This window comes from Streptomyces sp. NPDC054770, assembly GCF_053611985.1.
This window is the reverse complement of record NZ_JBSHBL010000057.1, coordinates 1-56,084: the sequence shown is the minus strand read 5'-3', so window position 1 is coordinate 56,084 and position 56,084 is coordinate 1. Positions and strand designations below refer to the sequence as shown.

53 protein-coding genes and 1 tRNA gene are annotated in these 56,084 nt (G+C 71.2%); 32 read left to right on the top strand and 22 right to left on the bottom strand.

From position 1 onward, the window contains the following. Positions 1–78 precede the first annotated feature (78 nt). Positions 79–750, top strand: a complete 672-nt coding sequence (locus tag ACWGKQ_RS36800) for an O-methyltransferase (RefSeq protein WP_453296387.1) — start codon at positions 79–81, stop codon at positions 748–750. A 24-nt stretch (positions 751–774) separates the two neighbouring features. Here the strand turns inward: ACWGKQ_RS36800 and ACWGKQ_RS36795 are convergent, their stop codons facing one another. Next, positions 775–1,164: a hypothetical protein gene (locus ACWGKQ_RS36795; protein WP_453296386.1), complete on the bottom strand. Its 390-nt coding sequence runs from the start codon at positions 1,162–1,164 to the stop codon at positions 775–777. Positions 1,165–1,256: 92 nt separating this feature from the next. On the opposite strand from ACWGKQ_RS36795, the gene ACWGKQ_RS36790 reads away from it, so the two are divergent. Continuing rightward, positions 1,257–1,694 (top strand): DnaJ family domain-containing protein, encoded by a 438-nt coding sequence (locus tag ACWGKQ_RS36790; RefSeq protein ID WP_453296385.1) that lies wholly within the window; start codon positions 1,257–1,259, stop codon positions 1,692–1,694. Position 1,695: 1 nt separating this feature from the next. Here ACWGKQ_RS36790 and ACWGKQ_RS36785 read toward each other — a convergent pair whose 3' ends face one another. Together ACWGKQ_RS36785 and ACWGKQ_RS36780 are read right to left on the bottom strand one after the other, a co-directional pair. Then, positions 1,696–2,247 (bottom strand): hypothetical protein, encoded by a 552-nt coding sequence (locus ACWGKQ_RS36785; protein WP_453296384.1) that lies wholly within the window; start codon positions 2,245–2,247, stop codon positions 1,696–1,698. A 5-nt stretch (positions 2,248–2,252) separates the two neighbouring features. Then, positions 2,253–2,900 carry a hypothetical protein gene (locus ACWGKQ_RS36780; RefSeq protein WP_453296383.1) on the bottom strand — a complete coding sequence of 216 codons (648 nt, stop codon included), beginning with the start codon at positions 2,898–2,900 and terminating at the stop codon, positions 2,253–2,255. 151 nt (positions 2,901–3,051) lie between these two features. Between ACWGKQ_RS36780 and ACWGKQ_RS36775 the strand changes: the two genes are divergently transcribed. Then, a complete protein-coding gene (locus ACWGKQ_RS36775) occupies positions 3,052–3,549 on the top strand; it encodes a GNAT family N-acetyltransferase (RefSeq protein WP_453296382.1) in 498 nt (165 codons plus the stop codon). Here ACWGKQ_RS36775 and ACWGKQ_RS36770 read toward each other — a convergent pair. After that, positions 3,542–5,578 (bottom strand): DHA2 family efflux MFS transporter permease subunit, encoded by a 2,037-nt coding sequence (locus ACWGKQ_RS36770; RefSeq protein ID WP_453296381.1) that lies wholly within the window; start codon positions 5,576–5,578, stop codon positions 3,542–3,544. The two genes, ACWGKQ_RS36775 and ACWGKQ_RS36770, sit on opposite strands and share 8 nt — an antisense overlap. A 161-nt stretch (positions 5,579–5,739) precedes the next feature. Between ACWGKQ_RS36770 and ACWGKQ_RS36765 the strand changes: the two genes are divergently transcribed. Continuing rightward, on the top strand, positions 5,740–6,699 hold the full coding sequence (locus ACWGKQ_RS36765) for a peptidoglycan-binding protein (protein ID WP_453296380.1): 960 nt from the start codon (positions 5,740–5,742) through the stop codon (positions 6,697–6,699). A 234-nt stretch (positions 6,700–6,933) separates the two neighbouring features. On the opposite strand, the gene ACWGKQ_RS36760 is transcribed toward ACWGKQ_RS36765, so the two are convergent. Both ACWGKQ_RS36760 and ACWGKQ_RS36755 read right to left on the bottom strand, forming a co-directional pair. Further along, positions 6,934–7,596: an HAD-IA family hydrolase gene (locus ACWGKQ_RS36760; RefSeq protein ID WP_453296379.1), complete on the bottom strand. Its 663-nt coding sequence runs from the start codon at positions 7,594–7,596 to the stop codon at positions 6,934–6,936. A 217-nt stretch (positions 7,597–7,813) separates the two neighbouring features. Further along, entirely contained in the window at positions 7,814–8,395 is a 582-nt protein-coding gene (locus ACWGKQ_RS36755; protein WP_453296378.1) for a TMEM165/GDT1 family protein, read from the bottom strand. A 420-nt stretch (positions 8,396–8,815) separates the two neighbouring features. Here ACWGKQ_RS36755 and ACWGKQ_RS36750 point away from each other — a divergent pair, with 420 nt between their 5' ends. From ACWGKQ_RS36750 to ACWGKQ_RS36735, 4 genes are all read left to right on the top strand, one after another. Next, a complete protein-coding gene (locus ACWGKQ_RS36750) occupies positions 8,816–9,460 on the top strand; it encodes an HNH endonuclease family protein (RefSeq protein ID WP_453296377.1) in 645 nt (214 codons plus the stop codon). A 109-nt stretch (positions 9,461–9,569) separates the two neighbouring features. Then, complete coding sequence (locus tag ACWGKQ_RS36745) at positions 9,570–11,195, top strand: alkaline phosphatase D family protein (RefSeq protein WP_453296376.1); 1,626 nt, start codon at positions 9,570–9,572, stop codon at positions 11,193–11,195. Positions 11,196–11,400: 205 nt separating this feature from the next. After that, the gene (locus tag ACWGKQ_RS36740; protein WP_453296400.1) at positions 11,401–13,284 is read left to right on the top strand and encodes an FAD/NAD(P)-binding protein; all 1,884 of its coding nucleotides are present in this window, start codon (positions 11,401–11,403) and stop codon (positions 13,282–13,284) included. A gap of 141 nt (positions 13,285–13,425) precedes the next feature. Next, entirely contained in the window at positions 13,426–14,040 is a 615-nt protein-coding gene (locus ACWGKQ_RS36735; RefSeq protein ID WP_453296375.1) for a DedA family protein, read from the top strand. Between the two features lie 186 nt (positions 14,041–14,226). Here the strand turns inward: ACWGKQ_RS36735 and ACWGKQ_RS36730 are convergent, their stop codons facing one another. Then, positions 14,227–14,469, bottom strand: coding sequence for a DUF2277 domain-containing protein (locus ACWGKQ_RS36730; RefSeq protein ID WP_453296374.1), 243 nt, complete (start codon positions 14,467–14,469; stop codon positions 14,227–14,229). Positions 14,470–14,560: 91 nt separating this feature from the next. On the opposite strand from ACWGKQ_RS36730, the gene ACWGKQ_RS36725 reads away from it, so the two are divergent. Next, a complete protein-coding gene (locus ACWGKQ_RS36725; RefSeq protein WP_453296373.1) occupies positions 14,561–15,481 on the top strand; it encodes a ketopantoate reductase family protein in 921 nt (306 codons plus the stop codon). Here the strand turns inward: ACWGKQ_RS36725 and ACWGKQ_RS36720 are convergent. After that, complete coding sequence (locus ACWGKQ_RS36720; RefSeq protein WP_453296372.1) at positions 15,478–16,053, bottom strand: phosphoribosylanthranilate isomerase; 576 nt, start codon at positions 16,051–16,053, stop codon at positions 15,478–15,480. The genes ACWGKQ_RS36725 and ACWGKQ_RS36720 overlap by 4 nt on opposite strands. 426 nt (positions 16,054–16,479) lie before the next feature. Between ACWGKQ_RS36720 and ACWGKQ_RS36715 the strand changes: the two genes are divergently transcribed. The 7 genes from ACWGKQ_RS36715 (at position 16,480) to ACWGKQ_RS36685 (ending at position 26,072) form a co-directional block, all read left to right on the top strand. Continuing rightward, positions 16,480–17,790 carry an alpha/beta hydrolase family protein gene (locus ACWGKQ_RS36715; protein ID WP_453296371.1) on the top strand — a complete coding sequence of 437 codons (1,311 nt, stop codon included), beginning with the start codon at positions 16,480–16,482 and terminating at the stop codon, positions 17,788–17,790. A 301-nt stretch (positions 17,791–18,091) separates the two neighbouring features. After that, complete coding sequence (locus ACWGKQ_RS36710) at positions 18,092–20,341, top strand: HAMP domain-containing protein (RefSeq protein WP_453296370.1); 2,250 nt, start codon at positions 18,092–18,094, stop codon at positions 20,339–20,341. 15 nt (positions 20,342–20,356) lie between these two features. Beyond that, entirely contained in the window at positions 20,357–21,817 is a 1,461-nt protein-coding gene (gene pgsB, locus ACWGKQ_RS36705) for a poly-gamma-glutamate synthase PgsB (protein WP_453296369.1), read from the top strand. Further along, positions 21,814–22,296 (top strand): poly-gamma-glutamate biosynthesis protein PgsC/CapC, encoded by a 483-nt coding sequence (locus tag ACWGKQ_RS36700; protein ID WP_350782017.1) that lies wholly within the window; start codon positions 21,814–21,816, stop codon positions 22,294–22,296. The genes pgsB and ACWGKQ_RS36700 overlap by 4 nt, the downstream gene beginning before the upstream one ends. A 43-nt stretch (positions 22,297–22,339) precedes the next feature. Then, positions 22,340–23,419 carry an NlpC/P60 family protein gene (locus tag ACWGKQ_RS36695; protein WP_453296368.1) on the top strand — a complete coding sequence of 360 codons (1,080 nt, stop codon included), beginning with the start codon at positions 22,340–22,342 and terminating at the stop codon, positions 23,417–23,419. 56 nt (positions 23,420–23,475) lie between these two features. Then, positions 23,476–25,614 carry a glycosyltransferase family 39 protein gene (locus ACWGKQ_RS36690; protein ID WP_453296367.1) on the top strand — a complete coding sequence of 713 codons (2,139 nt, stop codon included), beginning with the start codon at positions 23,476–23,478 and terminating at the stop codon, positions 25,612–25,614. A gap of 128 nt (positions 25,615–25,742) precedes the next feature. Beyond that, on the top strand, positions 25,743–26,072 hold the full coding sequence (locus tag ACWGKQ_RS36685) for a hypothetical protein (RefSeq protein WP_453296366.1): 330 nt from the start codon (positions 25,743–25,745) through the stop codon (positions 26,070–26,072). 46 nt (positions 26,073–26,118) lie between these two features. Here the strand turns inward: ACWGKQ_RS36685 and ACWGKQ_RS36680 are convergent. Then, positions 26,119–26,190 (bottom strand) — tRNA-Val (locus ACWGKQ_RS36680). Between the two features lie 206 nt (positions 26,191–26,396). On the opposite strand from ACWGKQ_RS36680, the gene ACWGKQ_RS36675 reads away from it, so the two are divergent. The 3 genes from ACWGKQ_RS36675 to ACWGKQ_RS36665 all read left to right on the top strand — a co-directional run bounded on the left by ACWGKQ_RS36675 (position 26,397) and on the right by ACWGKQ_RS36665 (position 28,693). Further along, positions 26,397–27,785: a hypothetical protein gene (locus ACWGKQ_RS36675; protein WP_453296365.1), complete on the top strand. Its 1,389-nt coding sequence runs from the start codon at positions 26,397–26,399 to the stop codon at positions 27,783–27,785. A gap of 68 nt (positions 27,786–27,853) precedes the next feature. Then, positions 27,854–28,393 (top strand): DUF4383 domain-containing protein, encoded by a 540-nt coding sequence (locus ACWGKQ_RS36670; protein WP_453296364.1) that lies wholly within the window; start codon positions 27,854–27,856, stop codon positions 28,391–28,393. A gap of 75 nt (positions 28,394–28,468) precedes the next feature. Then, a complete protein-coding gene (locus tag ACWGKQ_RS36665; RefSeq protein ID WP_453296363.1) occupies positions 28,469–28,693 on the top strand; it encodes an FmdB family zinc ribbon protein in 225 nt (74 codons plus the stop codon). Here the strand turns inward: ACWGKQ_RS36665 and ACWGKQ_RS36660 are convergent. The 3 genes from ACWGKQ_RS36660 to ACWGKQ_RS36650 are packed head-to-tail and all read right to left on the bottom strand — an operon-like array spanning position 28,690 to position 33,301. After that, positions 28,690–29,502: an HAD family hydrolase gene (locus ACWGKQ_RS36660; protein ID WP_453296362.1), complete on the bottom strand. Its 813-nt coding sequence runs from the start codon at positions 29,500–29,502 to the stop codon at positions 28,690–28,692. The genes ACWGKQ_RS36665 and ACWGKQ_RS36660 overlap by 4 nt on opposite strands. Then, positions 29,502–32,099 (bottom strand): phosphoribosyltransferase, encoded by a 2,598-nt coding sequence (locus ACWGKQ_RS36655; protein ID WP_453296361.1) that lies wholly within the window; start codon positions 32,097–32,099, stop codon positions 29,502–29,504. Before ACWGKQ_RS36655 ends, ACWGKQ_RS36660 begins: the two co-directional genes overlap by 1 nt. Positions 32,100–32,128: 29 nt before the next feature. Then, on the bottom strand, positions 32,129–33,301 hold the full coding sequence (locus tag ACWGKQ_RS36650; protein ID WP_453296360.1) for an HpcH/HpaI aldolase/citrate lyase family protein: 1,173 nt from the start codon (positions 33,299–33,301) through the stop codon (positions 32,129–32,131). Between the two features lie 176 nt (positions 33,302–33,477). Between ACWGKQ_RS36650 and ACWGKQ_RS36645 the strand changes: the two genes are divergently transcribed. Then, positions 33,478–34,239, top strand: a complete 762-nt coding sequence (locus tag ACWGKQ_RS36645; RefSeq protein WP_453296359.1) for a TerD family protein — start codon at positions 33,478–33,480, stop codon at positions 34,237–34,239. A gap of 92 nt (positions 34,240–34,331) precedes the next feature. Here the strand turns inward: ACWGKQ_RS36645 and ACWGKQ_RS36640 are convergent, their stop codons facing one another. From ACWGKQ_RS36640 to ACWGKQ_RS36615, 6 genes are all read right to left on the bottom strand, one after another. Then, on the bottom strand, positions 34,332–35,069 hold the full coding sequence (locus ACWGKQ_RS36640; RefSeq protein ID WP_453296358.1) for a TerD family protein: 738 nt from the start codon (positions 35,067–35,069) through the stop codon (positions 34,332–34,334). 120 nt (positions 35,070–35,189) lie between these two features. Continuing rightward, entirely contained in the window at positions 35,190–36,335 is a 1,146-nt protein-coding gene (locus tag ACWGKQ_RS36635; RefSeq protein ID WP_453296357.1) for a DUF475 domain-containing protein, read from the bottom strand. A 127-nt stretch (positions 36,336–36,462) separates the two neighbouring features. After that, positions 36,463–37,038 carry a TerD family protein gene (locus ACWGKQ_RS36630; RefSeq protein ID WP_453296356.1) on the bottom strand — a complete coding sequence of 192 codons (576 nt, stop codon included), beginning with the start codon at positions 37,036–37,038 and terminating at the stop codon, positions 36,463–36,465. A gap of 117 nt (positions 37,039–37,155) precedes the next feature. Next, positions 37,156–37,731: a TerD family protein gene (locus tag ACWGKQ_RS36625; protein ID WP_217551609.1), complete on the bottom strand. Its 576-nt coding sequence runs from the start codon at positions 37,729–37,731 to the stop codon at positions 37,156–37,158. Positions 37,732–37,928: 197 nt separating this feature from the next. Beyond that, entirely contained in the window at positions 37,929–38,387 is a 459-nt protein-coding gene (locus ACWGKQ_RS36620; RefSeq protein WP_453296355.1) for a peroxiredoxin, read from the bottom strand. A gap of 120 nt (positions 38,388–38,507) precedes the next feature. Beyond that, on the bottom strand, positions 38,508–38,942 hold the full coding sequence (locus ACWGKQ_RS36615; protein WP_453296354.1) for a DUF3052 domain-containing protein: 435 nt from the start codon (positions 38,940–38,942) through the stop codon (positions 38,508–38,510). A 432-nt stretch (positions 38,943–39,374) separates the two neighbouring features. Between ACWGKQ_RS36615 and aceE the strand changes: the two genes are divergently transcribed. Next, complete coding sequence (gene aceE, locus ACWGKQ_RS36610; RefSeq protein WP_453296353.1) at positions 39,375–42,122, top strand: pyruvate dehydrogenase (acetyl-transferring), homodimeric type; 2,748 nt, start codon at positions 39,375–39,377, stop codon at positions 42,120–42,122. Positions 42,123–42,198: 76 nt separating this feature from the next. Further along, positions 42,199–43,014, top strand: a complete 816-nt coding sequence (locus ACWGKQ_RS36605) for a potassium channel family protein (protein ID WP_453296352.1) — start codon at positions 42,199–42,201, stop codon at positions 43,012–43,014. A 50-nt stretch (positions 43,015–43,064) separates the two neighbouring features. Here the strand turns inward: ACWGKQ_RS36605 and ACWGKQ_RS36600 are convergent, their stop codons facing one another. Both ACWGKQ_RS36600 and ACWGKQ_RS36595 read right to left on the bottom strand, forming a co-directional pair. Next, entirely contained in the window at positions 43,065–43,352 is a 288-nt protein-coding gene (locus tag ACWGKQ_RS36600; protein WP_453296399.1) for a small hydrophobic protein, read from the bottom strand. 224 nt (positions 43,353–43,576) lie between these two features. Further along, the gene (locus ACWGKQ_RS36595; RefSeq protein ID WP_453296351.1) at positions 43,577–45,196 is read right to left on the bottom strand and encodes an MFS transporter; all 1,620 of its coding nucleotides are present in this window, start codon (positions 45,194–45,196) and stop codon (positions 43,577–43,579) included. A gap of 66 nt (positions 45,197–45,262) precedes the next feature. On the opposite strand from ACWGKQ_RS36595, the gene ACWGKQ_RS36590 reads away from it, so the two are divergent. From ACWGKQ_RS36590 to ACWGKQ_RS36580, 3 genes are all read left to right on the top strand, one after another. After that, the gene (locus tag ACWGKQ_RS36590; RefSeq protein WP_453296350.1) at positions 45,263–45,889 is read left to right on the top strand and encodes a TetR family transcriptional regulator; all 627 of its coding nucleotides are present in this window, start codon (positions 45,263–45,265) and stop codon (positions 45,887–45,889) included. A gap of 112 nt (positions 45,890–46,001) precedes the next feature. Next, the gene (locus ACWGKQ_RS36585; protein ID WP_453296349.1) at positions 46,002–47,219 is read left to right on the top strand and encodes an alpha/beta hydrolase; all 1,218 of its coding nucleotides are present in this window, start codon (positions 46,002–46,004) and stop codon (positions 47,217–47,219) included. Positions 47,220–47,286: 67 nt separating this feature from the next. Next, positions 47,287–48,138 carry a DUF4429 domain-containing protein gene (locus tag ACWGKQ_RS36580; RefSeq protein WP_453296348.1) on the top strand — a complete coding sequence of 284 codons (852 nt, stop codon included), beginning with the start codon at positions 47,287–47,289 and terminating at the stop codon, positions 48,136–48,138. Positions 48,139–48,221: 83 nt separating this feature from the next. On the opposite strand, the gene ACWGKQ_RS36575 is transcribed toward ACWGKQ_RS36580, so the two are convergent. After that, positions 48,222–48,689: a MerR family transcriptional regulator gene (locus tag ACWGKQ_RS36575; protein WP_453296347.1), complete on the bottom strand. Its 468-nt coding sequence runs from the start codon at positions 48,687–48,689 to the stop codon at positions 48,222–48,224. A 96-nt stretch (positions 48,690–48,785) separates the two neighbouring features. On the opposite strand from ACWGKQ_RS36575, the gene ACWGKQ_RS36570 reads away from it, so the two are divergent. Continuing rightward, positions 48,786–49,256 (top strand): GNAT family N-acetyltransferase, encoded by a 471-nt coding sequence (locus ACWGKQ_RS36570; protein ID WP_453296346.1) that lies wholly within the window; start codon positions 48,786–48,788, stop codon positions 49,254–49,256. 19 nt (positions 49,257–49,275) lie between these two features. Next, positions 49,276–50,100 (top strand): serine hydrolase domain-containing protein, encoded by an 825-nt coding sequence (locus tag ACWGKQ_RS36565; RefSeq protein WP_453296345.1) that lies wholly within the window; start codon positions 49,276–49,278, stop codon positions 50,098–50,100. Between the two features lie 160 nt (positions 50,101–50,260). Here ACWGKQ_RS36565 and ACWGKQ_RS36560 read toward each other — a convergent pair whose 3' ends face one another. After that, positions 50,261–50,914 (bottom strand): pirin family protein, encoded by a 654-nt coding sequence (locus tag ACWGKQ_RS36560; RefSeq protein ID WP_453296398.1) that lies wholly within the window; start codon positions 50,912–50,914, stop codon positions 50,261–50,263. A gap of 73 nt (positions 50,915–50,987) precedes the next feature. Here ACWGKQ_RS36560 and fasR point away from each other — a divergent pair, with 73 nt between their 5' ends. The 5 genes from fasR to fabF all read left to right on the top strand — a co-directional run bounded on the left by fasR (position 50,988) and on the right by fabF (position 55,938). Next, the gene (gene fasR, locus ACWGKQ_RS36555) at positions 50,988–52,193 is read left to right on the top strand and encodes a fatty acid biosynthesis transcriptional regulator FasR (protein WP_453296344.1); all 1,206 of its coding nucleotides are present in this window, start codon (positions 50,988–50,990) and stop codon (positions 52,191–52,193) included. Between the two features lie 89 nt (positions 52,194–52,282). Next, entirely contained in the window at positions 52,283–53,203 is a 921-nt protein-coding gene (locus tag ACWGKQ_RS36550) for an ACP S-malonyltransferase (protein ID WP_453296343.1), read from the top strand. A 17-nt stretch (positions 53,204–53,220) separates the two neighbouring features. Then, complete coding sequence (locus ACWGKQ_RS36545) at positions 53,221–54,252, top strand: beta-ketoacyl-ACP synthase 3 (protein ID WP_453296342.1); 1,032 nt, start codon at positions 53,221–53,223, stop codon at positions 54,250–54,252. 89 nt (positions 54,253–54,341) lie between these two features. Beyond that, positions 54,342–54,590 carry an acyl carrier protein gene (locus tag ACWGKQ_RS36540; protein ID WP_046425089.1) on the top strand — a complete coding sequence of 83 codons (249 nt, stop codon included), beginning with the start codon at positions 54,342–54,344 and terminating at the stop codon, positions 54,588–54,590. An 85-nt stretch (positions 54,591–54,675) separates the two neighbouring features. Further along, complete coding sequence (gene fabF / locus ACWGKQ_RS36535) at positions 54,676–55,938, top strand: beta-ketoacyl-ACP synthase II (protein ID WP_453296341.1); 1,263 nt, start codon at positions 54,676–54,678, stop codon at positions 55,936–55,938. The last annotated feature ends 146 nt before the right edge of the window (positions 55,939–56,084 follow it).

Genomic DNA, 56,084 nt, shown 5'->3' with positions numbered 1-56,084 from the left:
CGTGGCGGCCGCCTCAGTAGTGCTATCCAGGTAGCTGTCAGCGGACAGCCATCTGAATAGGCGAAAGGCAGCGGACGCATGAGCGGCTCTCAGCTCTGGGACGACGTCGACTTCTACTTCACCAGCCACCTGTCACCGGACGACGAGGCGCTCCAGGCGACCCTGCGGGAAAGCGAGGCGAACGAGCTCCCGCACGTCAGCGTCACCGCCAGCCAGGGCAAACTGCTCCAGCTCCTCGCGCAGATCCAGGACGCCCGGAACATCCTGGAGATCGGCACCCTGGGCGGCTACAGCACCATCTGGCTGGCCCGCGCGCTGCCCGCCGACGGCAGGCTGATCTCGCTGGAGTACAGCGCCCGGCACGCCGAGGTCGCGGTCCGCAACATCGCCCGCGCGGGCCTGGAGAAGATCGTCGAGGTGCGGGTGGGCCCCGCCCTGGAGTCGCTGCCCAAGCTCGCCGACGAGAACCCGGCCCCCTTCGACCTGGTCTTCATCGACGCCGACAAGGCCAACAACCCGCACTACGTGGAGTGGGCGCTCCGGCTCACCCGCACCGGCAGCCTGATCGTCGTCGACAACGTGGTGCGCGGCGGCCGGGTCGTCGACGGCGGGAGCCGCGAGCCGGACGTGGTCGGCACCCGCGCCGCGATCGAACTGATCGGTGCCCACCCGAGGCTGACCGGCACGGCGATCCAGACGGTCGGCAGCAAGGGCTACGACGGCTTCGCGCTGGCGCGGGTGCTCGACTGACCCGGCCGGCCGGGAAAGCCCTTCTCAACCCTCGTGATAGAAGCCCACGTTGACGCTGCGCGGGGCGGTGCGGTCCCGGATGACGATCTCGCCGGAGCCGCCCCGGGGCAGCGCGACGGTACCGCCGTACGCGATGCCCTGGGCGTACTCCCCGACCTTCAGCAGCACCTCGGAGGACGGCTCGTCCTGGGAGCCGCGCAGCCAGCTGACCTGCCAGCCGCCCTCGGGCCCGCACAGGAACTCCAGGTGCACCCGGGAGACGAACAGCCAGTCGTCGGGAGTGGTGAGCCGGCAGGCGGAGGCGTCGCGGCCCACCCGCAGCACGGCGCCCGGTTCGCTGGGCGCGTCGGCCATGAGCATTCCGGCCGTCTCGCCCGCTTCTCCGGACACGGAGGCCATGGTGAGTTCGAGCACGTGCGTTCCCCCTGCGCGGTTTCCTGAATCCTTGTTGGATCTCCGGCGCATGATAAAACGCCCGGCCGGGCCGCGTCCGGCACAATGGAGTCATGACCGAGCGAAAGCCACCCGGGGTACCGTTCGAGTCCTGGGTCGACAAGCAGATCGGGGACGCGCAGCGGCGCGGCGAGTTCGATCAACTGCCGGGCCTGGGCGAGCCGTTGCCCGCCGGGCTGGACACGTCGTACGACGAAATGTGGTGGATCAAAAGGAAGATGGCCCGGGAGGGTCTGGCGATGCTGCCGCCGTCGCTCGCCCTGCGCAAGGAGGCCGAGGACGCGCTGGCGGCCGCCTACGCGGCGCCTTCGGAGCGGATCGTCCGCAGGATCATCGAGGAAGTCAACGTCAGGATCCGCGAGATGATGTTCAAGCCGCCGCCCGGGCCCCCGCTGGGCAAGAAGCCGTACGACGTCGAAGAGGTCGTACGCGAGTGGCGGGAGCGCCGGACGGCGGCCGGGACTGAACCGGAACCGGACGTGCCGGGGTGACTCACATGTGCAGCAGCCGGTCGGCCAGTTCGCGGTAGTCGCGCAGGGCCAGCCGGAGCTGCTCGGTGTCCGCGGTGCCGGGGCGGTCCGCGTCGGCGGACTGCCAGCTGCCGCGCAGGGTACGGCGGCGCCGGTCGACGGCGTCGGTGAAGCGGGCGCTGATCTCCTCGACGGCCCGGTCGGCCTCCTCGACGGCCGTGCGCGGCTCGTCGACGAACCCGGTGACCGCGTGCTCCAAGCGCCGCTCCAGCTGCCCGCACTCCTCGTTCGGCATCAGCCGCTCGCCGCGGCCGGCGTCCAGCCGCTCACCGCGGCCCGCGTCCTTCTCGTGGCCGGCGCCCTCGCCGGCCACCAGGACCGCCTGCCCGGGCGCCTCCCGGGCGCCCCGGTCGTCCATGCGCTCCTCGGTTTCCTCCTGTCCCGGGGTGACATCGCCCGCCGGGGCGTCGCCCCAGTCGGTCGTCTTCTCCTCGCGGCCCGGCATCGCTGTGCCGGCGGGATACGCGTCACCGTCGGTGGGACGGCGGCCGGATCCGGTCCTGGCGTCGGTCATGTCGGTCAACTCTCCTTCGGACGGCTCTGGTTGGTCGACCAGGGCAGGTGGCCGCCGGTGTCGGCACCGACACCGGCGCGGTGGCGGCCGGACTCGCGGGACGAGGTGGTGACCAGGTCGTCGAAGAGGAAGCGGGCCTCGATCACGGCCGCCCGCATCTCCTCGGTGCCGGCCTGGCTCTGCGGCGACCCGTCCGCGGGCGCCTCGGCGGCGCGGTGCACACGGCGGTAGCCGTCGACGTGGTCGGCGTGGTGCACGGAGAGCGCGGCCACCTGGTCCTCGTACTCGGCACCGGCCGGGAAGCCGCGGTCGGCGGCCAGTTCGGCGAGCAGCCGGTCGATCTCGGTCACGGACTGCCGCGGCGAGTCGACGAAGTGTTCCTGTGCGGTGGTCCAGCGGGCCGCGTAGCGTTCGCGTTCCGCCGGGTCCAGGTCGCGCTCGTGCAGTCCGCCGTGGCGCTGGACGCGCTCGGTGAGTTCCTGCTCGGCCGCCTTGGTGTCGCCGCCGTGCTGGGCCACCGTCCGCTCGTACTCCGGCCCGAAGCGCCGCTTCAGACCGTGCGGGCTGCTGCCCTTGGAGCGCACGGCCAGTACGGCCGCGACTACGACCACGGCGGCCACGATCACGATTGCGATGATCAAGCCTGTGGACATGGTTGCCTTCCGGTGTCTCGGCCCGACGGGCCGTCTCCTCCTCCGGGTGACCCGCGCGGCGGGCCCCAAACAGCCCGGCGGGACGGAGCCGGCCCCGGGCCGCCGATATCCGGTTGCGCGGGCCACCCCGGCCCGGCGGAGACTACGGCCCATGACCTCCTGGACGATCGCCCCGGACCTCCCGGACTCCGACACCGCCCGCGCCCTGTGGCGGGCGTACTACACGGAGGTCAGCGACCGCTGGTACCTGCTCCACGAGGGCCGCCGCACCGACCCGGCCGAGCTGGAGCGGGAGATCGCCGCCCGGCCGGGCTCCGAACTGGCCCCGCCCACCGGACGGTTGCTGATCGCGCGGTACGACGGCGAGCCGGCCGGCAGCGCGGGCGTACGGATCCTGGACCCGGCCACCGCCGAACTCACCCGGGTCTTCGTGCGCGCGGGGCTGCGCGGCAGGGGCGGCGCCGCGCTGCTCGTCACGGCGGCCGAGGACGCGGCCCGGGCCCTCGGGGCCGCACGGATCGTCCTGGACACCCGCACCGACCTGGTCGAGGCCCGCGCCCTGTACGCACGGCTCGGCTACACCGAGACCGAGCCGCACAACGACGACGTCTACGCCGGGCACTGGTTCCGCAAGGAACTCGTCAGTTGATCCGCCGGGTCGCCGGGTGCTGCGGCTGTTCGCGTTCGGTGCCGCAGAGTTCGTCGGTCAGCTCCCGCACCAGGCGGTCCAGGGCGGTCGGCCGGTCCGGGGTCCACCAGTCGCCGAGGAGTTCGGCGAGGGACTCCTCGCGGGCCCCGGCGAGCCGTTCGGCGACCTCGCGGCCCTCGCCGGTGAGGGTCAGGTCGAGGCCCAGGCGGTCGGCGAGGTGCCGCTCCTCCAGCTGGCGGGCGCCCTCCAGGACGACGTTCATCGGGACCGGGCCGCGCTCGGCGAGCCGGCCCGGCTCCACCGAGCCGTACTTCCGGATCCGCAGCAGCAGCCAGCCGGAGGCGGGCAGCAGGTCGTCGTACCCCGCCCGGGCGTTGATCTTCCGGTAGACCGGCCGGCGCCCCTCCCGGGTGCCGAGCAGGGACAGCGCCCGGGAGCACTCGTCGTACGACGACCGCTGGACCGGGTTGGGCGGGATGGTCTCGGACACGTCCGGCGCGGTGACCGAGCCGCGCAGCCGGTCCTCCTTCAGGAACCAGGCGAGGACGAAGCCGAGGAGGGCGACCGGAGCGGCGTACAGGAAGACGTCGGTGATCGAGGACGCGTACGCGTGCAGGGCCGCCGGACGCAGCGCGGGCGGCAGCGCGGCGATGCCCCGCGGGTCGGCCTTGAGGGAGCCCGGGGTGGCGCCGGGCGGGAGCCGGACGCCCCGGAAGGCGTCGGCGAGCTTGTCGGCGAGCCGGCTCGCGAAGACCGAACCGAAGATGGCGACACCGAAGGAGGCCCCGATGGAGCGGAAGAAGGTTGCGCCGGAGGTGGCGACGCCGAGGTCCTCGTACGACACGGAGTTCTGCACGATCAGCACCAGCACCTGCATGACCAGGCCGAGGCCCAGGCCGAAGACGAAGAAGTAGCCGCTCATCTGGGCGGTGGAGCTGTGCTCGTCGAGCCGGTGGAGCAGCAGCAGCCCGATGGTGGTCACGCCGGTGCCGGCGACCGGGAACACCTTCCAGCGCCCGGTGCGGCTGACGATCTGCCCGGAGAGGGTCGACGACAGCAGCAGGCCGATCACCATCGGCAGCATGTGCACGCCCGACAGGGTCGGCGAGATGCCGTGCACGACCTGGAGGAAGGTCGGCAGGTAGGTCATCGCGCCGAACATCGCGAACCCGACGATGAAGCTGATCAGCGCGGCGAGGGTGAAGGTGCGGATGCCGAAGAGCTTCAGCGGGAGCACGGGTTCGGCGGCCCGCCGTTCGACGGCCACGAAGGCCACGGCGAGGACGACCCCGAGCACCGCGAGCCCGATGATCTGCGGCGAGCCCCAGCGCCAGGTCGTCCCGCCCAGCGAGGCCACCAGCACCAGGCAGGTGGCGACGGCGGCGATCAGGAAGGTGCCGAGGTAGTCGATGACATGGTGGGCGCTGCGGCGCGGGATGTGCAGTGCGGCGGCGATCACGGCGAGCGCGACGATGCCGACGGGCAGGTTGACGTAGAACACCCAGCGCCAGCTCAGCTGCTCGGTGAGCACCCCGCCGAGCAGCGGCCCGAGCACGCTGGTGGCACCGAAGACGGCACCGAACAGCCCTTGGTAGCGCCCCCGTTCACGCGGCGGCACGAGGTCCCCCACGATCGCCATCGACAGCACGATGAGCCCCCCGCCGCCCAGCCCCTGCAACGCGCGGAAGCCGATCAGCTCGCCCATGTTCTGCGCCATCCCGCACAGCGCCGACCCGATGAGGAAGATCACGATCGCGAGCTGGAAGAGCCGCTTGCGCCCGTACTGGTCGCCGAGCTTGCCCCACAGCGGGGTGGCGGCGGTGGAGGCCAGCAGGTAGGCGGTGACCACCCACGACAGGTGTTCGAGCCCGCCGAGGTCGCTGACGATGGTCGGCAGGGCCGTCGACACGATCGTCTGGTCCAGCGCGGCCAGCAGCAGTCCGAGCAGCAGTGCCCCGATCGGGACCAGCACATTGCCGGGTACGCGCTCCGCGTCCTTCGCCGGAGTCTGCGTCGCTTGCAGGGCCATGGCGACCTCCCGGGGCTTTCGACCATCTTCCATCGTGGAGGGTGTCGCCCGGTATGGCCCGTCGAGTCCTTTTGGGTGCCTCTGAGGCGAGGGGTGCCGGCGAACGTACGTGTGGGAGCTCTGCATAATCTGTGGAGTTCTTGAGGGGAGGGAGGGCCGCTGTGACGGAGACGACCGGGAGCGAGGGCCACCAGTGCCCGCAGTGCGGGACGCCGAAGGGGCCGGACGGCTCCCCCTCCTGCGACTGCAACCAGCGGGCCTCCGACGCGCTGCGCGACGCGCGTACGGCCGAACAGGCGGCGGCCGAGGACTTCGACCCGCTGCGGATACGGCCGTACGTCGCCATCGAGCGCGACGCCGACGCCGACGCCGACGGCTACGCCGACGGCGGGGAGACCGAGGTGCTGCCGGTGACGGCCGTGCCGGTCGCCGCCGGGGCGACCGTGCCGCTGCGGGCGGTGCCCGCCGACGTCCCCGGCCCGGCCCCGGAAGCCCTGGAAGCGCCGGATGCCGCGGAAGCGCCTCGCCGGGGTCCCCGCTGGGCGCTGCTCCTGTCGATCGCCGGGGCGGTGATCGGGATCCTCGCCGTGGCGGGGTTCGCGAGCGGGCTGTTCGCCCATGCGACGCCGACGCGGGACGAGGCGGCACCGAAGGACGTACGGGAGAGCGTCCCGGACGTGACCCCGAGCACGGCGTCGCCGTCGGCCGCGGCGCCGGTGACCTCGCCGGGATCCTCGGCGCCGGCCACACCGTCCGGCTCCGCGAGCCCGAGCGTGTCGCACTCCGCGTCCCCGGCGCCGTCCAGCGCCAGCCCGTCCCCGTCCCCCTCCCGCTCGGCCTCGCCGGCCGAGTCGGCCTCGACGACCGGCGCGGCGGCCTCCGTCCAGCCCACCTCGCCGCCGGTCCTGCGCCTCGGTGACACCGGGGCGGAGGTGACGGAACTCCAGCAGCGGCTGGCCCAGCTCGACCTCTACACGGGGAAGGCCGACGGCCACTACGACCGCAAGACCGAGGACGCGGTACGGACGTACCAGCTGTCGCGGGGGATCCTCACCGACGAGTCGGGGGTCTACGGAACGGCCACGCGCACGGCACTGGAGTCGGAGACGACGGAGCCGTAGGGGGCGGGCCGGGGGGGGGGGGGGGGGCGGCGCTGCTGCCGCCCCCCGGCGCGGCGGGGTGCGGCGGGGGGGGGCCGGGGGGGGCGGCGGCGCCCCGCCCCCGCCCGGGCGGGGCCGGGGCGCTGTCCGGCCGCTCCTCTTCAGCCGCCCAGCTGCGGGCAGGGGTGCCGCAGGGCGGCACGGGTGGGCGCAGCGGCACCCGGCCAGCGCCGGTGAGCGTTCCCGCCCCCCACCTCAGCCCCCGCTCACGGTCACCCGGACCGATCCGTCCCCGGTCGCCTCCACCCGCACCCCCGTCAGATCCCGCACCACCGCATCCGGCCCGTGCACGCCCGCCCGCGCCCCGACACCCACGACCCGCATCCCCGCCGCCCGCCCCGCCGCGATCCCCGCGCCGGAGTCCTCGAACACCACGCAGTCGGCCGGGGCGATCCCCAGCTCCGCCGCCCCCTTCAGAAAGCCCTCGGGGTCCGGCTTGCTGGCGCCCACCGACTCCGCGGTCACCCGCACCGCCGGCAGCGGCAGCCCGGCGGCGGCCATCCGTGCCGTCGACAGCGCCACGTCCGCCGAGGTCACCAGAGCGTGCGGCAGCCCCTGGAGGGAGGCGAGGAAGGCCGCGGCGCCCGGTACCTCCACCACGCCGTCCGTGTCGGCCGTCTCCTCCGCGAGCATCCGCGCGTTGTCCGCGAGGTTCTGCTTCACCGGCCGGTCCGGCAGCAGCACCGCCATGGACGCATGCCCCTGGCGCCCGTGGACGACCTTCATGACCTCGTCGCCGTCCAGCCCGTGCCGCTCGGACCAGCGCCGCCAGACGCGTTCCACGACGGCGTCGGAGTTGACGAGGGTGCCGTCCATGTCGAGCAGGAGGGCGCGGGCGGTGAGGACGGTGGCCGTCATCGGGTAGCTCCTAGTGCACAGGCCGAACACAGGCCGAAAGCAGGCCTGGAAGAACAAGGCGGCCCCGCCCGCCGGTCAGGGAAAACGGGCGGGAGCCACTTTGTTCCCCCACGGTACAAAACAGAACGCCGATCCCGCCACCGTCGTCGCCGACCGTTCACCGACTCTTCAGCTCGACCGGGTGAACCTCGGGGAGCCGCGGAGAGCCCCGGGCCGCTCAGCCCGCGACCGCCTCCCACAGGCTCCACACGCCCAGCGCCAGCATCAGCACCGCCGCGATCTGCGTGATCAGCCGCAGCGGCACCTTCTTCATCAGCGCCTTGCCGCCGACGATGCCGAGCCCGGCCACCGCCCACAGGCCGAGCACCGCGCCGAGGCCGACGGAGAGCGGGTCGTCGTAGCGCGCCGCGAGGTTCGCCGTCATGATCTGCGTGAGGTCCCCGAACTCGGCGACCAGGATGAGCATGAACCCGGTGCCGGCGACCTTCCAGAAGGACTGGTCGGCCGGCTTGCGGATCTCCTCTTCCTCCTCGCCCTTCTTCAGCAGCAGCACGGCCGCGCCGCCGAGGAAGAGCACACCGGTCAGCGCGTGCACGATCTGCTGCGGGAGCAGGGTCAGGACACTGCCGGCCGCGACGGCGAGCACGACATGCAGCAGGAAGGCCGCGGCGACACCGGCGAAGACGTACGACGCCCGGTAGCGCGTACCCAGGACGAGGCCGGCGAGCGCGGTCTTGTCGGGCAGTTCGGCGAGGAAGATGACGCCGAAGACGAGCGCCGTCACGGTGATGCTGATCAAGGGTCCTCAATCGGTCGGGGCCACCCCGCCGAGAGCACCGCACTTCGCAGTCGAACACCTCGGCACGGCAGCGCACACGGTCACCCGTGCCGTACGGCACGGGTATGCACTGCTTGCCGAAGGTCTCGCTGGCGGCCTCCGGCCGAGATGGCCGGGATCCGCCTCCGGGCGCCGGCTCAGACGGGCTGAGCAGTATGTCGACGGTCCGGCGAAGAGCTACTCCCCTTCAACGCCGTCAAGAGTACGTGACTCCGCCATCGATCCCAAGGGCGGAGCTCCCGCCTGTGAGTCACGTCGCACATCTTGTCGTGTCATGCACACGTCACTAGTTTCTTACCGAACACTCACCCATCGGCAACACGGCCGCGCGAGCATTCCCTCGCTCGCGCTCCAACACCCCCACCCCACAAGGGAGTTCGCATGCCGAAGTTCTACGCGCGTCGACGGCTCAGCATACTCGCGTCTTTCACCGGACTCATAGCCTCCGCCGCACTGTTCAACTCCCCGAGCGCCTCCGCCGCCCTGCCCACCCCGGTCAGCGCGTCCACCGCCCGCACCTACCTCGCCTCCCTCACCGTGGCGACCGAGGTCAGGACCGGCTACGAGCGCGACCTGTTCCCGACCTGGGACACCATCAGCGGCACCTGCAACACCCGTGAGTGGATCCTCAAGCGCGACGGTACGAACGTCGTCACCAACTCCGCCTGCACCGCCACCAGCGGCAGCTGGTACTCCCCCTACGACGGTGCCACCTGGACCGCCGCCTCCGACGTCGACATCGACCACCTCGTGCCGCTGGCCGAGGCCTGGGACTCCGGTGCCCGCAACTGGACCACCGCCCAGCGCGAGGCCTTCGCCAACGACGTCACCCGCCCGCAGCTCCTCGCCGTCACGGACAACGTGAACCAGTCCAAGGGCGACCAGGACCCGGCCACCTGGATGCCGTCCCTCACCTCGTACCGCTGCACCTACGTCCGCGCCTGGGTCCAGGTGAAGTACTACTACAACCTCTCGGTGGACTCCGCCGAGAAGAGCGCGCTCACCAGCTACCTCTCCGCCTGCTGAACCCTCCCCGGCTCTCTTTCCCGCGTCGGAGCCTCCCCGCCGACCTCTGTCGTTCCGTACCGTACGGGGCGACAGAGGCGAACCGACCGAGGAAGAGGGCGGGGCGATCGTGGCCGGACTGCGCCTGGGACCGCTGCTGAGGTACACCGACGGCTCGTCGGCGACCGTCTGGGTCGAGGCGAGCCGTCCGTGCACCGCCGAGGTGCGCTGCGCGGACGGCGCCGGCGGCACCGCGCACACCTTCCAGGTGGCCGGCCACCACTACGCCCTGATCCCGGTCACCGGGCTGACTCCGGGGACGTCACCGTCGTACGACGTCCTCCTGGACGGCACCCGCGTGTGGCCGTTGCCCGGCTCCCGGTTCCCGCCCTCGGTGATCCGCACCCGGGCCGCCGGTGACGGTCTCGACGTCGTCTTCGGCTCCTGCCGCTGGGCCGCTCCCCCGGCCGCCGGCCGCGACCCGGTCGGCCCCGACGCCCTGGACAGCCTGGCCGCGCGCCTCGCCGCCGGTGGCCGGCGCCCCGACGTACTGCTGCTGCTGGGCGACCAGGTGTACGCCGACGAGACCTCCGCGGCCACCCGGCGCTGGCTGGCCGCCCGCCGCGACCTCGCGGACCCGCCCGGCGCCGAGGTCGCGGACTACGAGGAGTACACCCGCCTCTACTACGAGTCCTGGCTGGACCCGGAGGTGCGCTGGCTGCTGTCCACCGTGCCCAGTTTCATGATCTTCGACGACCACGACGTGATCGACGACTGGAACACCTCCGCGGCCTGGCTGGCCGACCTGCGCGCCACGCCCTGGTGGCAGGAGCGGCTGCTCAGCGGGCTGATGTCGTACTGGGTCCATCAGCACCTGGGCAACCTCTCACCGGCCGAACTGGCCGCCGACCCGGTGTACGCGGCCGTGTGCTCGGCCCCCGACGGCACCGACGAACTGCGCGCCTTCGCCGCCGGGGCCGACGCCGATCCCGCCTCGGTGCGCTGGAGTTACCGGCGTGACCTCGGGCGGGTGCGGCTGCTGATGGTGGACACCCGGGCGGCCCGGGTGCTGGACGAACAGAATCGCGCCATGCTCGACCCCGGCGAGGCCGAGTGGCTGCGCGAACAGGCCCTGGACGACCGGGAGTCGTACGACCACCTCCTGGTCGGCAGCTCGCTGCCCTGGCTGCTGCCGCACCTGATACACGACGTCGAGGCCTGGGACGCGGCGCTGTGCCGGGGCGAACGCGGCCCCCGCTGGGCGGAGTTCGGGGAACGGCTGCGCCGCGCGGCCGACCTGGAGCACTGGGCGGCCTTCCCCGCGTCCTTCGCCGACCTGGCCGGCCTGTTCGCCCGGACCGGCTCCGGCTCCGGGGCGCCCGCCTCCGTCTGCGTCCTGTCCGGAGACGTCCACCACGCCTACGTCGCCGAGGCCGCGTGGCCCGCCGGAGCCGCACCCGACTCCCGTGTGCTGCAACTCACCTGCTCCCCCGTCCACAACTCCGTGCCGCCGACGATGCGGATCGGCTTCCGGTTCGGCTGGAGCGCCCTCGCCCGGTTCCTCGGACGCCGGTTCGCCCGGCACGGGCGCTGTGCGCACCCGCCCGTGACCTGGCGGAAGAAGGGCGGCCCGTGGTTCGGCAACCAGCTCATGACGCTGACACTGCACGGCCGTTCGGCCCGGCTCAGACTGGAGCGGGCCCGGCGGGACGGGACCCTGGAAACCGTGGAGGAGTCCGTCCTCACCACCCCATGAAGGACAACCCGGGAACAACTGGGCCGCGTGGGGCGCGCGTTGGCAACTGTTAACCGCGACGGCATGATGAGGCGGACCGTCCGCTTCCGATCCCGTGCGGACGGCGTCACTGCCCTGCGCCCCCACCCGCCCGGGAGTCACGTCCTTGTCCTCCTCCCCCCACGAGGCCGTCCAGGAATCCGTCCAGGAGTCCGTCCACGACTCCGTGCCGGTCTCCGTCGCCCTGGTCGGCGCCGGTCCGCGCGGCACCAGCGTCCTGGAACGCCTCTGCGCCTCCGCCCCCGAACTGCTGCCTCCGGGACGGCGCCTCACGGTCCATGTGATCGACCCGGCCGCACCGGGCCCCGGCCGGGTCTGGCGTACGACGCAGTCGGCGGAGCTGCTGATGAACACCGTGGCGAGCCAGGTCACCCTGTTCACCGACGACAGCGTGGACTGCGCGGGCCCCGTCCGGCCCGGCCCCAGCCTGCACGCGTGGGCCGGCGGTGAGCTGGACCCCGACGACTACCCGACCCGCGCCCACTACGGCCGCTACCTGGAGTGGGTGTTCGCGCGGACGGTCTCCCGGGCACCGGCGGCGGTCCGCGTCGAGACCCACCGCGCCCGTGCCGTACGGCTCGACGACGACCCCGGCGGCCGTCGTCAGACGCTCACTCTCGACGACGGCCGCACCCTGCCGGGCCTGGCGGCGGTGGTGCTGGCCCAGGGCCACCTCCCGGTCGCGGCGGCCCCCGTGGACCGTCGCCACCGCGCGCACGCCGCCCGGCACGGCCTCCGGCACATCCCGCCCGCCAACCCGGCCGACGTCGACCTCACCCCGCTGGCGCCCGGCGAACCGGTACTGCTGCGCGGCCTGGGCCTCAACTTCTTCGACCACCTGGCCCTGCTGACCACCGGCCGGGGCGGCCGTTTCACCCGCACACCCGACGGCACCGCCCTGCGCTACACCCCGTCCGGCCGCGAGCCCCGCCTGTACGCCGGCTCCCGGCGCGGTGTCCCGTACCAGGCCCGCGGCGACAACGCGAAGGGACCGTACGGCCGCCACACCCCGCTCCTGCTCACCCCCGAAGCGATCGCGGGCTTCCGTGCACGCGCGGACTCCGGCGCGGCGCCCGACTTCCTGGCGGAGATCTGGCCACTGGTCGCGAAGGAGGTGGAGACGGTCTACTACGCGGCCCTGACCGGCGATCCGGGGTTCACCGGGCGCTTCCTCGCGGCCGACGGCCGGCCCGCGGAGACGGCCGTACTCGACGCCCACGGCGTACCGGAGCCGGACCGCTGGTCCTGGCGGCGCCTCCAGCATCCTTACGGGGAGCGGGAGTTCACCGATCCCGCGCAGTGGCGGGCCTGGCTCCTGGAGTACCTGCGCGCGGACGCGGCACAGGCGGCCCTCGGCAATGTGCACGGCCCGCACAAGGCCGCCCTGGACGTGCTGCGCGACCTGCGCAACGAGATACGGCTGATCGTCGACCACGGGGGCCTGGCCGGTGCCTCCCGGCGGGCCCACCTGGACGGCTGGTACACCCCGCTCAACGCGTTCCTGTCCATCGGCCCGCCCCGCCGCCGGATCGAGGAACTCGCCGCGCTGCTGGCGGCGGGCGTGGTGGAGGTGCTCGGCCCCGGACTGGAGGTGGACCGCGGGGACGGCGCCTGGGTGGCCCGCTCGCCCGAGGTCCCCGGCTCGGAGGTCCGGGTGACCGCCCTCATAGAGGCCCGCCTCCCGGAGCCGGACCTGCGCCGCACCGCCGACGAACTACTGGCCGGCCTGGTCCGCGAGGGCGCGTGCCGGCCGCACGTGGTGGACGGCCACGAGACCGGCGGCGTCGACGTGACACCGCGCCCGTACCGTCTCATCGGCCGTCACGGCCGCCCGCACCCACGCCGGTTCGCCTTCGGGGTGCCCACGGAGGGGGTGCACTGGGTGACCGCGGCGGGGGCCCGGCCGGGCGTGGACTCGGTGACCCTGTCGGACGCGGACGCGATCGCGCGGGCGGTCCTGCGGACGGCGGCGGCCGAAGCGGAAACGGCCCTACAGCCGGCCCCGCAGCCACCGACGGCGGCCGAACGGAACACGCCGGTCACGGTATGAAGCCGGATGAAGCCGCATGACCCTTGACCGATAACCCTTTGCCGAACATACGAGCCCCCCGTGACACTCCTGTCACACCCCACGCGTACGCTGTATGGCTGTCGTCGGGGGGCGCAACAGGACAATCACGGGGGAACCGTCGTGTGGGAAAGCATGGGGTCGCTGGAGGCCGGGCCATGGATATACGCCATGGTGGCCCTCTCCGTGCTGCTCGACGTGTTCCTGCCGGTCCTGCCTAGCGGGGTGCTGGTCATCACCGCGGCCACGGCTGCGGCGGCGGGCACCGGAGCATCGGCCGGACAGGTTCCGCCGCACGTCCTGCCCGACTTCCTGGCGCTGACCCTCTGCGCGGCCACCGCGTCGGTCCTCGGCGACCTGGTCGCCTACCGGCTGGCCCGGCGCGGCGGCGCCCGCCTGGACCGCGCGATCGCCCGCTCCCGGCGGCTGAGCAGCGCGCAGGAACGTCTCGGCGAGGCGCTCTCCCGAGGCGGCGGCGCGCTGGTGGTACTGGCCCGTTTCGCCCCGGCCGGCCGCTCGATCGTCTCCCTCGGCGCGGGCGCGACCCACCGCAGCGTCCGCGACTTCCTCCCCTGGTCCGCCCTGGCAGGCCTGACCTGGGCGATCTACAGCGTCACCCTCGGCTGGCTGGGCGCCCAGTGGCTGGGCGCGACCTGGATGGCGACGGCGGTATCGGTCGCAGCACTGTTCGCCGCAGGAGCGGGCGCGGGCTACCTGATGCGAAGACGCCCTGCCTGACCCGTCACCTCATCCAGCCGCAGACAGCCGTGTCAGCTCATACAACCGCTGGCAGCGTCGCAGTTACTCAGCCGCGGGCAGTCGTGCCTCCCCCAGCGCCTTAAGGGCGTGGGAGGTGCCCCCAGGCGGCACGGGTGGGCGCGGGCGGCACCCGGCCAGCGCCGGTGAGCGTCCCCACCCCCCACCTCAGCCCCCACCCACGGCCCCTGGCGCAGCGGTCTGCCCTCGCACCTCCAGTCCCCCCAACAACGCCGCGGTGGCCTCCGCAACCGCATCCACCGCCCGCTCGAACACCTCCCGGTTGTGCGCGGCCGGCGCCCGGAACCCGGACACCTTCCGCACGTACTGCAACGCGGCAGCACGGATCTCCTCCTCCGTGGCCTCCTCGGCCAGCTGAGGCGGACGCAGGGTCTTGATACTCCGGCACATGTCCCCAGTCTCCCGCAGACACCCTCCTTCCTGCGAAGATCTTCCCGAGGCGGCCACCACTCCCGGGGCCGACCGAAGAGAGGACAACTCCATGCCGAACAGCCCGGACACCCCCGGCCGCCACCTCACCGTCGCCGTCCTCGGCCCCGGCGGCGTCGGCGGCCTCCTCGCCGCCCTGCTCTCCCGCTCCGGCCACCGCGTCCTCTGCCTCGCGGGCGAGGAGACGGCACACACGCTCCGTACCACCGGCATCCAGGTCCGCAGCCCCCTGTTCGGCGACTTCACGGCCCCCGTCGAGGCCGACACGGCTCTGCGCGAACCGGTCGATGCCTGCCTGGTGACCGTCAAGGCCACCGCGCTGGACGCGGCCCTCACCCGGGTCCCGCCCGCGGCCCTCGGCGACGCCCTCCTCGTACCGTTCCTGAACGGCGTGGAACACCCCGCGCTGCTGCGCGCCCGCTACGCCCCCGACCGCGTGGCACCGTCCGTGATCCGCGTCGAGTCGACCCGCACGGCCCCCGGCCGGGTCGAACACACCAGCCCCTTCGCGGAGATCGACCTGACCGGCGCCAAGGTCCCCCACCCCCGCCTGACGGCCCTGGCCGAAACCCTCACCGCCGCGGGCCCGGCCACCCGCGTCCTGGACGACGAAACCACGGCGCTCTGGGCGAAGATGGCGTTCCTCGCCCCGCTCGCCCTCCTCACCACCCGCTACGCCCTCCCCCTCGGCGAGGCCCGCACCCGGCACCGCGAGGAACTGGCCTCCCTCGTGGCGGAGACGGCGGCGGTCAGCCGCGCCTGCGGCGCCCCCGTCGACCCGGCCCAGGCCCTGGCCCGGTACGACGCCTTCCCACCCGCAACCAGGTCCTCGATGCAACGCGACGCGGAGGCCGGCCGTCCCCTCGAACTCGACGCGATCGGGGGCGCGTTGCTGCGCGCGGCGGACCGGCACGGCGTACCCGTACCGGTGACGGCCCGCATCGTCAGGGAGTTGCGCGAGGCCGGCCGCTAGCGGCCGTGCCGCCCGGGGGTGCGGGCGGCGGCGACGAAGGCGGCCATCCTCTCGCGGCTCTTGACCCCCGGCGCGGTCTCGACACTGCTGGAGACGTCCACGCCGTAGGGCCCGAACTCCTCGATGACAGCAGCCACGTTGTGCTCGTCGAGGCCGCCGGCGATCACCACCTTCCCCGGCACCTGACCGACCCAGCCGGGGATGTCCTCGAACACGCCGCTGCCCGCGCTGGCGTCGTAGAAGAAGTACCGCAGGGCCTCCGGCTTCTCGGGCGGGGTGCCGGAGGCGAGGGCGAGGTTCGGGATGTCGGCCGGCTCGTAGATCTGGATGATGTCGACGTGCTCGGCGACGGCCGCCGTCTCGGCGTGGGTCAGGGCCACGGCGAAGACGGTGATCCGTCCCCGGGCGTGGTCGGCGAGCGCCACGGCCCGTTCGGGCGGGCAGTACCGCTTGCTCCTGGGGGTCACGACGATCCCGACGGCGTCGTATCCCAGCTCGACGGCCCAGTCGATCTGCTGCTCCTGGGTGAGCCCGCACACCTTCACGAACGTCGGCTGCCGTTGCCCGCTCATCCGTCCCCTGCTCCGTTCTCCCGCCCGGCGGGAACGTGGTCGTGCCGTCGCCCCCCAGGCTCTCATTGCGGGCCCGGGGCCGTGCGCGCCGCGCGGTGCGGGCCCGCGAACCGGCAGGTCGTCAGACCACCGTTCCCGGTGTGTCCGCCGACGCCGGCAACCGAGTCAACCTGCCGCCGGGCGCCTCGACTTGACGGGTGTGCCCGGCCGCACCGCAGGGGCGCGGCCGGTGCCGTGGAGCGCCGGATCAGCGGACCGCGACAGCGCTCGGCATCCGGTACGTGAGGTCACCACGGGGTCGTCCGGGGCGCGTGGGTCGGCAGGCGGCTGTCGCGGTACGGTGTGCGGCAGTCGATCGCCCGTTCTGTGATCGCTGACCCACGAGGGGGTTTCATGAATCACCGCCGCCTGCGCCACCGTCGCAGAATGATCGCCGTAGCGGTCGGCTCTGCGGGTGCGCTGGCCGTTGCACTGGGTGTGGGGCTGACCTCGGCGATGGCCACCGGGACGTCGTCCGCCACGCCTGCGCCCACCGCGTCCTCGTCCGCCACGAGCACGCCCTGGGCGCCCGAGAACGACGAGAAGCCGCTGGGCCACCAGAAGGCCGCCGTACACCCTCAGACCCTCTCGGCCGGCCGCAAGGCGTCCGCTCTGCAGCTCAACATGCCCGCACCCAGCGGGAAGTACAGCGTGGGCATGGTCGGCCTGCACCTCGTCGACAAGTCCCGTACGGACCCCTACGTGTCCGGCAGCAAGTCCCGTGAGCTGATGGTGTCGCTCTGGTATCCGGCCACCTCGACGTCCGGGCACTACCAGGCGCCGTGGATGCCGTCGATCTCCGGCGCCCACTTCCTCGCCACGCGCGGGCTGTCGCCGCAGCTGGTGACCCTGCCGACCACGGCGGGCCATGTTCTCGCCCCGGTGAACACCAAGCTCGGCAAGCTGCCCGTCCTGCTGTACTCGACCGGGCTGCACTCGGACCGCGCGATGGGCACCGCGCTCGTCCAGGATCTCGCCAGCCGCGGCTACCTCGTCGTCACCGTCGACCACACCCACGACGCCAACGAGGTGCAGTTCCCCGGCAACCGGCTCGAGGTCAACAAGATGCCGGCGGGCGCCCACTCGTCCGACACGCTCAAGGTGCGCGCGGCCGACATCAAGTTCGTCATCAACCAGCTCTCCACGCTCAGCAAGGGCGGCAACCCGGACGCCGGCAAGGCCACCCTGCCCGTCGGGCTGACGAAGTCGGTCGACATGTCGAAGATCGGGATGTTCGGCTGGTCGCTGGGCGGCGCGGCGGTCGACACCGCCATGCAGCTCGACAGCCGTATCGCCGCCGGTGCCAACCTGGACGGCCAGTTCTTCGGCACGGCTCCGAGCAAGGACCTGAAGCGCCCCTTCATGCTCTTCAGCTCCGGCAGCCACAACCGCAGCAACGACTCCTCGTGGCGCACGCTGTGGTCGCACCTGAAGGGCTACAAGGTCGACATCAAGCTCAAGGGCGCGGCCCACCTGTCCTTCAGCGACAACGAGTGGATGATCCCCCAGGAGGCGCGCCTGCTCGGGCTCTCTCAGGCGCAGATCCAGCAGCAGTACGGCACGATCGACCCGGACCGCGCGATCGCGGTCCAGCGCGTCTATCTGGCGGCCTTCTTCGACCAGGAGCTGCGCAAGCAGCACAGCACCCTGCTCGACGGGTCCAGCAGCAAGTACCCGGAGATCTCTTTCGTCCCCTGATCGAACAGCCGGCCGGACAGCTGTCCGGACATCCGAGGGGCGGGTCCTGCTCGTGGGCCCGCCCCTCGGCTCGCCGTGGACCCGTATGCGTCGACCGTCACCCGGTGGTCCAGTTCACACGTACGAAACAGGCGTGAAAGTGTGATGGTTATGTAATCGCCTGACGCTAGAGTGTTCGGTCTGTAGAACATTCGGGCGCCCGGCGCCAATTGACAAAGGATCTGCTGCCCTGCCCTCCGCCCCTCGGGCGCCGCGCCGACACCGCACCCGCCGCCGCGCCGATATGCCGATGCTCGGCGGGGTGCGCCCGCCGATCGCCTCACTCGTCGTACTCCTGCTGGTGGTCGCCGCCCTGACCATGATCGGCCTCGACGGCATCCATTCCGCGGGTGTGCCGCAGGCGGTGTCGGACGGGGAGCAGCAGATCGCCGCCGACACCGCGCTGTCGATGCGCACCACGATCGACGCCGAGGCGAGCACGGTACGCCGTGCGGCCAAGGCGTACCCGGCGACGAGCACATCGACCCCCGCGACCACGCTCAAAGCACTGACTTCTGCCAGGAAGGGGATCCTCGGCAGCGCGCTGCTCGACCCGAAGACCGGCAAACTGCTGGCAGCCGGCGGCAAGACGGTGCAGCTGGCCGGGGTGGACGTCGCCAAGACGGCATCCGGGCACGGGTCGATCCCGCCCCGGCTGGTGACGTCGGACGGCACGCGGCAACTGCTGTACTTCGCCAAGATCACGCTGCCCGCGCAGCAGGAGGACGCCAACCAGGACCAGAACCAGGTCCCCAGCGGGCCCGACCGGCAGTGGCTGCTGGTGGTCTCCGAGGCGCTCCCCGCCCCCACGGCGTACGGCGACGGGCGCACCGCCGAGGTGCTGGACGCGAGCGGCACCGCGCTCGCCACCGCGTCCCACGGCACGGCGTCGCCGGCCGCCGCCGACAGCGGTCTGCCCTCGGCGGCGGCCAGCGCGGCGAAGGGGTCGGGGCATGACACCGACGCCTCGGGAAGCCTGCAGGGCGCCGCCACGGGCAACCGGCACACGGTGGCCGGCTGGGCCCAGGTCGCTTCGACGACCGGTCCTGGCGACACCGACGACCTCGGTCTGGTGGTGCTCACCTTCCGCGCGGTGCCCGCCACCACCACCGCCGTCGACTACTCGGGCTTCGCGCTCCAGGCCGCGGGGGCGCTGGTCGTGCTCGCGCTGCTGCTCGGGCTGGCGCTGCACTTCTTCCTGCAGCGGCCGCTGCTGTTGCTCTACCTGTCCGCCGGCCGCCTGGCCCGGGGCGCGACCGAGGACGGGCCGGCCGCATGGGAGGAGCTGTCCCGGCCGGTGCCGGTGAACGGCTTCGGGGAACTGGCCCGGATCGGGCGGGCGCTGGAGTCGCTGCGCCGGCAGCTGCTCGGCGAGGGCCCGCAGGAGTTCCCGGTCCGGCGCGGACCGGGCTACCGGGCGCTGGCCGGGGTCGGCGTGCTGGTGCTGGTCTGCTGGGCGGCACCGATGGTCTTCGTGCTGAACCGGGCGGACACCGCGACCGCGGTGCCGGCTTCGGTCCTCGCCGTCCAGCAGACCCGCACCGAGATCGCGTCGAACCGGGTCCGGCAGTCCCTCGACCAGCTGTACACCGACCTGAGTGACGCGGCCGCGAGCCTGCCGGGCAGCGACCGGGCCGCCCAGACCGAGGTGCTGCGGCGCACCCTCGCCGACCACAAGCAGTTCCGCTCGCTGTATCTCCTGGACAGCTCGGGCGGCATCACGCTGCGCGTGGGCGGGTCACCGCTGCGCACCATCGTCCACGTGCCCGGCGGCGGCGGGATCACCACCGTCAACACCTCGGGCCGGATCCCGGCGATCGCCGCCTACACCCAGGTCCGGACCGTCAAGGGCAAGACCCCGGCGGCCGGCGTGGTCCTGTTCGGCGAGATCGACGTGAAGGCACTCAACTCCATTCTGTCCAGACCGAAGCTGGGCAGCGTCTGGGTGACGGACAGCGACGACAAGGTGCTGGCGGCGAACGTGGGCTACCGCGCCTTCCAGTCGCTGCCCGACTCCGGTCTGAGCCGTCTCGCCCGCGCCACCCAGGGCGCCCCGGGGACCGCGGGCACCGCGACCTCGCAGGTGCTCCGCACGTCCTCCGGTCCATCGGTCGACGGTGCCGCGCCGCTGGCGCAGAGCGGTCCGACGGCCCGCCTCGGCTGGCACGTGGTGACCGCGGAACCCGCGGCAGCGCTCCAGATTCCCGCGGTGCAGGCCGAGCAGCGCACCATGCTCGCGGGGATCCTCGGCCTCACCCTGGGCGCTGCCTGCCTGGGCTGGCTGCATGTCGTGGTGGTCCGGCCGCTGCGCTCGGTCGCGGTGCTCGTCGAGCGGCTCGCCGGCGGAGACCGCCGCACCGTGCTGCACCCGGTCAACCACGACGAGATCGGCTCGGTCACCCGCAGCCTGGAACTGATCCGCCAGGCCCTGGCGGAACGCGACCGGGCGGCCAGATCCGGCCAGACCGCCGGGCCCTCCCCGTCCCTGCCTCAGACCACCCTCCAGCGGTAGAAGGACGGAATCGGCGTGCTTTTCCTCTATGTCATAGTCCTGCTGTGCTGCGCCGGGCTGTGGATCGCCGGAATCGTGGAGCAGCGGCGGCACTTCGCCTCGCTGGAGCAGATACCGACGCGGGTGCTGGTCAACGGCATCCGCGGCAAGAGTTCGATCACCCGGCTGTGCGCGGGCGCGCTGCGCGGCGGCGACCTGGTCACGGTGGCCAAGACCACCGGCACCGCGGCCCGGTTCATCCATCCGGATGCCACCGAGGAGCCGATCTACCGCAAGTTCGGGCTGTCCAACATCGTCGAGCAGATCGGCATCGTGCGGCGGGCGGCGACCTACCGGCCGGACGCGCTGGTGATCGAGTGCATGGCGGTGATGCCCGCGCTGCAGGAGATCAACCAGGAGAAGCTGATCCGTTCCACGATCGGCGTGCTGTGCAATGTCCGCGAGGACCATCTGGAGGAGATGGGACCGACCCTGGACGACGTCGCCCGCTCGCTCTCCCGCTCGATGCCGGTGGGCGGGGTGTGCGTGACGGCGGAGAAGGACCGCCTGCACATCCTCCAGGAGGAGGCCGACAAGCGGAACTGCCGTCTGATCGCGGTCGATCCCGAGTCGGTGACCGACGCCGAGCTGCGCGGCTTCAGCTGGTTCACCTTCAAGGAGAACGTGGCGATCGCGCTGGCCGTGGCCGAACTGCTCGGCGTGGAACGGCAGACCGCGATGCAGGGCATGTGGGACGCGCCGCCCGACCCGGGCGTGCTGTCGGTGGAACGCTACGTCACCCCCGAGGGCAAGCAATTGCGGTTCGCCAACGTCTTCGCGGCCAACGACCCCGAGTCGACGCTGATGAACGTCCAGCAGCTGGAGGATCTGGGCGCGATCAGACGGCCTCTCAACGTGGTCATCAACTGCCGCCCGGACCGGGTGGAGCGCAACGGCCAGATGGGCGCGATCGTCCCCGATCTCGCCGCCGAGACGGTGTTCCTGATCGGCCACCCGACCAAGAGCGCCCGCGACGCGATCCCGGCCGCCTTCACCGGGCGGGTGGTGGATCTCGGCGGCGACCGCCGGGACCCCGAGGAGGTGACCGAGGCGATCCTCGCGGAACTCGGCCCGGCCTCCTCGATGGTGGCGATCGGCAACATCCACGGCCAGGGCGAGCTGTTCCTGGAATGCCTCGCCGGGCTGCCGCTGGACGACTCCGAGGATCCGTTCGCCGCCGTTCCCCAGGGCGACGGCCTGGACCAGGAGACCATGCAGATCGCGCTGGTCCGGCCGCAGGTCGCGATGGGCCGACCGCCCGAGCCGGAGCCGTACAGCTGGGTGGCACCGCTGGAGACGACCCACAGCTTCCACATCCCCAATCAGCGGGAACTCGCCCGCCAGTTCGCCGCCCGCCACGGCCGGCCCGACAGCCAGAGCGCCACAGAGGACCCGCGCTACTCCTACGATCAGCCCCAGTCCACGAGGAACCCGTGATCCCCGCCAACCTCACCGCCCAGACCGCCGCACTCGGGATCGCCCTCGGGCTGGTCTTCTCGCTCGTCTGCTATCTGACCACCAATCTCTCCCCCGGAGGGATGATCACCCCCGGCTGGATCGCCCTCACGCTCGTCACCGACGTGCAGATGGCCGGGCTGATGGTCGGTGTAGCGGCACTCACGTACTTCACGACGAGGCTGCTGCAGCGCACCGTGATTCTCTACGGCAAGCGGCTGTTCGCCGCCGTGGTGCTGAGCGCGGTGCTGATCCAGACCACCGTGATGCTCGCCCTCAGCCACGAGTTCCCGCTGCTGTACACGTCACAGACCCTTGGCTTCATCGTCCCCGGTCTGGTCTCCTACCAGATGGTCCGTCAGCCGATGGCGGCCACGGTCATCTCGACCACGGCCGTGACGCTGGCCACGTACGTGGTGCTGGTCTCCGGTCTGCTGATCGGCGTCCTGCCCACCGGGTGACCTGCCCACCACCCTCACACCCCGTATTCCAGGAGGATCGGCCATGCACTCCCACTCCGCCGGCAGAGGCAGCCGCCCGAATCGCCGCGCTCTGCTCGGGACGATCGCGGGCGTGGCGGCCGCCGGGGTGACGGGCGGGTACGCCTGGAGCCGCCTCGGGCACGGCAGCGGCGACGACGGCGACGGCACGGCCGCCGACGGCACGGGCACCGGTTCGAGCACCGGGAAGCGGACCTTCGAGCGGCTGTCCGGGCCCGACCGCACCGTGGTCCGTGCCGCCGACGGCGGCACCCTCGCCACGTTCACCGACGGAGCCCGTACGGCCGTGCTCACCGGGCGCACCCGCAGCTTCAGCGAGCCGCGGACCACCGAGGCCAAGGTGACCACGGACGCCTGGGTGCGGGTGCTGCCGCACACATGGCAGCAGGGCATGGAGAAGTCCGCCTGGTTCACCAGCTGGTTCGACAAGACGCTCGGCGACACCAGCCCGGACGTCTTCGCGGTGGCGTTCCAGTACAGCAGCGCCGGGGCGCCCGACAAGCACAACGCCAAGGGCGTGCGCTACGCGGGCACCGCGCACTTCGGCCCGCGCAATTCCGAGGTCAACAACCCGTTGGACTTCGCCTACCACGACGAACAGTCCGACTTCTACGACTACCTGGGCGTTCCCTGGACCTTCCCGGACGGCTCCAGCGTGCAGCCGGAGCAGGCCCGCTACGGCGACGTCGACTGCTCCGGCTTCCAGCGTCTGGTGTGGGGCTACCGCATGGGCATCCCCCTGCACAACACCAACACCAAGGGCACCGGTCTGCCGCGCCGCGCCTTCGCCATCGCCGCCTACGGTCCCGGCCGCCTGGTGATCCCGCACACCGGCACGAAGCAGGCCACCGACCTGGGCATCCTGCAACCCGGCGATCTGGTGTTCTTCGCCATCATCAAGGACCGGCCGGACTTCATCGACCACTGCGGCATGTACATGGGCCTCGACGACCAGGGCAGGCACCGCTTCTACTCCAGCCGCTCCGCCGCCAACGGCCCCACCCTGGGCGACCTGTCGGGCCGCTCGCTACTGGACGGCACCGACTTCTACGCCCGCGGCTTCCGGTCGGCCCGCCGCCTGTGATCACGCCGCCAGTGCACCGCGGCTCCACCTGACCTGCTGATCCAAGGACCACTGCCATGACCGCCATCCCCGCCGCCCGGCCCACCGGAGCGCACCGAGGCCGCCGGGCGGCGAACCGCCGATCCGGCCTGCCGGAAGACGCCCCGCGCTGGGAGCGCCCGGCGCTCGCCGCGGTGCTGGCCGTCGCCACGCTGCTGTACTCCTGGGGCATCGGGCACGCCGCGCTCCACCCCTTCTACGGTGCGGCGATACGGTCGATGGCCGGCAGCTGGCGGTCCTTCTTCTTCGGCGGGCTCGACGTCAGCGGTTCGGTCAGCATCGACAAGCTGCCCGGCGCCCTGTGGCCCGACGCCGTCTCCGTCTGGCTCTTCGGCCCGCACACCTGGGCGGCCGCTCTTCCGCAGGTCGTCGAGGGCGTGCTCACCGTATGGCTGCTGCACCGGATCGTACGGGCCTGGGCCGGGCCGTTCGCCGCGCTGATCGCCGCGCTGGCGCTCACCGTCACCCCGGTCACCGTGGCCCTCAACCGGGCCACCATCCCGGACACCGCGCTCACCCTGCTCCTGGTGGCGGCCGCCGGGGCGCTGCAGAAGGCGGTGCGCACCGAGCGGCTGCTGCCGCTGATCACCTGCGGGATCTGGGTCGGGCTCGCCTTCCAGGCGAAGATGCTGCAGGCGTGGCTGGTGCTGCCGGTCTTCGCCGCGGTGTACCTGGTCGTCGCGCCCGGAACGCCGTTGAAGCGGGCTCTGCGCGTCCTGCTGGCCGGTGTGGTCGCCCTGACGGTCTCCTGCTTCTGGCTGCTGATCGCCTGGGCGACGCCGGCGTCCTCCCGCCCCTACCTCGACGGAACGTCCGACAACAATCCGTTCGCCCTGGTCTTCGGATACAACGGCCTGAGCCGCTTCAGCAGCGACTCGACCGCGTTCGGTGCCGTCGCGGGCACCGCCACCAGCCGCACCACCGGCAACACCGGCTGGGACATGCTGATCAACCAGACGGTCGGTCCCCAGGTCGCCTGGTTCCTGCCGCTCGCCGTGCTCGCCGCGGTCCTCGGTGTCGTCTGGCGCGCCGGTCAGCCGCGAACCGACATGGTGCGGGCGGGATTTCTGCTGTGGGGCGGCTGGCTGGCCGTGCACGCCCTGGTGTTCAGCGCCTCCAACGGCAACCACGCCTACTACATGGCCGTCATCGCCCCGGCGCTCGCCGCGCTGGCCGGCGGCGGGCTCGCGCTCTTCCGGTCGGAGTACGAGTCGGCGTACGCGCCGAAGGACGGGACGGAGCACGAACCGGAACACGGATCGGAGTACGAGCCGGAGCAGGGATCGGAGCACGGACCGGACCACGAGCCTGAGCACGAGCCGGAGCCTTGGTCGCCGTACCTGTCGGCGTACGGTTCGCAGGGCTGGTCACCGCACGTGTCACCGTACGAATCCGAGCCCGGGCCGGCGCACGAACCGGAACCCCGGTCCGAGGCCGAGTCGGGCGGCCGACGGCACCTGGCGCTGCCGGCGGCGATCGTGCTGACGGCGGCCTGGGCGCTGGTGCTCGACTGGCCCACCCTATTCGTCTCCTGGCTGCTGCCGGTCGCCGTGATGCTCGCGCTGTGCGGCGTGGTGGGGCTGTGGGCCCGTGGCCCGCGCACCTCCTCGCGGATGGTCCACGCGGCCCTCGCCGCCGGAATCGCGGCCACCCTGGTCGCACCGGCCGGCTGGGCCGCCTCCAGCCTCGACTCGCTCTACGCGGGCGCCGCCACCGCGCCGATAGCCGGTCCGGTCGGCAACGCGTACTACGACAGCGTCCGTCAGCACCACGCTCCGCAGCGGATAGGCCTCGACCAGCCCAGCGCCCGCGACACCGCCCTGCTCGACTACCTCACCGAGCACCGCAACGGCGAGAAGTACCTGCTGGCCACCCAGGCCGCCTACGGCGCCGAGCCCCTGCTGCGTGCGAAGTCCGAACCCATCCTCGTCATGGGCGGCTTCACCGGCAACACCCCCTTCCCCACCGCCCGGCAGCTCGGCAGCCTCGTCGCCGCCCACCAGCTGCGCTATGCGCTGCTCACCACCCAGCGCCCCACCACCGCGGTCACCACCTGGGTGAAGTCCCACTGCACCCGTGTCCAGCCCGCCGCCTACGGCCGCAGCGCCGGCGGCAGCTTCACCCTCTACGACTGCAACGCCCAGAAGCAGAAGTAGGACCGCCGGGCCCGCGCCCGCGAGGCGCCGGGGATCAGCACTGGTCCCCGGCCACCCGGCCACACTCGAACACATGAACCCCACGAACGAGCTCGCCACTCAAATTCGAACAGGCGTACCATTGCCGCGTGGCTGCGACCTATGACTTTCCGAGTGACCTTCTCGCCGGTCAGGAGGAGCTGCATCAGGTCCGGGCCGAGCTGTCGGCCCTGCTGAAGCGGCTCCCCTGGTCGGTCGTGCCGCTGGACGGATACAGCGACGACAGCGGCTGGCGCAAGGTGGAGCGTCCCGCCTCGCCGGGCTGGACCGAGGACCAACAGGCCGAAGTGGAGAAGCTGCGCCGCCGCGAACACGAGCTCGCGGTGTTCGTCAGCGGCCACCGCTTCTGGGCGGAGATAACGGCACCGGACCGCATGGACGCCCGAAGCCGCCTCAAGCACGCACACGAGGAGGACTGAGAACGCGAGAAGACCCCGGCCGATCCGGCCGGGGTCTTCCTCGAAGTGGGCGCGGACGGTTTCGAACCGCCGACATCCTGCTTGTAAGGCAGGCGCTCTACCCCTGAGCTACGCACCCGAGACGATTCGACAGCCTACATCGTCCCTGGCACTGTCCCGCAATTCCGTTTGAGCGGAGTCGGGAGCGGGAGGCGAACCGTCGCCCCCGGCCGACCAAATGATCACGCGAACCGCGAACTGACCGACCCGTGTGTTCGTCTTTCACGGGTGGGAGAATGATGTGGCCCCCACAGCACAGGGCCTACCGCGGCACGGGAGAGGGATGTGACGGCGACAACGACGACACCCGGGCAGTCGTATGCGCCTCCCGCACCGCCCCGGCGCGGTACCGCCGCCGCCCTCCGGGACGCCCTCGTCCTCATGAGTCTGCCGCTGGCGGCCGTGCTCGTGGTGCCCGCGGCGTTCGCCGGCGGGGGGACCCGGCGGTGGTTCGGGGGACGGGCCGAGGGCCAGCGGGCCGAGGCTCAGGCGGCCAAGGACGCCGCCGCGGCCGCCTTCTACGAGCTGGACACCGCCCAGCGGGATCTGCGGATCTCCATAGAGACCATCTCCGCCGTAGACGACTCGCCGGCCGCCCGTCGCGCCGTGTCCGACTTCGCGGCGCTGGGGCGGCGGATCGACGAGGCCAGTGACCGGTACATCCAGGCCATCGACGCCTACGACCTGGACCGGGACGATCTGGAGGCCGCCGTCGCGTCGCGGGCCCGGGTGGACATCACCCGCGCCAAGGACGAACTCGTCGGCGTCAAGCGGGAGCTGGACCGGTTCGGGGAGTCGCTCGGACCGCTGCTCGGCAAGGCCGAGACCCAGCTGGCCCGGCTCGCGCCCGCCGTGGAGCGGGCCCGGCAGGCGCTGCTGGCGGCCAGCAACGCGCTGGACGCCGTACGGAAGACGCAGCTGCGGGCGGACGATCTCGCGGCTCGGCTGGCCGCCCTCTCTCCTGAGCTGACCAAGCTCAACCAGGGGGCCGGGCAGCATGGTGCGCAGGCCACGCTGGAGCGGGCCGGGCGGGTGCAGCGGGAAGCCGAGGCGATACGGGTCGAGGCCGAGCGGCTGCCGGAGAAGGCCGCCGAGATCGATCACCGGCTGGTGAGTCTGCGGACGCGCGCGCAGGCGCTGACCACCCGGGCCGGGCAGGTCGACCCGGTCCTCAGCGAGCTGCGGCGGCGGTTCTCGGCCGCCTGCTGGCAGGATCTCCAGCAGGTGCCCGAGCAGGCCGCCCAGAACGTCCGGCAGGCCGAGCAGAAGCTGCGGGAGGCGCAGGCCGCGCGGGACGCGCAGAAGTGGGCGGACGCCACCTCGCTGCTGTCCACCGTGCGGGCGCTGCTGAACAGCACCGACGAGGCGGTGTCGGCGGCCGGTGACCGGCTGGCCCGGCTGAACACCGCGCAGAAGGATCCGCAGGCCGAGATCGAGCGGACCCGGTTCGCGATCCGGGACGCGCAGCGGCTGGCGATGGCCGGGCGGACGAGCCCGGATCCACGGCACGCGCGGCCGCTGGACGACGCGGTGGCGCGGCTGGAGCGGGCGGCCGGGTCGCTGGAGGGACGTCATCCCGACTACTGGCACTTCCTGACGGAGACGGAAGCGGTACGGCAGTCGGTCGCGCGGGTGGTGGGTCAGATCCGGGAGGACCGCGGCACCGGCCACTGAGGCGTTTGCCGAGGAGCGGTCCCGGGCGGATATTGGGTAGGACCCGCATTCGATACCAGGAGGCGGAGATGGCCTCGCACGTCACACACTCGGGGACTCGGCCGAAGAAGATCAACTTCGATGAGGCGCTGCCCGTCGACCACCGGCTGAACAGGATCTACCGGATCGGGGCCGGCCTGATGGGCCTGTTCCTGCTGGCCTTCGGCATCCTCGGGCTCACCGACAACATCGGCTTCTTCGACACCGGCGGGAACACCGCGATCGGCCTGAACACCAACGGCGCGCTGAGCGTGCTGTCGATCTGCGTCGGGCTGCTGCTCTTCGTCGGCATGGTGATCGGCGGGAACTTCGCGTCCACGCTGAACATGGTGCTCGGCGTGCTCTTCATCCTGAACGGCTTCCTGTTCCTGGGCCTGCTCGACACGGACTCGGACTTCCTGGCCTTCAAGATCCAGAACGTGCTGTTCAGCTTCGTGGTGGGCTTGGTGCTGATGGTGTTCGGGATGTACGGCAGGGTCAGCACGAACCTGCCGCACGACAACCCGTACTGGCGGGCCCGCCACCCCGAGGCGGAGCAGCGGGCCGGAGCAGAGACTCAGGTGCGGTAGAAAACGGGTCCATGTGCCTCGGCGCTGCGCCCCGACGCCCGTCACTGTCGCGTCACTGCGGCTAGCCTGTTCCTCATGCCCCGTTACGAGTACCGCTGCCGCACCTGCGGCGACACCTTCGAACTGTCCCGCCCCATGGCCGAGTCATCGGCTCCGGCAGCATGCCCGGAAGGGCACCAAGACACGGTGAAGCTCCTGTCGACGGTGGCGGTGGGGGGTACGGCGGCCGCGTCCGCCGCCCGGCCCGCAGCCCCCTCCGGCTCGGGCGGGGGCTGCTGCGGCGGCGGCTGCTGCGGCTAGCTCCCGGTACGGACCGTCTTCAGGAACTCGCGCAGGATTCGCTCACCGGCGAGCACCCCTCGCTCCGGCAGTGCGGTGATGGCCGGCCCGGTCCACCCGGCGTCGGCCAACTCCCCGTGCCCCGGCCGCCAGCCGCGGTCGGCGGCCAGCAACAGGTCGGCGTCCAGCAACGAGTCCCCCGCGGCCACGGTCAGCTCGGTCCCGGTCCGGCGCGCGACCTCCCGCATCGCCGCGCTCTTCGTCAGCGGCTTCGGCACGGCGTAGATCTTCCGGCCCTGCAAGGACACCGTCCAGCCGCGGTTCTCCGCCCACACCGCGAGGCTCTTCACCCACTCCTCGGGCAGCAGCTCCCGCTCCACGACCAGGTAGGCGAACAGGTCCTCGGCGACCCGGTGCTTGCGCAGCCACGCCGGATCGGCCTGCTCCGCCAGATACGCCCGCACCTCGTCCAGCGGCGCGCACTCGTCGGCCAGCCGCGCCAGCACCCGCGCGTGCCAGTCCGCGTCGGTCACCCCGTCGACCAGCAGATGCCCGCCGTTGGCACAGATGGCGTACCGCGGCGCGGGCCCCGGCAGGTTGATCCGCTCGTACTGCTTGCGGGTCCGGGTCGTGGTCGGCACGAAGACCGCCGCGTCCCCCAGCTCGGTCAGCAACTGCCCGGCCGTCTCCGTCATGTACGACAGCGGCCTGCTCTCGTGCACCTCGACGCAGAGCAGCCGGGGCGCCCGCGCGTCCGGCATGGTCAGCGCCAGCGCGGCCGAGGAGTAGATCAGCGTGCGGTCGAGGTCGCTCGCCACCAGCACCGCCATCAGACGTTCACCGCCCTGCCGTCGGCGCCGGTCGCCCCGCGCGTGTACCTGGGATGGATCAGCCCGACACAGGTGTACGGCAGTTCGCCGACCTCCTCCACCGGTACCCCTCTCTGCTCCGCAAGCAGCCGCACATGGTCCAGGTCGGCGCCCGCCCCGGCCCGCGCCAGGATCTTCCAGGGCACCCGGCGCAGCAGCACCCGGGTGGTCTCGCCGACGCCCGGCTTGACCAGGTTCACGTCGTGGATGCCGTACTCCTCGCTGATCCGCTCGACGGCCGCCCAGCCCTCCCAGGTCGGCGTGCGGTCGGCGACGGCCAGCTCCTTCACGGTCGCGTCCACGGAGTCGACCACCTCGGCGAACCGTGCCACGACGGCGTCCAGGAAGGCCACCGACACGTCGGCGCCGGCCAGCTCGCGGTAGAACTTCGCGCCGTGGAAGTCGTCGGGACCCACCAGGTCGGCCCGCAGCACGGTCCGCGAGATCAGCCCGGAGACGGTCGAGTTGAGGCAGGCGGAGGGGATCAGGAAGTCCTCCCGGGTGCCGTACGTCCGCACGCACGACCCGGGGTCCGCGAGCACCGCGATCTCCGGGTCGAACCCGGAGACACCCGCCCGCTCCTCGAACTCCTCGACCGCGTCGGCCAGTTCCCGGGTGATCGCGCCCTTGCCCGTCCAGCCGTCCACGAACACCACGTCCCGCGGGTCGTGGTGGGCGGCCAGCCAGCGCAGCGCGTTGGCGTCGATGCCGCGGCCGCGCACGATCGACACCGCGTAGTGCGGCAGGTCCAGGCCGTACCGGAACCGCGCCCAGCGGCGCATCAGCACGCCCACCGGGGTGCCGGCCCGGGCCAGCGACACCAGCACCGGCCGCGGCGACCGCTCGGCCAGCACGGTCTCGGTGACCACCCCGACCGCCTGCGCGATCCGCGCCGCCGAGGTGTCCAGGGCGGCGTGGAACAGCGCCTGGTACTGCTCGCTCGGCTGGTACTCCACCGGCAGCGACTCGGCGTAGTGCGCGCCGCCGCTCTGGATCGCCTCCTCGCGCTCCTCGGTCGGCGCCTCCAGCGTGACGTCCGAGAGGTCCTGGAGCAGCCAGCCGACGTCCTCCGCCGGGTACGAGGAGAAGGCGGGGCCGCGGAGGGGCTCGGGCAGCATGGCGGGGCTCTCTTCGGTCAGCGCGGGGACGTACGACGGTACAACCGCCAGCAGGACGTGCGGGGCATGCGCGCCGAGCCGGTCAAGCAGGCCGCCGGGGGCGTGCAGTTCGGGGGTGTCGCCGGCCGAGTCGACGAACAGGACGACGGCGTCGAAGCCGGCGCCCGCCACGTTGTACGCGTAGCGCTCGCCGGGGCCGTCGGCGGGGTTGTCGTGGGCCGGGAAGACGAGGCGGCTGCGGATGGCGTAGCCGGGGTCGTCGACGGCCAGGACGGGCGAGCGGGTGGTGGTGGAGTACCGCACCTCGGCGGGGACCAGGGCCTCCAGCTCGCGGGCGATGCGGAGGGGCGCGTACATCAGCTCTTCGAAGCCGAGGGTGAGCACGCGGCGGGCATCGACGGGGAGCGCTTCGGCGACCCGGGCCGCTATCAGGGGGAGCGCCGTTTCGAGGCGTATGCGGTGGGCCGGGGTGAAGCCGTGCCGCCCGCCGTCGGGGAGGCCTTGCGGCCAGTGCAGGTCGATGCGGGTGAGGTGGGTGATGTGGGGGGTGGTGCGGTTGTCGGTCGCCTGCGGGCCGGTGGGGGCCGTTCGCGCAGTTCCCCGCGCCCCTGGGTAGGTGGACTGGTGGTCGGCTTCAAGGGCAACGCCCTCAAGGGGCGCGGGGAACTGCGCGCTCAGCCCCGACGGCGCCGCGGACGGCTCACGGCCTGCCGCGGCACTCTCTTCGTACTGAGCCACCAGTTCCTGGCCCTTTTCCAGCACGCCCTCGGGCAGCTTCACCGTCCCCGAAGCCGCCGCCACCAGGTCCACCCGCGCGTGGATCTCCCCGGCGAACGACGTCAGTCGCCCCGCGTCCTCCGGTGACCGCATATCGACCAGAGCCACCACGACGTAACGTTTCCGTGGATAACGGGCATGCAGGTCGCGGATCGTGTTCAGGACCGTGTTGCCGGTGGAGAACTCGTCGTCGACCAGGACCAGCGGGCCGTCGCCGGACAGGAGGGCCGGGTCCTCGGGAAGCAGCAGATGCGAGGTCGCGTGCGAGTGGGACTCCTCGAAGCCCCCCGCAGGCACCACCCCGGCGACCGGCCGGCGCGTGGAGTGCAGGTACGGGGCGAGGCCGATGCCGTCGGCGACGGAGTGGCCGAGGCCGGTCGCCGTCTCGGCATACCCCAGGACGACGGCCTGCTGGGCCTCCCGCTCGCCGAGCAGATCCCGTACCCGTCGGCCGAGGGCGAAGCCATGCCCGTACACCACCGACGGCGACTGCGGTACGTGCTTGCCGAGCACGTTGGAGACCAGCAGGTGGGCCCGTCTGGGGTTGCGGCGCAGGGCGAGGCCGAGGAGGGCCGTCAGACCGTCGTCGCCCACCAGTTCGACGCCGAGCCGCTCGGCGACCCAGCTGCCGGACCAGACCCCGTTGTTCGCTGCGATGTTCATACGTTCCCTGTGTCGTCCCTCGGAGCCCGTCAACCCGGTATCCCGGCGGCGAGCAGCTCCACGAAGCCGACGTCCTCGTTGGCCACGCCGAACACCTCGGCGCGGAGCATGGTCCGCTCGGCCCAGGCGCGGTGCGGCTTCACCTCGTTCATCTTGTTCGTGTAGGCCGAGCGAAGTACACCCCCGCCGCCCCGTTCCGGCCGCAGGATGTCCTGGGCGTCGCAGAACTCCTCGTGACTGACGACGGACAGCGCGTGCACGGGGATGACGTGGGACGGGTGGATGCAGGTCTTGCCGAGCAGCCCGTTGGCCTGGTCCAGGGAGATCTCCCTGAGCAGTCCGTCCATGGCGTGCTCGATGAGCCGCTCGCGCAGCTCCACCGCCTGCTCCGCCAGGAAGGGGCTCTGCCGCAGCATCGGCTTGAACATGCGCTCGGGGACCCGGAAGTACTCCCAGACCGGCCCGGTCACCGTGAAACCGGTGCCGTCGGCCCGGCCCAGCATGTTCACCACGTCGGCGATGACGGAGGCGATGATCTGCACGTCGTAGGCGGTCATGTCGGGGGCCCGCCGCAGCCCGTAGGACGAGCAGAAGTCGGTGACCCCGAGGCGCAGCGCCAGCACCTTGTCACGGTACTTGTCGACGGCGCGGGCGATGCCCTCCAGGGCCTCCACCCGCGTCTCGCGGTACATCAGCTCGGGCGTCTCAAGCACCGGCATGCCGAACAGCCGGCGCCCGCTGTCCAGCGCGGCGCCGTCCAGGGCCTGGAGGAAGGGGATGCCGCGTTCCTCGGTGAACTTCGGGAACACGAATCCGGACAGCAGCGACACGCTCGCGCCCAGCCGTCGTACCAGGTCGGGGATCTGCTCGGGCTCCCGCACCCGGATGAAGAGCAGCGGCAGCTCCACGCCGGCCCGGTCGCGCTCGGCCAGGTCGGCGAACTGCCGGACGAGGTTCTCCTCGCCGGCCGCCACGTCCTCGTCGCCGATGGAGTCCTCCAGGCACAGCACCATCGAGACCACGCCGAGCGCCGCCTGCTTGACGATGTCGTCGGCGAGCCGCGGCCGGGTGGCCGGGCTGTACAGCGTGGCTCCCAGGGCCGCGGAGAGCAGCCGGGACGGGGAGTCGGCGGTGAACTCGCACGGCTCCTGATGGAAGAGGCGCTGCCGCACCTCAGGTGCGATGTGCCCGAAATGACGCATAGAACTCCCCCGTGGCGTGGGCCGATCCTGTGAAATTGGTAAAGGGTGGCCGGTAATAGTACGTACAAAGCCATGTCCGGGGTTCCCGCCGGGCATGAATTTCAGGTAACCCGCCCATGTCGGTCGCGAGGCCCCCCGCGTTGTCGTGACCAGGACCGAGAGGGCAGGATGACCGCATGACGCACGCGATGCTGAAGGGGTCCAACGTCCCGGTGGAAGCCACCACGGTCCGGGCCGTGCTGCGCTGGACGCCCGGGCAGGGAGTTCCGGACGTCGACGCCTCGGCGCTGCTCCTCGGCCCCGACGGACGTGTGCGCTCCGACGAGGACTTCGTCTTCTACAACCAGCCCCGGCACCCCTCCGGGAAGGTCTGGCGGCTCGGCAAGAAGCGGGTGGCCGAAGGCCTCACCGACACGATCCAGACAGATCTCCCCGGTGTCGAGCCCAACGTCGGCCGAATCCTGCTGGTCGCATCGGCGGACGGCGTGCCGTTCGAACACGTACCCGCCCTGCGCATCCTGCTGTACGACGCCGCGGCGCCCGACGCCGAGGCGCTGGCCCACTTCGACATCAAGCCGGAGACCGGCGCCGAGACGGCCCTGATCTGCGGCGAGCTGTACCGCAGGGGCGACGGCTGGAAGTTCCGCGCGCTGGGCGAGGGCTACAGCAACGGCCTCAGGGGCCTGGCCACGGACTTCGGCATCTCGGTGGACGAGTCGGAACCGATGGAGGAGCCGTCGGCCTCCATGCCCCTCCCGCCCGAGCAGCCCACCTCAGTACCCACCCAGCCGGCCTACGGCTACCCCCAGCCCGCCTACACCCAGCAGCCACCCCAGTCGGGCTACGGCTATCCCCCGCCGGCCCCGATCCCGGTGGCGACGGTCCCGAACTCGGACTTCAGGCTGCCTCCGCAAGGGCCACAATTCATCGGACGCTAGCTGGATGCTTTCAGGGGCGCGGGGAACTGCGCGACCAGCCACGACGGCGCAGCAGTCGCGCACCCACCGCACAACCCACCCCGGTGGGCGAACTACTTCTCCACCTTCGTCTTATAACCCCGCCCCCACTGCAACCCCCACCCGTACAGCCGGTCCAGCTCCCCCTGGAACCCGTACACGAACTTCACCTCGCGCCGGACGATCAGCTCGCCCTTCACGTTCTCGATCATCACCACCGCACAGGACCGCGCCTGCGGATGCCGCTCGTCGAGGCCTATCTCGATGCGCGGCCCGTTGCTCGGGTACAGCGTGACGATCGCGTGGGTGCGGTCGAACGCCGGCGTCTGGTCATAGATGTAGACGAACACCAGCAGCCGCTTGATGTCGTCCCGGTGATCGAGGTTCACGTACATCGTCTCGCCGGACGCCGACCCGAACCGGTCGTCGCCGCTGAGCTTGACGTACGGCGGTGCGTTCACGTCCCCGAGCAGGCCGCCGAGCGGCTGGACGACCCCCTTGCTCCCGTCGGCCAGCTCGTACAGCGCCCCGAGGTCGAGGTCGACGTTGACCATGCTCTGCCCGTGCCCCATCACCTCCGGCGGCTTGAGCGCCCTGAAGGGGTGCCGGAACAGACTCGTGCGCTGTTCGCCGTCGAAGTCGGACGTCCGCATCCGCCAGGCGAGGTTGACCCGGAGGTTGCCGGTGGCCGCGCCCTGCTTGGTGAGGGACACCTGCTGGTGCCGCCTGGTGAGCTCGATGGCGTTGGACGCGGCGCTGCCCGAGTCGAACTCGGCCGCCCGCCCGCCCAGCAGTCCGTCGAAGAAACCCATTCCCGCCCCCACTAACTGCTGCCGACGCCCAGGGGGCGGCCGACCGGTCGGCCGCCCCCATCAGAGCGTTCCTCGTCCAGGAGGGCGTCACACCCTCCGTTTTCGGCCCGGCGAGCCGGCTCAGACCCCGGACGAGACCTCAGCCCTCTCGTCCGACCCCGCTTTTCCCTCGGCTTCCGCGAGTCGCTGGTTGCGCCGTACGGAGGACCAGAACGACCAGCCGATCAGGACGACACCGACGAGGCCGGTGATGACCTCGTTGATCTCGTACTGGATGGTGACCATCAGGATCACGGCCAGCGCGCCGATCGCGTAGTGGGCGCCGTGCTCCAGGTAGACGTAGTCGTCCAGGGTGCCCTGGCGGACCAGGTACACGGTGAGCGACCGGACGTACATCGCGCCGATGCCGAGGCCGAGAGCCATCAGCACGATGTCGTTGGTGATGGCGAAGGCGCCGATCACGCCGTCGAAGGAGAAGGACGCGTCCAGGACCTCCAGGTAGAGGAACATGAAGAACGCGGCCTGGCCGGCCAGCAGCACCGGCGACTTCTTCTTGCCGCTGCGCTCGGCCTCTTCCTCCTCCTCGTGCTCGCGCTCCTCCTCGGCCTCCAGCCGGTCCTCGAAGAAGCCGGAGAGACCACCGACGATCATGTATGTGATCAGGCCGGCGATGCCGGCGATCAGCACCGTCTGCGCCTTGTCGACATGGCCGCCGCCGTGCTGGTGGGCGTGGGTGGCGAAGGTGAAGGAGGTGATCAGCAGGACGATCAGGGCGATGCAGACCGCCAGCATGTCGACCTTGCCGAGCTTGGCGAGCGGGCGTTCGATCCAGCGCAGCCACTGGATGTCCCGGTCCTCGAAGATGAAGTCCAGGAAGATCATCAGCAGGAACATGCCACCGAAGGCGGCGATCGCCGGGTGGGCGTCGGTGACCAGCTCCTGGTAACGGTCCTTGTTGTTGAGCGCGAGGTCGACGGCCTGGATGGGACCCATCTTGGCGGTGATCGCGACGATGACGACGGGGAAGACCAGCCGCATACCGAAGACCGCGATGAGGACGCCGACCGTGAGGAAGATCTTCTGCCAGAAGGCGTTCATCTTCTTCAGGATTCCGGCGTTGACGACCGCGTTGTCGAACGACAGGGAGATCTCGAGGACGGCGAGGATCGCCACGATGCCGAAGGCCTCCCACCCCCCGTAGAAGACCGCGGCGACCAGTCCGAGCGCGGTGATCGCGAACGACCAGCCGAAGGTTTTCAGAAGCACTGGCTACCCAATCGTGTGTGTACGGGTCTCGCTCGCGCCGTACTCGGCTTTACTCACTGTTGACCACGGAGTCTAGAGGGCGCCGGTGTCCTACGGCTCGGTCGGCCCCCAAATCGGGGTGAAGGTCCTATGAGACGTTCACACCGAAGTCGAGTGCGATGCCGCGCAGACCGGACGCGTACCCCTGGCCGACGGCCCGGAACTTCCACTCGCTCTGGTAGCGGTAGAGCTCGCCGAAGATCATGGCGGTCTCGGTGGAGGCGTCCTCGGACAGGTCGTAGCGGGCGAGCTCCTGGCCGTCGGCCTGGTTGACCACCCGGATGAAGGCGTTGGAGACCTGGCCGAAGGTCTGGCCGCGCTCGTCGGCCATGTGGATCGAGACCGGGAACACGATCTTGTCGCAGTTGGCCGGCACCTTGGGCAGGTCGACCAGAATCGATTCGTCGTCGCCCTCGCCCTCACCGGTGAGGTTGTCGCCGGTGTGCTCCACCGAGCCTTCCGGGCTCTTGAGCTGGTTGTAGAAGACGAACCACTCGTCGCCGAGGACCCGGCCGCCCTGGCACAGCAGTGCGCTGGCATCCAGGTCGAAGGGGGCGCCGGTGGTGGAGCGGGCGTCCCAGCCGAGTCCGATCATGACGTTGGTGAGGTTCGGTGCGGCCTTCGAGAGGGAGACATTGCCCCCCTTGGCGAGCGTGACGCCCATGATGCTGGTCCTCCCCTAGCAATGCTTCTCCGGTTGTCCTGCGCGTCCGGCGCCGACCGTAAACGGTTCGGCGCCGGACAGAGCGGACTTTCGAACGCCCCGTGGCGTTCGCATGACTCAGACGTTGACGCCGAAGTCCTGGGCGATGCCGCGCAGGCCGGAGGCGTAGCCCTGGCCGATGGCACGGAACTTCCACTCCGCGCCGTTGCGGTACAGCTCGCCGAAGACCATCGCGGTCTCGGTCGAGGCGTCCTCGGACAGGTCGTAGCGGGCGATCTCGGCGCCGCCGGCCTGGTTGACCACGCGGATGAACGCGTTGCGGACCTGCCCGAAGGACTGCTGGCGGTTGTCGGCGTCGTAGATCGACACCGGGAAGACGATCTTGTCGACGTCGGCGGGGACCGTGGCCAGGTTGACCTTGATCACCTCGTCGTCGCCCTCGCCCTCGCCGGTGAGGTTGTCGCCGGTGTGCTCGACCGAGCCCTCCGGGCTCTTGAGGTTGTTGAAGAAGACGAAGTTCTGGTCGCTGCCGACCTTGCCCGCCGAGTTCAGCAGCAGTGCGCTGGCGTCCAGGTCGAAATCGGTGCCGGTGGTGGTCCGGACGTCCCAGCCCAGACCGACGAGGACCGCGGTCAGGCCGGGGGCCTCCTTCGTCAGCGACACGTTGCCGCCCTTGCTGAGGCTGACTCCCACGGGTCCTCCCAGGTGTGTCCAGGGGCGGGGTGCCCCGTCGTGCTTCGGATACCGGATCAACGATTCGATCCTAGTGACGGGTTCCCGTCGCACGCAGGCCCTGGACCCCGAAGAATCACGGGGTGTCGGCCGTACCGCCCCCTAGGGGACCCGGCGCGGCGGTCACCGGACGGCCGGCTCGGGGGCGGAGGCGGGGGTCACAGCGCGTCGAGCGCCGTCACGTAGTCGTTCAGGTCCCGGGCGTCCGGCAGCCCGTTGACCACGGTCCACCGCACGACACCCTCCTTGTCGATGACGAAGGTGCCGCGGACGGCGCAGCCCTTGGCCTCGTCGAAGACGCCGTAGGCGCGCGAGGTCTCGCCGTGCGGCCAGAAGTCGCTCAGCAGCGGGTACTCCAGGCCCTCCTGCTCGGCGAAGACGCGCAGGGTGTGGATGGAGTCGTTGGACACGGCCAGCAGCTGGGTACCGCGGTCCTCGAACTTCGGCAGGTTGTCGCGCAGCTCGCACAGCTCGCCGGTGCACACACCCGTGAAGGCGAACGGGTAGAAGAGCACCACCACGTTCTTCTCGCCACGGAAGTCGGACAGCCGCACGGTCCGGCCGTGGTTGTCCTTGAGCTCGAAGTCGGGTGCCTTGTCGCCGACCTGGATCGCCATCGTCCTGCATCCCATCGTCAGGGGCTGTTCGGGTGAGAACACCCTATGCGGCAGCCCCTGCGCGGCCATCACGGCATGCCGGTGGACGGACCGTGACCCGGTCCGTCCACCGAACGGGGCTCAGCGCTTCTTGGCCGCGGCCTTCGGCGTGCTCAGCCGGCTGCCGTTCCAGTCCTTGCCCACGCTGACGCTCTTGGTCTGCGAGAGGCCGGCGGTGGTCACCGCGTCACCGATGTCGCTCGGCTCGATGTAGCCGTCGCGGCCGGTCTTCGGTGTCAGCAGCAGGATCGCGCCACCCTCTTCCAGGTAGCTGAGGGCGTCGACCAGCGCATCCGTCAGGTCACCGTCCTCGTCGCGGAACCACAGCACCACGGCGTCGGCCACGTCGTCGTAGTCCTCGTCCACCAGCTCGGTCCCGGTGGCCTCTTCAATGGACTCGCGGAGCTCCTGGTCGACGTCGTCGTCGTAGCCGATCTCCTGGACCACCTGCGCCGGCTGGAACCCCAGCCTGGCGGCAAGGGTCCGCTCCTCCGCGTGGTCCGCGGTCGCGCTCACGGGTTGCCTCCTGATCATGTCTTGGTGATGAACTCAGCCACGCGCGTGCGCGAAGCATTGGCCGTAGTCCACACGGGCGGGACGGATCGCGCAAGTACCCGGCCGTTCAGACCGCCGAAACGGTGACGATCCCGGCCGTGTCGCCGCAACTCCCGGCACCGTATCGCGGACCCATGTGACACACACCACTCCCTTTTGCCCGCAATGTCCCTTTCGGAATCATCCTCACATACGGCGGTCGAACGAGTTTGCCAAGCGCGTCACACCCCGGGCGTATCGTTGCGTTTTGGCCGGTCGCGAGTTACCTCACGGTAGAGATGACGTGCGCTGCCCCGGGGTGGACGATGGACAGCGGTGCAGGCCAAGCGCAGGGAAACAGTGAAAACAGGGAAAAACAGGGAATCAGTGCCCCTCTGACAGGTAAGGAACAGCGTGGCTTCCGGATCCGATCGCAACCCGATCATCATTGGCGGCCTTCCGAGTCAGGTTCCTGACTTCGATCCCGAGGAAACCCAGGAGTGGCTCGACTCGCTCGACGCCGCCGTGGACGAGCGCGGCCGGGAGCGGGCCCGCTATCTGATGCTCCGCCTGATCGAGCGCGCGCGCGAGCGGCGCGTGGCGGTGCCCGAGATGCGCAGCACGGACTACGTGAACACGATCCCGACCCGGGCGGAGCCGTTCTTCCCGGGCAACGAGGAGATCGAGCGCAAGGTCCTCAACGCGACCCGCTGGAACGCCGCGGTGATGGTCTCCCGCGCCCAGCGTCCGGGCATCGGTGTCGGCGGCCACATCGCCACCTTCGCCTCCTCGGCCTCCCTCTACGACGTCGGCTTCAACCACTTCTTCCGGGGCAAGGACGACGGCCTCGGCGGCGACCAGGTCTTCTTCCAGGGCCACGCCTCCCCCGGCATCTACGCCCGCGCGTTCCTGCTCGACCGGCTCGACGAGGCCCAGCTGGACGGCTTCCGCCAGGAGAAGTCGAAGTACCCGGACGGCCTCTCCAGCTACCCGCACCCGCGCTCGATGCCGGGCTTCTGGGAGTTCCCGACGGTGTCGATGGGCCTCGGCCCGATCGGCGCGATCTACCAGGCGCGGATGAACCGCTACATGCACGCGCGCGGGATCGCCGACACGTCGAAGTCGCACGTCTGGGCGTTCCTCGGCGACGGCGAGATGGACGAGCCGGAGTCGCTCGGCCAGCTGTCCATCGCCGCCCGCGAGGGCCTGGACAACCTGACCTTCGTCGTCAACTGCAACCTCCAGCGGCTGGACGGCCCGGTACGCGGCAACGGCAAGATCATCCAGGAGCTGGAGTCGGTCTTCCGGGGCGCCGGCTGGAACGTGATCAAGCTGGTCTGGGACCGCACCTGGGACCCGCTGCTCGCCCAGGACCGCGACGGCGTCCTGGTCAACAAGATGAACACGACCCCGGACGGTCAGTTCCAGACCTACGCCACCGAGTCCGGCGCGTACATCCGCGACCACTTCTTCGGTGACGACCAGCGGCTGCGCGCGATGGTCGAGCACATGAGCGACGACCAGATCCTGCACCTGGGCCGCGGCGGCCACGACCACCGCAAGATCTACGCGGCGTTCAAGGCGGCCACCGAGCACCGGGGCCAGCCGACGGTCATCCTGGCCAAGACGATCAAGGGCTGGACGCTGGGCCCGAACTTCGAGGGCCGCAACGCCACGCACCAGATGAAGAAGCTGACGGTCGCCGACCTCAAGGGCTTCCGGGACCGCCTGCACCTGCCGATCTCCGACCGGGAGCTGGAGTCCGGCCTGCCGCCGTACTACCACCCGGGCCGGAACTCGGAGGAGATCCAGTACATGCACGACCGGCGCAAGGGCCTCGGCGGCTACGTCCCGACCCGCGTCGTACGCTCCAAGCCGCTCGCCCTGCCGGACGACAAGACGTACGCGACCGTGAAGAAGGGCACCGGCCAGCAGTCCATCGCGACCACCATGGCCTTCGTCCGTCTCCTCAAGGACCTCATGCGGGACAAGGAGCTCGGCCGCCGCTTCGTACTGATCGCGCCGGACGAGTACCGCACCTTCGGCATGGACTCCTTCTTCCCGAGCGCGAAGATCTACAACCCGCTCGGCCAGCAGTACGAGGCGGTCGACCGCGATCTGCTGCTCGCCTACAAGGAGTCGCCGACCGGCCAGATGCTGCACGACGGCATCTCGGAGGCGGGCTGCACGGCCTCGCTCATCGCGGCCGGCTCGGCCTACGCCACGCACGGCGAGCCGCTCATCCCGGTCTACGTCTTCTACTCGATGTTCGGTTTCCAGCGCACCGGCGACCAGTTCTGGCAGATGGCCGACCAGCTGGCGCGCGGTTTCGTCCTGGGCGCGACCGCCGGCCGTACGACCCTGACCGGCGAGGGCCTCCAGCACGCGGACGGCCACTCCCAGCTGCTGGCCTCGACGAACCCGGGATGCGTGGCCTACGACCCGGCGTACGCGTACGAGATCGCGCACATCGTCCAGGACGGCCTGCGCCGCATGTACGGCGGCGACGCGGAGCACCCGCACGGCGAGGACGTCTTCTACTACCTGACCGTCTACAACGAGCCGATCCAGCACCCGGCCGAGCCGGCCGACGTCGACGTCGAGGGCATCCTCAAGGGCGTGCACCGGATCAGCGCGGGCACGGCGGGCACGGTCGCGGCGCAGATCATGGCGTCGGGCGTGGCGGTGCCGTGGGCGATCGAGGCCCAGAAGATCCTCGCCGAGGACTGGAACGTCAAGGCCGACGTCTGGTCCGCCACCTCCTGGAACGAGCTGCGCCGCGAGGCCGTGGCCTGCGAGGAGCACAACCTGCTGCATCCGGAGGAGGAGCAGCGGGTGCCGTGGGTGACGCAGAAGCTGAGCGGCGCCGAGGGTCCTTTCGTGGCCGTGTCCGACTGGATGCGATCGGTTCCGGACCAGATCGCACGCTGGGTGCCGGGCACGTACCAGTCGCTGGGCGCCGACGGGTTCGGCTTCGCCGACACGCGGGGGGCGGCGCGCCGTTTCTTCCACATCGACGCGCAGTCGATCGTGGTCGCGGTGCTGACCGAACTGGCCCGCGAGGGCAAGCTCGACCGCTCGGTGCTCAAGCAGGCCATCGACCGGTACCAGCTGCTGGACGTCACGGCGGCGCACCCGGGTGCGGCGGGCGGCGACGCGTAGCGCCTGACGGGCGGACGGGTCAAGGGCGGCGGAGCCGTGGTCTCCGCCGCCCTTGCGGTTTCTTTACGATGCGCACATGAAGGAACAGTCCGCACAGGCGCGTTGGGAGCAGGTCACTCAACGGCCGTTGCTGGCACTCGCGGTGGCCTTCGCCGTCGCCTACGCGCTGCCGATCGTGGACCGTTCCGCCGGGCACGTCCTCACCGCCGCGTGCACGGTGGCGGAGTGGGCGGTGTGGGGTTCCTTCGCCGTCGACTACCTCGTCCGGCTCGCGGTGGCGCCGCGGCGCCGGGAGTTCGTGCGGACGCACTGGATAGACCTGTGCGCGGTGGTGCTGCCGCTGCTCCAGCCGCTGCGGCTGCTGCGGCTCGTCGCGACGCTGATGCTGGTGGGGCGGCGGGCGCGGATGGCCTCGCAGATCCGGCTGACCACGTATGTCGTGGGCACGGTGATCGGGTTGCTGATGTTCGGGTCGCTGGCCGTGCTGTCGGTGGAACGCGACTCGCCGAACGGGAACATCCGGACGCTGGGTGACGCGCTGTGGTGGTCGTTCACGACGATGACGACGGTGGGGTACGGGGACCACGCGCCGACGACGGGGCTGGGCCGGATGATCGCGGTGGGCCTGATGCTCTCCGGGATCGCCCTGCTGGGTGTGGTGACGGCGAACATCGCGACCTGGTTCATCGCGCGGTTCGAGAAGGACGACGTGGAGGAGCGGCGGCAGACGGAGGCGATCGCCTTGCTGACCGATGAAGTGCGGGCACTGCGGGCCGAGGTGCTGGCTCTGCGCGAGGGGGTGGTGGCGGGGGGCGGGGTGCGCTCACCGGCGCTGGCCGGGTGCCGCTGCGCCCACCCGTGCCGCCCCAGCGGCACGACTGCCCGCAGTTGAGTCTTCAGGGGCGCGGGGAACTGCGCGAGCAGCCCCCGCCGGGTCGCACGCTAGAGCGATACGCCACCCAGCAACAGCAGCGCCAGCAGCGTGTCGATCGCTCCCAGCACCACCGCCACCAGCGCCGGTATCGAGCTCTTCGGGTTCCATGCCCGGTCCATGGAGAGCCAGCCGCACGCCAGTGCCGCCGGCCCCAGCACGATCCCCAGCGTGAAGAAGCCGGCGATCGCGCAGATCATGCCGATGATGCCCAGCGTGTCGCGGTCCAGCCCGCTCCGCGGACCTGTGCGGCCGCGTGAACGGGGGTACCCGCGGGTTCGTTGCCCGAAGCTCGCCATCATCAACTCCTCCGTCTCCATGGACTGTTCGGGTTGATGACCGGGTACCCCCGTTCCGCCTCCGCAGACCTGCCCGCGCGCTGCCCCCCTCCAGCAGCGCGCCGCGGCCCGCCGTCCCCCCATGCCCTGCGGAGGACTTGACCCACTGTGACCTGCGGCGCGTGCCGAGGGCGAGGAATCTTTAGCGGAGTCACCCTGATAGGTGAACTCCGCCCATGGATGCCTCAGATGTGGCCCACGCCGGCGTCAGCGCCCGCGTTCTCGCCGCGCTTGGTGAGCAGCGCGACCAGGATCGCGACCGCCGCCACCCCCGCCGCGACGAGCGAGGCGAGGCTCATGCCGGAGATGAACGTGTCGTGGGCGACGTCGGCGATCTTCGCGGCGACCTCCGCGGGCGTGCCCTTGGCGACCGGCGCGACACCGACCTGGACGGCTTCCGAGGCCTGCGCCAGCTGCGCGTCGGTCAGCTTCGGCAGCCCCGCGGCGGCCCAGTTGCCCGGCAGGTCGCTGTCGACCTTGGAGGCCATCACGGCGCCGAGGACGGCCGTACCGAGGCTGCCGCCGATCTGCATCGCGGCCTGCTGGAGACCGCCGGCCACACCGGAGAGCTCCATCGGGGCGTTGCCGACGATGACCTCGGTGGCGCCGACCATGACCGGCGCGAGGCCGAGGCCGAGCAGGGCGAACCAGAGGGACATGAGCGCGCTGCCGGTGTCCGCCTTCAACGTGGACATGCCGTACATGGCGATCGCGGTGGCCGCCATGCCGCCGGCCAGCGGGATGCGCGGGCCGAGCTTGGTGATCGCGGCACCGGCCAGCGGGGAGCCGACGATCATCATGCCGGTGAGCGGGAGCAGGTGGAGGCCGGCGTCGACGGGGTCCATGCCGTGCACGTTCTGGAGGTAGAACGTCACGAAGAACAGGCCGCCCATGAAGGCGATGGCCATCAGGACCATCAGGACCACGCCCGCCGACAGCGGCACGGAGCGGAACAGGCCGAGCGGGATCAGCGGCTCCTTGACCCTGGTCTCCCAGAAGGAGAAGAGGGCGAAGCCGAGGACGGACGCGGCGATGAAGGTCCAGGTCTTGCCGTCGCCCCAGCCCCAGCTCGGCGCCTTGATGAGCGCCCAGACCAGGCAGAACATCGCGCCGGAGAGCAGGCCGATGCCGAGCAGGTCGAAGGAGCGCGGGGCGTTCTCGGCGCGGTGGTCGCGCAGGATCAGCACGCCGAGGACGAGGGCGGTCAGGCCGACCGGCACGTTGATGAAGAACACCGACTGCCAGCTGACGTGCTGCACCAGCACACCGCCGAGGATCGGGCCGCCCGCGGTGGAGGCGCCGATCACCATGCCCCAGATGCCGATCGCCATGTTGAGCTTCTCGGCCGGGAAGGTGGCCCGCAGCAGGCCGAGCGCGGCCGGCATCAGCAGCGCGCCGAACAGGCCCTGGAAGACCCGGAAGGTGACGACCAGGCCGATGCTGTCGGACAGGCCGATGGCACCGGAGGCGGCGGCGAAGCCGACGACACCGATCAGGAAGGTCTGGCGGTGGCCGAAGCGGTCGCCGAGCTTGCCCGCGGTGATCAGGGAGACCGCGAGGGCCAGGAAGTAGCCGTTGGTGATCCACTCCACCTGGGCGAAGGTGGCGCCGAGGTCCTTCTGGATCGCCGGGTTGGCGATGGCCACGATGGTGCCGTCGAGGGCGACCATCATGACCCCGACGGCGACGGTTATCAGGGTGAACCAGGGGTGGCCGCGCAGGCCGGAGGCCGGTGGTTGGTCCGGCAGGGCTGCTGCTGCCTTGTCCCCCGACCCCGCCGTGTCGATCGTGGTCTGACTAGTCATGCGTTCGAGGCTAGTGACAGCCTCTGACAGTTGACAGACAAATTCACTAGTCAGTAACTGTCAGGCATGGAAACGTTGCGCGAACGCAAGAAACAGCGCACCCGGGACGCGCTGCTGCGCGCCGCGCTCGAACTGTTCGTGACCCAGGGCTACGAGCACACCACCGTCGACGAGATCGCCGCCCGCGTCGACGTCTCGCAGCGCACCTTCTTCCGTTACTTCGCCAGCAAGGAGGACGCGGCCTTCTTCGTGCCGCGGCTCACCGAGGAGCACTACGTCGAGGCGGTGCGCCGCCGCCCGCCCGAGGAGGCCCCGCTGGAGGCGCTGCGCCGGTCGGTCATGGACAGCTGGGACACCATCGAGCAGGCGATCGAGCAGTACGTCCCGGTCGAGCTGTTCCTGCGCACGTACAAGATGATCGAGGCGACCCCGGCCCTGTTCGCCGCCCATCTGCGTCGCCATGCGGAGACGGAGGAGGCGATCGCCCGGATCGTCGCCGAGCGGGAGGGCGTCGACCCGGACACCGATCCCCGGCCGCGGCTCGTGGTCGCCGTGTTCGGCGCGGTCATCCGGGTCACCGAGCGGCACTGGTCGGTCGGCGAGGACTTCAGCGTCGCGGCGATCCGTGAACTCACCGCGTCCTACCTCGATCAGGTGGGACCGGCGCTCACCGGGAACTGGCGCGAGGGCTGAACCGTCCGAACACCTGCCACACGGGCCTGAGATCGACCTCACCTTTGCCGAAACGTGATAACTGTCACTCAGTTACCGCGAGACCCCTTCGTTCTCCTAGTGTGTCCTCCCAGTGACTTCCTTCGACGCCTCCCCGCCACTCAACGTCTGGCGCGCACTGCTCGCCCTGGCCGTGGTGTTCGTGATGCTCGCGACCACCGGCTGGACCGCCATGCGCACGCACCGCGAGACCACCGCCCTCCAGGCCTCCCTCGACAAGTGGGAGCACGGCAGTGTCCACGGCCTGCACCTGCCGGACCCGGAGGCCTCGCCCGCGCGGCTCACCCGGTTCTTCGCCTCGCTGACCGCGCAGGAGCGCGACCGGCTCGCGCACCATTACCCGCTGGCCGTGGGCAACATGAACGGCGCCCCGGTCGAACTGCGCTACCAGGCCAACGACATCGCCCTCGGCCGGCAGCGCGCCGTCGAGAAGAAACGCATGCACGACCCCCGGCTCAGCACGGCCGGGCAACAGGACGCCGGCCGTCGTATGCACCGCTACGAGGCGCTGCTGGCCAAGGGCCGGCAGATCCTCGCCTTCGACCCGGACGGCAGCGGCCGGGTCGCGGAGGTGTTCGGCGACCTCGACCGGGCCGAGCGGATCTCCGTCGTGGTCCCCGGCGTCGACACCGACCTGCTCACCTTCCAGAAGACGTACCGCCAGTACACCGCGCCGGTCGGCATGGCCAAGGCGCTGTACAAGGCGGAGCGCACGGCGAGCCCCACCACCCGCACGGCGGTGATCGCCTGGGCCGACTACACCGCGCCCGACGGCCTCGGCGTGGACGCGGCGACCGGAATGGCCGCCGAGCAGGGCGCCGTACGCCTCAACGCGCTGCTGCGCGCGCTGCCCGGCGACGCGCCGGTGTCGATGTTCTGCCACAGCTACGGCTCGGTGGTCTGCGGGGTGGCCGCGCACGCCATGCCGGACCGGGTGGCGGACATAGCGGTGGCCGCGAGCCCCGGGATGCGCGTCGAGAGCGCCTCCCACCTGGGCACCGCGGCCCGGGTGTGGGCGATGCGGGACGCCACCGACTGGATCCAGGACGTCCCTTATCTGGAGCTCGGCGGACTCGGCCACGGCGCCGACCCCGTCTCCTCCGGCTTCGGCGCCCGGGTGCTGTCGGCGCGCGACGCCCAGGGACACGCCGGCTACTTCGAGCCGGGCACGGACAGCCTGCGCAACCTCGCCGACGTCGGGGTCGGCGCATACGGCGCGGTGACCTGCGCCCACGACGATGACGGGTGCCGGGCGGGTTTGTCCGGCACGTTGATGGCCGGACGCGCGTAGAGACAGCAGGAAGTGCGGTACGCGCGGGGATGGGACTGGGAAGCACGTGCCACATACGATGAGCCGCATGGGTGACGTACTGGCCGGATTTCATGCCGCCTGGGAGTTCGAGTCCGACTCCGTGCTCATCCGCTACGAACGGGGGATTCGAACACCCAAGCTGTTCCAGAGCCTGGGTGAACGCCGGGTGCCGCTGGCCGCGCTGGAGGGCGTGACGCTCACGCCCGGGAAGCGGGGCACGGTCGTACTCCGGGCCGAGCCGCGCCCCGGCGCGGATCCGCTGATCGAGGCGGCGGCCGGACAGCTGAAGGACGGCAGCGACCCCTACCGTCTGGTGCTCCCGGCCGAGCGGGCGACCCTCGCCGAGTACTACGCCGACGAGCTGCGGCCGCTGCTCACCGCCTCCGGCCCGGCCGAAAGGTTTCTGGTGGCCGCGCCCGAGGGGCCCCGGCAGTTCAAGGCGTACGACGGGAAGGCGGGCTTCGACGGCAGGGCCGTGCACTTCCGGTGGTCGTGGACGGGCGCGTCCACGGCGAAGTGGAAGGCCGGCGACCAGAGTTTCGCCGTCGCCGACCTCGCGGGGGTGGAGTGGCGGTCGCCGGAGGTCTTCGAGGGGCATCTGCGACTGCTGCGGCGGGACCTCGCGGGGGCGACGCCGGCGGTACCGGCGGATCAGGATCCGGCGGCCGTGGTGTTCGGGCTCGGGTACGGCCCGGTGCACGAGTCACTGCCGTTCGCGGCGGCCGTGCTGGAGGCCCTGCGGGCCAAGGGGGGCGCTGCGGTGCCGGTGCAGGCGGGGCGGCGGGATCCCGCCGACATCGCCGAGCGGATTCGTCATCTGGGAGAGCTGCATCAGGCGGGGCTGGTCACCGATGAGGAGTTCGCCGCGAAGAAGGCGGAGTTGTTGGCGGAGCTTTGAGGGTGCGTTGTCGGGTGCGGGTGGTGGTGGGTTGCTCGCGCAGTTCCTCGCGCCCCTGAAGGGGCGCCATCGTGAGGGGCGCTTCAGCTGCCGCCCGTCTCATAGAAACTGATCTTCCGGTCCAGCACGGACAAGGTGTCGTGCAGTTCGGCGATTCTCGACACGACGTCCCTGCGGGTCTGCTCCAGCAGCTCCCGGCGGTCGGAGTAGGTCGTCTCGCCCTCTCGCACCAGTTCCGCGTATCGCACCATGTCCGCCACCGGCATGCCGGTCAGGCGGAGCTTGGTCACGAAGTCCAGCCAGTCCAGGTCGCGGTTGCTGTAGCGGCGCTGGCCGGTGTGGGAGCGGTCGATGTGGGACATCAGGCCGATCCGCTCGTACCAGCGCAGGGTGTGGGCGGTCAGGCCGGTGAAGGCGACGACCTCGCTGATCGTGTAGCGGTCCTGGCCCTCGGGACGCGGATGCCGCCGGGGTGGGGCGGAACAGATGTCGGCGGGCGCGCGGTCGGGCTGCTGGGTGGGGGCCGCGGTCGTGGTCTGCATCACCGTCATACGCCAAAGCTATGGCCTTGGAGTGCACTCGAAGCAAGCGGAACCGAGTAAGAAAACCCGCGACGAGCGGGGCGGGCGGTGGCTAGCGTGCGGAGCATGAGTCTCGTACGCCGTGCCACGACCGAGGACGCCGCGGAAGTGCTGCGTCTGCGCCAGGTGATGATCGACGCGCTGCCCGGTGGGGACACCTCCACAGGGTGGCACACCCAGGCGCGGTCGGTGCTGGAGGAGAAGCTGGGCGAACCCGACGGGGACTTCGCCGCGTTCGTCGTCGACCATCCGGACCGGCCGGGGGCGCTGGCCGCGCTGGTGGCCGGGACCGTCGACTACCGGATCGGCAAGGCGCACAACCCGCACGGCCGCTCCGGGTACGTCTTCAGCGTGGCCACCGACCCGGACGCCCGCCGGCGCGGGTACGCGCGCGCGTGCATGACGGAGCTGCTGGCCTGGTTCCGTGAGCGGGGCGCGGGGCAGGTCATGCTGACCGCGTCCGCCGAGGCCGAGCCCCTCTACGCCGCCCTCGGCTTCGCCCACAAGCCGGACCCCACGATGAGCCTGCGGCTCTGAGCCGCTTAGGGTCGTAGGCATGTCCTTGAACAGCCTCGCGTCGATCGAGAACTGGCCCGTCCCCACCGCCGCGGCGGGTGTCGTACGCACCGACGGGACGGTCCTCGGTACTCACGGGCCGGTCGGACAGCGCTTCCCGCTGGCCTCCGTCACCAAGCCGCTCGCGGCGTACGCGGTGCTCGTCGCGTACGAGGAGGGGGCGGTCGAACTCGACGAGCCGGCGGGGCCCGAGGGGGCGACGGTACGGCATCTGCTCGCGCACACCTCGGGGCTGGCCTTCGACGAACACCGGGTGACGGCGCCGCCCGGGGAGCGGCGGCTGTACTCCAACGCCGGGTTCGAGGTGCTCGGGGAGCATGTCGCCAAGGCGACGGAGATGCCGTTCGCCGAGTACGCCCGGCAGGCGGTGCTGGAGCCGCTGGGCATGACGTCGACGTCGCTGGAGGGGTCGCCGGCGAAGGACGGCGTGTCGTCGGTGTCCGACCTGCTCCGCTTCGCGGCCGAGTTGCAGGCGCCGAGGCTGCTGGATCCGCGGACGGTGGCGGAGGCGACGCTGACCGTCCAGTACCCGGGGACGAAGGGGGTGCTGCCGGGGTACGGGCACCAGAACCCGAACGACTGGGGGCTGGGCTTCGATATCCGGGACGGCAAGGCTCCGCACTGGACGGGTTCCTCGTCCTCGCCTCGGACGTTCGGGCACTTCGGGCAGGCGGGGACGTTCCTGTGGGTGGACCCCGAGGTGGGGTCGGCGTGTGTCGCGCTGACGGACCGGGCGTTCGGCCCTTGGGCGGTCGAGGCGTGGCCGGTGTTCACGGACGCGGTGCTGGCGGAGCTGCGCGGCTGAGGTCGGCTGGGGCGGGGGGGGACGCTTACCGGCGCCGGCAGGGTGCCGCTGCGCCCACCCGTGCCGCCCCAGCGGCAGGACTGCCCGCAGTCAGGTTTTCAGGGGCGCGGGGAACTGCGCGGGCAACCCCCACCGGCCCGCAGGCAACGGACGGCCGCGGCTACCCCGCCATCTCCCACATCAGCAGCTCCGTCGGCGTCAGCCCCTCCGCCGCCAGATCCTTCGCTTCCACCAGCCGTGCTGAATCCCCGGGCCCCAACTCCTCGCCCCCCAGCCGCACATCCCCCCGCACCACGTGCACGTACACATACGCCCCGTCCGGCACCGCCGTCCGCTCCCCCGCCCCCAGGCGGCGGACGTGCAGCATCGCGCCGGCCTCCGGGAGTGCGTACGGGGTCGAGTCCGCGATGCCGCGGACGATCTCGTACGACGGTTCGCCGCCGGGCCGTAGCGGGGCCAGCCACATCTGGACGAAGGTCAGCGGGCCTGACCCGTCGTTGCGCTCCACGTGGCGGACGCCGCCCGCCGCGCTGAGACGCTGGACGTCCCCGTGCCGCACCACCGTCTCGTTGCCCGCCGAGTCGCGGTGGGTGAGCTCGCCCTCCACCACCCACGTCACGATCTCGGTGTGGCTGTGCGGATGCTCGTCGAAGCCGGCGCCCGGCGCCAGCCGCTCCTCGTTGCAGGCGATGACCGCCGCGAAACGCAGGTTGTCGGGGTCGTAGTGCGGGCCGAAGGAGAAGGCGTGCGACGACTCGATCCCGGCCGCCGGGTCGCCTCCCGGGTAGCGCTGCGCCGCGCGCCTGACGTCCATCACGCCACCACGGTAGACCGCAGTCGGCACCCGGCGGCGCAGGCTCCCGTCCGGATAAGGCAGTCTTGTCCCCGTGCCCGAACCCGTAACGCGCAAGTCCGACCCCTCGGCTCAGCAGGTCCACCCGCACCCCGCGACCCTGAAGCGGCTGGAGAAGTCGTCCGGCAGCCTCGCCGCCCAGGCCATCGCACGCATGGACGAGACCCTGCCGTGGTACCGGGCCATGCCCCCGGAGAACCGCTCCTGGATCGGGCTCGTCGCCCAGGCGGGCATCGCGGCCTTCACCGAGTGGTTCCGGCATCCGGACGCCCCGCAGGCGATCTCGACGGACGTGTTCGGGACCGCGCCGCGGGAGCTGACCCGGGCGATCACGCTGCGGCAGACGGTGGAGATGGTGCGGACCACCATCGAGGTCATGGAGAGCGCGATCGACGAGGTCGCGGCTCCGGGGGACGAGAGGGTGCTGCGCGAGGCGCTGCTCGTGTACGCCCGTGAGATCGCCTTCGCCACCGCTCAGGTGTACGCCCAGGCCGCCGAGGCACGCGGTGCCTGGGACGCCCGGCTGGAGTCGCTGGTCGTCAACGCCGTGCTGAGCGGAGAGGCCGACGAGGGGGCGGTGAGCAGGGCCGCCGCTCTGGGGTGGAACTCGCCCGATCATGTGTGCGTCGTACTCGGGACCGCGCCCGACGGGGACAGCGAGCTGACCGTCGAGGCGATCCGGCGGGCCTCCCGGCACGCCAAGCTCCAGGTGCTGACCGGGGTGCTCGGGGACCGGCTCGTCGTCATCGCCGGCGGCAACGACAATCCGCTGGCCGTGGCCAAGTCACTGATCGGGCCGTACGCCGCGGGACCGGTCGTCGCGGGGCCGGTGGTGCCCGACCTGCTGGCCGCCACGCGGTCCGCGCAGGCCGCCGCCGCGGGGCTCAAGGCCTGTTCCGCCTGGCAGGACGCGCCGCGGCCGGTGCTGGCGGACGATCTCCTTCCGGAGCGCGCCATCGCGGGCGATCCGAGCGCGCGCGAGCAGTTGGTGGAGGAGATCTACAGACCGCTGGAAGAAGCCGGTTCGGCGCTGCTGGAAACGCTGAGCGTCTATCTGGAACAGGCGAGCAGCCTGGAGGGTGCCGCCCGGATGCTCTTCGTTCACCCGAACACCGTGCGCTACCGGCTCCGACGTGTGACTGACGTCACCGGGTGGTCACCGTCCGATGTACGATCCGCCTTCACACTGCGGATCGCGCTGATCCTGGGGCGTCTGGTCGATGGAGATCTCCAGCCATAGGATTTTGTCGGGGCCCCACAAAACCCCCTCGTGTTCTTCGTCCCTGTCCCCACGGGCGGCCGTGGCCGTCCCCAAGAGAGAGTGTGAGAGTGCTCGTACTCGTCGCTCCCGGCCAGGGCGCCCAGACGCCTGGCTTCCTGAACCCCTGGCTCGACCTTCCCGGTGTCGAGGACCGTCTGCGTGCCTGGTCGGACGCGATCGGTCTCGATCTGGTGCACTACGGCACGGACGCCGACGCGGACGAGATCCGCGACACCGCGGTCGCCCAGCCGCTGCTCGTCGCCGCGGGACTCGTCTCCGGCGCGGCACTCGGTGACATCGCCGGCATCGCTCCGGGCGCGGTCGCCGGGCACAGCGTCGGCGAGTTCACCGCCGCCGCCTTCGCGGGCGTCCTGGACGACACCGCCGCGCTGACCCTGGTGCGCAGGCGCGGGCTCGCGATGGCCGAGGCCGCCGCGATCACCCGGACCGGCATGTCGGCGCTGCTCGGCGGCGACCCGGAGGTCTCCGTCGCGCACCTGGAGAAGCTCGGTCTGACCCCGGCGAACATCAACGGCGCGGGACAGATCGTCGCGGCCGGAACCCTGGAGCAGCTCGCCGCGCTCGACGAGGACAAGCCCGAGGGTGTCCGCAAGGTCGTCGCCCTCAAGGTCGCCGGTGCCTTCCACACGCACCACATGGCCCCCGCGGTCGACAAGCTGGCCGAGGCCGCCGAGGAACTCGCGCCCCTCGACCCGAAGTTCACCTACGTCTCCAACAAGGACGGACAGGCCGTCGGCTCCGGCGAGGAGATCGTGGCGCGGCTGGTCGGCCAGGTCGCCAACCCGGTCCGCTGGGACCTGTGCATGGAGACGTTCAAGGAGCTCGGCGTGACCGCCCTCCTGGAGGTGTGCCCCGGCGGCACCCTGACCGGCCTGGCCAAGCGCGCCCTGCCCGGCGTGAAGACGCTGGCCCTGAAGACCCCCGACGACCTCGACGCGGCCCGCGAGCTCATCGCCGAGCACAGCTGAGTTAGGAGCCCACTGCGATGTCGAAGATCAAGCCCAGCAAGGGTGCCCCGTATGCGCGCATCCTCGGTGTCGGCGGCTACCGCCCGACCCGCGTGGTGCCCAACGAGGTGATCCTGGAGACGATCGACTCGTCCGACGAGTGGATCCGGTCGCGCTCCGGCATCGAGACCCGGCACTGGGCGGGCCCGGACGAGACCGTGGCCGCGATGTCCATCGAGGCCTCCGGCAAGGCGATCGCCGATGCGGGTATCTCCGCCGAGCAGATCGGCGCCGTGGTCGTCTCGACCGTCTCGCACTTCAGCCAGACCCCGGCCGTCGCCACCGAGATCGCCGACAAGCTCGGCACGAACAAGGCGGCCGCCTTCGACATCTCCGCCGGCTGCGCGGGCTTCGGCTACGGCCTGACACTCGCCAAGGGCATGGTGGTGGAAGGTTCCGCCGAGTACGTGCTCGTCATCGGCGTGGAGCGGCTGAGCGACCTCACCGACCTGGAGGACCGGGCCACGGCCTTCCTGTTCGGCGACGGCGCGGGCGCGGTCGTGGTCGGTCCCTCGCAGGACCCGGCGATCGGCCCGACGGTCTGGGGCTCGGAGGGCGACAAGTCCGAGACCATCAAGCAGACCGTGCCGTGGGACCGTTTCCGGATCGGCGACGTGTCCGAACTTCCGCTGGACAGCCAGGGCAACGTCAAGTTCCCGGCGATCACGCAGGAGGGCCAGGCGGTCTTCCGCTGGGCCGTGTTCGAGATGGCGAAGGTCGCTCAGCAGGCGCTGGACGCGGCCGGGATCAGCGCGGACGACCTGGACGTCTTCATCCCGCACCAGGCCAATGTGCGGATCATCGACTCGATGGTGAAGACTCTCAAGCTGCCGGAGCACGTCACGGTCGCCCGTGACATCCGCACCACCGGCAACACCTCGGCCGCCTCGATCCCGCTCGCTATGGAGCGGCTCCTGGCGACCGGTGAGGCGAAGAGCGGCGACACCGCGCTCGTCATCGGGTTCGGGGCGGGTCTCGTCTACGCCGCCACTGTCGTTACCCTCCCCTAGGCACTCCGTGCCGGATCATGCATCCGGAGCGGGACGCCGACTGCAACACCGCAGCAACCGTCTGGAACATCTAAGAAGGAGCGCCTGACATGGCCGCCACTCAGGAAGAGATCGTCGAAGGTCTCGCCGAGATCGTGAACGAGATCGCCGGCATCCCGGTTGAGGACGTCCAGCTGGACAAGTCCTTCACCGACGACCTGGACGTCGACTCGCTGTCCATGGTCGAGGTCGTCGTCGCCGCTGAAGAGCGCTTCGACGTCAAGATCCCGGACGAGGACGTCAAGAACCTCAAGACCGTCGGCGACGCGACCGACTACATCCTCAAGCACCAGGCCTGAGGCAGTTAACTAGCCTCCGGCTGCAATGCCCCGCCACCCGGCGGTGGCGCCGTCGAATCCCGTATCCGTTGGAGAAAGAATTCCCGTGAGCCCGACCAATCGCACCGTGGTCGTCACCGGTATCGGCGCAACCACACCGCTGGGTGGCGACGCAGCTTCGTTCTGGGAGGCCCTGGTCGCCGGCAAGTCCGGCGTCCGCCTCCTGGAGCAGGACTGGGCGGCCGACCTGCCCGTCCGGATCGCGGCGCAGATCGCCGTCGAACCGGGCGAGATCATCCCCCGCCCGCAGGCCCGCAAGCTGGACCGGTCCGCGCAGTTCGCGCTGATCGCCGCCAAGGAGGCCTGGAAGGACGCCGGTTTCACCGCCAGGGCCGGTGAGGACGCGGCCGCCGACCCCGACCGGGTCGGTGCCGTCATCGCCTCCGGCATCGGCGGTGTGACGACCCTGCTGGACCAGTACGACGTGCTCAAGGAGAAGGGCGTACGCCGTGTCTCCCCGCACACCGTGCCGATGCTGATGCCCAACTCGCCGGCCGCCAACGTCGGTATCGAGCTGGGTGCGCGGGCCGGTGTGCACACCCCCGTGTCGGCCTGCGCCTCCGGCGCCGAGGCCATCGGGTACGCCATCGAGATGATCCGCACCGGCCGTGCGGACGTCGTCGTGGCCGGCGGTACGGAGGCCGCGGTGCACCCGCTGCCGATCGCCGCGTTCGGCAACATGATGGCGATGTCCAAGAACAACGACGACCCCGAGGGCGCGTCGCGTCCCTACGACTCCGGCCGTGACGGCTTCGTCCTCGGTGAGGGCGCGGGCGTGATCGTGCTGGAGTCCGAGGAGCACGCGAAGGCGCGCGGGGCGCGCATCTACGCCGAGGCGGTCGGCCAGGGCATCTCGGCCGACGCGCACCACATCACGCAGCCGGAGCCGTCGGGCAACGGGATCGCGCACGCGCTGCAGAACCTGCTCGACAACACGGATCTGAAGCCGGCCGAGATCGTGCACGTGAATGCTCACGCGACGTCGACGCCGCAGGGTGATGTGGCCGAGATCAAGGCGCTGCGGAAGGTGTTCGGCGACGATGTCGACCACATGGCCATCTCCGCGACCAAGTCGATGACCGGTCACCTGCTGGGCGGTGCCGGCGGTATCGAGACCGTCGCGTCGATCCTGGCGCTGGTGAACCGGACGGCTCCGCCGACCATCAACCTCGACGACCTCGACCCCGAGGTCAACGCGGATGTGGTGCGGGGTGAGGCACGGCAGCTGCCCGAGGGCAGGATCGCCGCGCTGAACGACTCGTTCGGGTTCGGCGGCCACAACGTGGTCCTTGCGTTCCGGACCGTGTGAGAAACGTTGATCCAAGGCCTGTGGCCCAAACTCCGGTGACGGAGTTTGGGCCACAGTGCGTTTCGTTGTCGGCTGACGGTGGGTGGGGGCTGGTCGCGCAGTTCCCCGCGCCCCTAAAAGACCAGGGGCGGGCGCCCCTTCAGGGG

Coding starts and splice junctions, on each gene's coding strand:
- ACWGKQ_RS36800 (WP_453296387.1), top strand. CDS start 79: ATGAGCGGCTCTCAGCTCTGGGACGACGTCGACTTCTACTTCACCAGC.
- ACWGKQ_RS36790 (WP_453296385.1), top strand. CDS start 1,257: ATGACCGAGCGAAAGCCACCCGGGGTACCGTTCGAGTCCTGGGTCGAC.
- ACWGKQ_RS36785 (WP_453296384.1), bottom strand. CDS start 2,247: ATGACCGACGCCAGGACCGGATCCGGCCGCCGTCCCACCGACGGTGAC.
- ACWGKQ_RS36780 (WP_453296383.1), bottom strand. CDS start 2,900: ATGTCCACAGGCTTGATCATCGCAATCGTGATCGTGGCCGCCGTGGTC.
- ACWGKQ_RS36775 (WP_453296382.1), top strand. CDS start 3,052: ATGACCTCCTGGACGATCGCCCCGGACCTCCCGGACTCCGACACCGCC.
- ACWGKQ_RS36770 (WP_453296381.1), bottom strand. CDS start 5,578: ATGGCCCTGCAAGCGACGCAGACTCCGGCGAAGGACGCGGAGCGCGTA.
- ACWGKQ_RS36760 (WP_453296379.1), bottom strand. CDS start 7,596: ATGACGGCCACCGTCCTCACCGCCCGCGCCCTCCTGCTCGACATGGAC.
- ACWGKQ_RS36750 (WP_453296377.1), top strand. CDS start 8,816: ATGCCGAAGTTCTACGCGCGTCGACGGCTCAGCATACTCGCGTCTTTC.
- ACWGKQ_RS36730 (WP_453296374.1), bottom strand. CDS start 14,469: ATGTGCCGGAGTATCAAGACCCTGCGTCCGCCTCAGCTGGCCGAGGAG.
- ACWGKQ_RS36725 (WP_453296373.1), top strand. CDS start 14,561: ATGCCGAACAGCCCGGACACCCCCGGCCGCCACCTCACCGTCGCCGTC.
- ACWGKQ_RS36720 (WP_453296372.1), bottom strand. CDS start 16,053: ATGAGCGGGCAACGGCAGCCGACGTTCGTGAAGGTGTGCGGGCTCACC.
- ACWGKQ_RS36715 (WP_453296371.1), top strand. CDS start 16,480: ATGATCGCCGTAGCGGTCGGCTCTGCGGGTGCGCTGGCCGTTGCACTG.
- ACWGKQ_RS36695 (WP_453296368.1), top strand. CDS start 22,340: ATGCACTCCCACTCCGCCGGCAGAGGCAGCCGCCCGAATCGCCGCGCT.
- ACWGKQ_RS36690 (WP_453296367.1), top strand. CDS start 23,476: ATGACCGCCATCCCCGCCGCCCGGCCCACCGGAGCGCACCGAGGCCGC.
- ACWGKQ_RS36670 (WP_453296364.1), top strand. CDS start 27,854: ATGGCCTCGCACGTCACACACTCGGGGACTCGGCCGAAGAAGATCAAC.
- ACWGKQ_RS36665 (WP_453296363.1), top strand. CDS start 28,469: ATGCCCCGTTACGAGTACCGCTGCCGCACCTGCGGCGACACCTTCGAA.
- ACWGKQ_RS36660 (WP_453296362.1), bottom strand. CDS start 29,502: ATGGCGGTGCTGGTGGCGAGCGACCTCGACCGCACGCTGATCTACTCC.
- ACWGKQ_RS36655 (WP_453296361.1), bottom strand. CDS start 32,099: ATGAACATCGCAGCGAACAACGGGGTCTGGTCCGGCAGCTGGGTCGCC.
- ACWGKQ_RS36650 (WP_453296360.1), bottom strand. CDS start 33,301: ATGCGTCATTTCGGGCACATCGCACCTGAGGTGCGGCAGCGCCTCTTC.
- ACWGKQ_RS36645 (WP_453296359.1), top strand. CDS start 33,478: ATGACGCACGCGATGCTGAAGGGGTCCAACGTCCCGGTGGAAGCCACC.
- ACWGKQ_RS36640 (WP_453296358.1), bottom strand. CDS start 35,069: ATGGGTTTCTTCGACGGACTGCTGGGCGGGCGGGCGGCCGAGTTCGAC.
- ACWGKQ_RS36630 (WP_453296356.1), bottom strand. CDS start 37,038: ATGGGCGTCACGCTCGCCAAGGGGGGCAATGTCTCCCTCTCGAAGGCC.
- ACWGKQ_RS36620 (WP_453296355.1), bottom strand. CDS start 38,387: ATGGCGATCCAGGTCGGCGACAAGGCACCCGACTTCGAGCTCAAGGAC.
- ACWGKQ_RS36605 (WP_453296352.1), top strand. CDS start 42,199: ATGAAGGAACAGTCCGCACAGGCGCGTTGGGAGCAGGTCACTCAACGG.
- ACWGKQ_RS36600 (WP_453296399.1), bottom strand. CDS start 43,352: ATGGCGAGCTTCGGGCAACGAACCCGCGGGTACCCCCGTTCACGCGGC.
- ACWGKQ_RS36595 (WP_453296351.1), bottom strand. CDS start 45,196: ATGACTAGTCAGACCACGATCGACACGGCGGGGTCGGGGGACAAGGCA.
- ACWGKQ_RS36590 (WP_453296350.1), top strand. CDS start 45,263: ATGGAAACGTTGCGCGAACGCAAGAAACAGCGCACCCGGGACGCGCTG.
- ACWGKQ_RS36580 (WP_453296348.1), top strand. CDS start 47,287: ATGGGTGACGTACTGGCCGGATTTCATGCCGCCTGGGAGTTCGAGTCC.
- ACWGKQ_RS36575 (WP_453296347.1), bottom strand. CDS start 48,689: ATGACGGTGATGCAGACCACGACCGCGGCCCCCACCCAGCAGCCCGAC.
- ACWGKQ_RS36570 (WP_453296346.1), top strand. CDS start 48,786: ATGAGTCTCGTACGCCGTGCCACGACCGAGGACGCCGCGGAAGTGCTG.
- ACWGKQ_RS36565 (WP_453296345.1), top strand. CDS start 49,276: ATGTCCTTGAACAGCCTCGCGTCGATCGAGAACTGGCCCGTCCCCACC.
- ACWGKQ_RS36560 (WP_453296398.1), bottom strand. CDS start 50,914: ATGGACGTCAGGCGCGCGGCGCAGCGCTACCCGGGAGGCGACCCGGCG.
- ACWGKQ_RS36545 (WP_453296342.1), top strand. CDS start 53,221: ATGTCGAAGATCAAGCCCAGCAAGGGTGCCCCGTATGCGCGCATCCTC.
- ACWGKQ_RS36540 (WP_046425089.1), top strand. CDS start 54,342: ATGGCCGCCACTCAGGAAGAGATCGTCGAAGGTCTCGCCGAGATCGTG.